Origin of the sequence: Salipiger mangrovisoli (assembly GCF_015223355.1) — a bacterium.
In the GTDB taxonomy this organism is placed as follows: domain Bacteria; phylum Pseudomonadota; class Alphaproteobacteria; order Rhodobacterales; family Rhodobacteraceae; genus Salipiger; species Salipiger mangrovisoli.
Map to the genome: position 1 here is coordinate 56,197 of NZ_JADFFK010000015.1, position 53,791 is coordinate 109,987.

A 53,791-nucleotide genomic window follows, 5' to 3' on the forward strand; every position below is an offset into this window, starting at 1 on the left:
GGAACGACACCCGTCTGACCCGCAAGAGCCTGATGGCTCTGACCGACCGCGAACTCGACGATATCGGCCTGACCCGCGCCGACATCCCGGTGATCGCACGTCGTCGCTGATCTCATGCGAGATCATGCACAAAGGCCGCTGTCCTGATCGGGACAGCGGCCTTTCTTATTTGGACCCAAACGATCCGATGTCGGCGGCGACGGGCCGCCCCTGAAAGTCAGCCCAGGAACGCCTGTAGGTGGATCCCGATCCAGAGCGTGACCGGATCAACGCCCAGAACCCAAGCTCCCAGCCGATCGGCAAAGCTGCCCTTGGCCAGCGTCTCGACGTGTTCGGCGTAATTCGCGGCCCCGAGGTTGGCCAGCATCAGGCCCTTGAAGGCCGCCATCCCCATGAGCACGGTCAGCACGGGAACGAGGGAGCCAACCCGCGGCGTCTTCAGCTTGCGGATCGGCTTATGTTCGATCACCCCGTGTCGGCTGATCTTCGTGACATAGCCTTGCGCCAGCTTGCGGTGCTTTTGCGTAACAGCCCGCTGGCGCCGCTCGAAACTCTTCAGAGCGCTTTCCATACCGGGAACCCTCTCGATACCATACAAATACGTGGCGTATTTGCAGGTAAAGAGAGGCGAAATTTAGGCAAGATAACGGCAATCCTGCCGTGTTTCGATCACGACGACTTGCGCAGCGTAAGCGTGACCCATTCGCCGATTTCATCACGGCGCACCAGCTCAACACCCTGCGCTGCATAGGCCGCAACGACCTCATCCGCCTGGCGGATCAGGATGCCAGAGAGGATCGCATACCCCCCAACGGCAAGATGCGCCGCCATATCAGGGGCCAAATCGATCAGCGGCTGCTTGAGGATGTTGGCGAAAACAAGATCGTAGGGAGCGCGTGCCGCCAGATCGGGATGACCGAAGCCGGCCGCCTCGACGCAGATCACCTTGCCTTCGAGATTGTTGGCGCGGACGTTGGCCTCGGCGACCTCGACGGCGACCTCGTCGATGTCCGACACGATCACCGGGTTCGGCCAGATGCGCGCTGCGGCCATGCCAAGCACGGCGGTGCCGCAGCCGATGTCGGCGACGTTCTGACCGACCATGCCTTCGTTCGACAGCCGATCGAGGGCGCGCAGGCAGCCCAGCGTGGTGCCGTGGTGGCCGGTGCCGAAGGCCATGGCAGCCTCGATCAGCAAGGGCTCGGCGCCCTCGGGGATCTTGTCGGCATCATGCGAGCCGTAGACGAAAAAGCGCCCGGCTTCGACCGGGGTCAGTTCGCGGCGCACCTTGTCCACCCAATCCTGGTCCGGCACTTCCGAGATCACGAAGGGAGCGGCATTGAAGGCCGCGGCGAGCAGCGCCAGCTCCACGTCGTTGGGCTTGCCGAGGAAATAGCCGCCCACCTCCCAGGTACCAGAGCCGTCCTCGATCTCGAATACGCCGACGCCAGTGGGTTCGGGATCAATCTCTTCGATGGCCTCGCCCAGGGCCTCGGCGGCGGTCTTGTCGCTCAGCTTGGTGAAGGCGGTCCAGGTCTTGGCCATGTCATGCTCTCCTATCAGGGGTTGGCCTGCCCGATACAGCGTTTGGGCGTGGCGCGCCAGCCTGCATGCACCGGCGGGCGCTTGCGTCCCCCCTGGAAAACAACGCCCCGCCGGAGAGGCGGGGCACATCGGAAGGTCAGCGCGGGATCAGACCCATTTTGCCATCGGCGGCAGGCTCATCAGCACCGCGTCGGGGTCATGGCCGGTCGCCAGCCCGAACTTCGTGCCGCGGTCGTAGACGAGGTTGTACTCGGCATAGAGCCCGCGGTGGACAAGCTGCGCGTCCTTCTCCGTCTCGCCGAACCCCATGACCCGGCGCCTTTCGACCAGCGGCAGGTAAGCCGGCAGGAAGGCGCGGCCGATGTCCTGGGTCAGCGCGAAATCCGCCTCCCAGTCGCCGGTGTTCCGGTCGTCCATGAAGATGCCGCCGACGCCGCGCGCGCGCTTGCGGTGCGGGATGTAGAAATACTCGTCCGCCCAGGCCTTCAGCTCGGGGTAGAGCGCCTCGCCATGCGGGTCGAGATGGGCTTTCTGGATGGCGTGGAAATGCGCCGTGTCCTCTTCGTACTCGAGGCAGGGATTGAGATCCGATCCACCGCCGAACCACCAGGCCCCCGGCGTCCAGAACATGCGGGTATTCATATGCACCGCCGGCACATGCGGGTTCTGCATGTGGGCGACGAGGCTGATCCCGGAAGCCCAGAAGCGCGGGTCCGCCTCGATCCCCGGCACGCCGCGCGCCGCCATGGATTTCTGCGCCGCTGCGCCAAGCGTGCCGTAGACCGTCGAGATATTCACTCCGACCTTCTCGAACACCCGGCCGCCGCGCATCACGCTCATCAGCCCGCCGCCCGCGTCGCTGCCGTCATCGGCGGTTCGGGTGGTCGGCGTTACCTCGAAACGGCCCGGAGCGGCATCGGACAGCGGCCCTTGCGCGTGACTGCCCTCCAGCCCTTCGAAGGCTGCGACGATCTCGTCCCGAAGCGCGCGGAACCAGGCCGAGGCGCGCGCCTTGCGCGCATCGAACACGTCAGTCATCTCGTCTCTCCTGCCCGGCTCAATGCATCGGCGCGCCGACCGGGTCGATCAGCGTGCGGCCGCCGTCCACGGTCATGATCTGGCCGGTCATGAAACCCGAGGCGTCCGAGGCAAGGAACTGCACCGCCTCGCACACTTCGTCCGGACCCGCGATGCGCCCGGCAGGCGTGTGCTTCTCGATCTCCTCGCGGTAGCCGGGGTGCTCCTTGAGGATGTTCTTCAGGCTCGAGGACATCAGCGAGCCAAAGGCCACCGAGTTCACCCGGATCTTCTGGTCGGCCAGCGACACCGCCAGCGAGCGGGTCAGCTGGTCGAGCGCCGCGACCGAGACCGAATAGCCCAGCAGATGCGGATTGGTGCGGCTGGCGGCAATCGACGAGATGTTGATGATCGACCCGACGCAGCGGCTGTCCTGCCCCTCCGCCTGCTTGATCATGCGCTTGGCGACGATCTGGCTGAGACGCATGGCCGGCATCAGGTTCTGACCGATCATCGTCTCAAGCGAGATATCCTCGCAGTCATGCACGTCGGTGGGCAGGATCTGCCGCGCACCGTTCACCAGGATGTCGACGCGGTCATAGGCGTCGAGCGTCGCCGAGAGCAGGTTGGCCAGCGTCAGCTTCTCGCGCAGGTCACCGGCGAAGTAGCGCATGGTGCTCTCTTCCTCGACCGGTCCGCATTCCTTGGCCAGCCGGTTCTCGTCCATATCCGCGAACATGACGTTGGCGCCGCGCGATGCAAAGTGCCGCGCGATCGCCAGGCCAACGCCATTGGCAGCCCCGGTGACGATGGCAGTCTTGCCTTCGATGGAAAAACTCATGGGAATCCCTTGAATGTTTGCGCCAAATTAGCCGCAATCAGCGCCCTGGGCGAGTGGCGTGAAGGATCTTGAACCGTGAATCTCCCGCGATCTCGTCGGAGTTGCGGAAGCGTTCGGCAAGTCGCGCCTCATAGGGCAAGTGCCGGTTGGCAACCAGCCACAGCTGGCCCGAGGGCTTCAACAACCGCGCCGCCGCATCGATAAACGCCTGCCCGAGCGAGGGCTCGGCCTTGCGCCCGGTGTGGAAAGGCGGATTCATGATCACCGCATCGAGCAGCGCCGGGGGTTTCCAGCTCAGCGCATCAGCCCAGTGGAACTGCGCGCGCGGATCGGCGACGTTGCGGCGCGCACAGTCGAGCGCGTCATGGTCGGCCTCGACGAGATGCAGCGCGGCGATCTTCTCGCGGCGCAGGATGCCGTTCGCCAGCCCGCCCCAGCCCGCGCCAAGATCGGCGACATTTGCGCCCAGCTTCTCGGGCAGCGCGGCAAGCAGCGCCTCGCTCGCCGGGTCCGGTCCGTCGGCCGAGAACACGCCCGGCGCGGTCCACTGCCCCCCGGGCAGCTGCGCCGGCCCCCGGGCCCAGTCGGCAAAGGCATCGGTGGCGGCGAACCAGATGGTCTTGCCATGCGCCTTGGACACCTGCCCGAGAATCTCGGTGCGCTTGCGCAGCGCCTTGAGGCAGGCATCGATGCCGTCGGTCTTCTGGCCGTCAACGATCACCAGCCCCCCTTTCGCGGCGGCATTGGCCTCGGCGATCCAGGCCTCGGCCCGATCGCGGGCACGGGGAAGGAAGACGATGGCGGCCGCAAACTCGCCCTCGGGGGCGAGCGTGACGGTCCATCCGCGGCGCTCCCAAGCAGCATGGTCGGGGGCCAGGCGCTGGACGACGGTGCAGCGCTCGCGCGGCAGGTCCTCGGCGTCGAAATCGCCCGGCGCGCCGAGCAGAAGGATGCGCCCTTCGGAGGGCAGGTCGAGACCTCCCTCGAGCGCGAAACTCAATCGGGTATCAGACATGGCAGAACCACCGCAGAGGGCGGATCACTCCTTTTCCATGGTGCATTGCAGCGGATGCTGGTGACGCCGGGCAAAATCCATGACCTGACCCACCTTGGTCTCGGCGATCTCGTGGCTGAACACGCCGACCACCGCGACCCCCTTCTTATGGACGGTGAGCATGACCTCGAAGGCCTGCGCATGGGTCATGCCGAAGAAGCGTTCGAGCACATGCACGACGAATTCCATCGGCGTGTAGTCATCGTTCAGCAGCAAAACCTTGTAGAGCGGCGGGCGTTTGGTCTTCGGCTTGGTCTGCAGCACGACGTCAGCATCGCCCTCGCCATCGCGGGGGGCGTTGCGGTCGGACATGCGAAGATTGAGGGCCATGACAGGGTGGATCATCTCGGGGACGCTTGTGCTTTACGAGTGCTTTGCGGTTCCGGCTTTGAAGGGTCTATATAAATCCAAGGAGCCGCGGAGAAAAGACCCGTGGCCGGGAGAGACGTGAATATGGCTCGGAAACTGCAAACAATCGGCTTCGATGCCGATGATACGCTCTGGCACAACGAGCGGTTCTTCACGCTCACGCAGGAGCGATTCGCGGAATTGCTCGCCGATCACGCCGAGCGCGCGCATCTCGAGGCACGGCTGCTCGCCGCCGAGACGCGCAACATCGGTCACTACGGTTTCGGCGTGAAGGGCTTCGTGCTTTCCATGGTCGAAACCGCCGTCGAGGTGACCGAGGGTCGCGTGCCGGGCTCGGTCATCGGCGAGATCCTCGCTGCCGGGCAGGAGATGCTCGCCCATCCGGTGGAGTTGCTGCCACACGCGCAGGAGGCGGTCGAAACCTTGGCCAGCGCGCACCACCTGGTGCTGATCACCAAGGGCGACCTTCTGCATCAGGAGCGGAAGCTGGCTGCCTCCGGCCTGGGCGAGCTCTTCGACGCCGTCGAGATCGTCTCGGACAAGCGCCCCGAGACCTACGCCCGGATCTTCGGCGCCTCGCCCGGCGGGACCGAGGGCGCGATGATGGTGGGCAATTCCCTGAAGTCCGACGTCAACCCGGCCATCCGCGCGGGCGGATGGGGAGTCTTTGTGCCGCAGGATCTGGCCTGGAGTTTCGAGCACGACGAAAGGCTGGATCACCCCCGCTTCCGCGAGATTCCCCACCTTGGCGCGCTCGCAGAGCTTGTGGAGTCAATCGGCTGACCCAAGGTCGCGGCACCGCGCCGTATTCGCGCCGCATTCCCGCTTATAGTGGTGACTCCGGTGGTTCGCCACCAAATGTGGGAAATCACGATCCAGAAAACAACAGAAAATCAAGGCATTGCAGACTTTATTTTTTGAGTGTCGCGTGTTACCGTTTCCGCAAACTAGAACAGTTGGCCACCGGAAAACCGGAGGCGAGAGGCAGAGAAGGCGAAAACCGTGACGGGACGGCGCAGGCAGCGACCGGGCCGAGCAGGCCTGTATATTTTTACATTCATCTGGCTCGCCCTCGTGGCGCCGCTCGGAGCATGGGCTGCGCCCTACGCCGCGATCGTGATGGATGCTCGATCAGGCGAAGTGCTCTTCTCCGAAAACGCAGAGACCCGTCTCCATCCGGCCTCGCTGACCAAGATGATGACGCTCTACATCGCCTTCGAGGCGGTCGAGCATGGCGAGATCAGCATGGACACCGTGGTCACGATCTCGAAGAACGCCGCCGCAGAGCCGCCCTCGAAACTGGGTCTGCGCTCCGGCCAGAAGATCGCGCTGCGCTATCTCGTGCGCGCCGCCGCAGTGAAGTCCGCCAATGACGCGGCCACTGCCATCGGCGAGGCCATCGAAGGGTCGGAAGCGGCCTTCGCCCGCCGCATGAACCGCACGGCCAAGGCGCTGGGAATGACCCGCACCACCTTCAAGAACGCCAACGGTCTGACCTCCGACGGCCACCTCTCGACCGCCCACGACATGGCGATCATGGGCCGTCACATCCTCTATGATTACCCTGGCTACTATAACATCTTCTCGCGCGTCACCACCGATGCGGGGATGCGTCAGGTGGCCAATACCAACCGCCGCTTCCTCGCCGCCTACAAGGGCGCCGACGGGATCAAGACCGGCTACACCCGCGCCGCGGGCTTCAACCTCGTCGCCTCGGCGGAACGCGGTCGCGAGCGGATCATCTCCGTCGTCTTCGGCGGCACCTCGACCGCCGCGCGCAACGCCAAGAGCGCCGAGCTGCTCGATCTCGGCTTCAAACGCGCAGCGACCAATGTGGCGCTGCGCCGTCCGGCGAAGCCGCCCTACATGGGCCGCGTCGGAGGCGGCAGCGAGATGCTTGTCGCGGGGGCCGACACAGAGGATTCCGGCCTGCGCGGCAAGTCGATCCGCGTGGCCGCGGCAGCCGTCAACAAGAGTCTGCGACCGCAGATCCGTCCCGGCGTGAGCAGCGCGGACGTGGCGCCGCTGGTGGCCGGCGTAGAGGACGACATCAACAGCCTTCTGGAAACCGTGCAGGTCGCCGCCGTCGCCCCTGCGGTCTCCGAGACGCCAACCCCCATCGATGTCAGCAAGGTCGCCGATGCCGTCGCCGTCGCGCAGGTTGCCGAGGAAATGGTGGTGGCCGAAGGCGACACCGGCATCGCGCCCGATTCCTCGATCAAGCCCGTACGTCGGCCGCAGGCGATGGCCCTTGCCAGCGCCCCCGCCCCGACCACGGCCCCCGTCATCGCCGAGCCCGAGCCCGCGGCAGTTGCCGTCGCCTCCGCCGAACCCGCGACGCAGGAAGTGGTCACCCGCGTCTCTACCTCGGGCGGGCGTCACTGGGGCATCAACGTCGGCCGCTACCCCAGCCGCTATGCCGCGGAAAAAGTGCTGCTGCAGACGGCCCTGATGGAGACATCCACGCTGGACGGCTCGCTGCGCAAGGTGGTGGACCGCTCTGGCGGCTTCGACGCGAACTTCATGGGGCTGACGCGCGAGACCGCCGATCTTGCCTGCCGCCGCCTCCAGGCGCGCCAGGTCACCTGCTTCATGATCGGGCCGGGCTGACCCCCGCCCCTTCTCGGTGTGCAAGACCCCCGGACCCCGCGTCCGGGGGTTTTTCTTTGTCGCCGTGGCGCGGGCCGCGTTCTGCCGGCAGAACCCTTACCCCCAGAAACGACAAACCCCCGAAAGGCAGAGCCCCGGGGGTCGTCAACTTCTTCGTGTCGGAAGGTCAGCTGCCTGACCTCACGAGAACGGTCTTACGAGCCTAAACTCAGAGGAGACCTTCGCGCTGTGCCTTCTTGCGCGCCAGCTTGCGGGCGCGGCGGACGGCCTCGGCTTTCTCGCGAGCCTTCTTCTCGGACGGTTTCTCGAAATGCTGCCGAAGCTTCATTTCACGGAACACGCCTTCGCGTTGCAGCTTCTTCTTCAGAGCGCGGAGCGCCTGATCGACGTTGTTGTCGCGAACACTAACCTGCATGTGGTTTTCACCACCTTTCTAGTTTTGAGTTGCAAGGAAATTGCAGGAAGCCGGTCTATAGCAAGGGTTGCCAATCTTGTCTAGACTCCTACCCATTGAGTCGAAGGAGAGGCCCCATGAGTGAAGAAATTGCCGGGCGCTTGCTGGATGCGGCGCTTCCCCATGTCGCCTTCGACGGTTGGTCCGAGACGACTTTCCGCGCGGCGGCAAGCGATGCTGGGATCGATCCCGTCGTGGCCCGCGGGCTGTACCCGCGCGGCGCGGTGGACCTGGCGATCGCTTACCACCGGCGCGGCGACGACGCTATGTCCGCGCGCCTCAAGGAAATTGACCAGTCCGAACTGCGCTTCCGCGACCGTGTCGCGCTGGCAGTCCGCACCCGGATAGAAGCAGTCGATGATCGCGAAGCCGTGCGCCGCGGCACCACGCTCTTCGCGCTGCCGATCTATGCACCCGACGGTGCCAAACTGATCTGGGGGACCGCCGACCGCATCTGGACCGAGCTTGGCGACGCCACGCGGGACTTCAACTGGTACACCAAGCGGGCAACGCTGAGCGCCGTCTATTCGTCGACCGTGCTTTACTGGCTGGGTGACGAATCGCCGGACACCCATGCCACATGGGAATTTCTCGACCGCCGGATCGAGGACGTGATGCGCTTCGAGAAGACCAAGGCGAAGGTGCGCGGCACGCCTGTTCTGGGCAAGGTACTCGCTGCCGGGCCGGAAAAGCTCCTCGGCCGCCTGCGCGCACCGAAGAGTCCGCGCCATGGCCTGCCGGGCGGCTGGACCGCGCCGCGCTGAGCCCCCTGCCCTTCCGCAAGACAGCAAGACAGGACGACCAATGACCAAAACCATGCGCGCCGTCGAGATCTCGCAGCCCGGCGGCCCCGAGGTGCTGCGCCTGACCGAGCGCCCCGTTCCCGAGCCCGGCCACGGGCAGGTGGTGATCCGTGTCGCGTATGCGGGCGTGAACCGCCCCGACGCGTTGCAGCGCGCCGGAAGCTACGCCCCGCCGCCCGGTGCCTCGGACCTGCCCGGACTCGAATGCTCGGGGGAGGTGGTCGCCACCGGCCCCGGCGTCCAATGGCCCGCCGTCGGCGATGAGGTCTGCGCGTTGCTGCCCGGCGGCGGCTATGCCGACTATGTCGCAACCCCCGCCGCCCATTGCCTGCCCGTGCCCGCGGGCATGGGGCTGCGCGAGGCCGCCTGCCTGCCCGAGACCTTCTTTACCGTGTGGAGCAACGTTTTCCAGCGCGGCGGGCTTCAGGCCGGGGAGCGCTTCCTCGTGCACGGCGGCTCCTCGGGCATCGGCACCACGGCGATCCAACTCGCTGCCGCCTTCGGCGCGCGGGTCTTCGCCACCGCTGGCTCGGCCGACAAATGCGCCGCCTGCGTGGACCTCGGGGCCGAGCGCGCGATCAATTACCGCGAAGAGGATTTCGTCGAGGTGATGCGCGGGCTCGGCGGCGCGAACCTGATCCTCGACATGGTTGGCGGCGACTATATCGCGCGCAGCGTCAAGGCGCTGGCCGACGAGGGACGGCTGGTGCAGATCGCCTTCCTGCAGGGCCCCAAGGCCGAGCTGAACTTCGCGCAGGTCATGGCGCGGCGGCTGACGATCACCGGCTCGACCCTGCGCCCGCAGAGCGATCTGGCCAAGGCGCGCATCGCCGAAGCGCTGCGAACCCAGGTCTGGCCGCTGCTCGAAGCGGGCCGGGTCGCCCCGGTGATGGATTCCGATTTCCCGCTGGATCAGGCCTCGGAGGCGCATGCGCGCATGGAAGGCTCGACGCACATCGGCAAGATCGTCCTCAAGGTCGCCTGACCGGCCCTTCCGGCGCGGCAACTCTCGCTGCCGCGCCGTGCCGTCACGCCACGGCGCGGCGGTAGAAATGCCAGCTCGCGTGGCCGAGCAGCGGCAGCACCACCATCAGCCCCAGCAGCAGCGGCAATGAGCCAAGCACCAGCAGAACGGCGATCACCGCCCCCCAGCAGAGCACCACGCGCGGGTTCTTCTGGAGCACGTGGATCGAGGTCATCACCGCAACCGGCGCTCCGACGTGCCGGTGCAGCAGCAGCTGGAACGAGACCCCCGAGACCGCCAGCGCAGCCAATGCGAACAGGAAGCCCACGCCACAGCCGAGCACGATCATCCACCAGCCGCCGGTGGTGTTGAACACGTCCGACAGGAAAGCCGCCATGCTTTGATGCGGCGCCGGCCCCATGGTCACCATGTGGATGAAATGCGCCGTCAGCATCCAGGCGCAGAACAGCGCGATGAGGTAGAGCCCCATCACCAGCATTGCCCCGAAGGCCGGCGAGCTCAGCACCGAGAAGGCGTCGCGCCAAGTGGCTTCGAGCCCCATCTCGCGCTTGCGGCTCATTTCGTAGAGCCCGACCGCCGCCATCGGCCCGATGATCGCAAAGCCCGCCGCCATGGGGAAGAGCAGCGGCAGCAGCGCCTGATGAAACGCCATGCCCATCAGCAGAAGACCCATGACAGGATAGATAAGCACGATGAACAGCACGTCGCTGCGGCAGGCCTTGAAGTCCTCCCAGCCAGCGCGCAGCGAGTCCGAGATGTCCGACATGGCCATCGTCCGCACCCGCCGCGGCGTGTGGGCATGATCCGTCCCCAGCTCGCGCGTTGCGGCCGAGACGTGTGATCCCGCGGACGAGAGCTGCTGCGCAGCCCAGCTCAGCGGGTTTCCGATCGTATGAGGTGTCTGTGCCATGAGCCTCCTCCCTTGGCGTCGCGCGCAGCGCCAATCGCGGGTCTGGTCCTGGCACGCGCCGAAGACCAGACGGGCCGGCCACGCGTATGTCCCCACCCTAGCACGAAACACCCTCGCGGTGCATCACCTCGGCGCGATGCGCGGCCGGCAGCGCCGCATATCCCCCTTGCCCCCGCCTGCGCTCCGTCGCAGGGTCTGGCGCAAACACCAGTCAGGAGGACACGCCGATGGCCGAGACAGCCCGCACCGTCATCATCGAGGAAAACGGAGGCCCCGAGGCGCTCAAGCTGGTCGACTGGCCGGTGGGCGAGCCCGGCCCCGGCGAGATTCGCATCCGCCACAAGGCCTGCGGCCTCAACTTCATCGACTGCTACCAGCGCTCGGGCCTCTACCCGCTGCAGCTGCCGCATGCCCTTGGCATGGAGGCCGCCGGCGTGATCGAGGCGGTCGGCGAAGGCGTTACCCACCTCGCGCCCGGCGACCGCGCCGCCTATGCCGCCACCCCGCCCGGAGCCTACACCGAAGCGCGGGTGATGCCCGCCGCGCAGGTCTGCAAGCTGCCCGAGGACATCTCCTTCGAGGAGGGCGCGGCGATGATGCTGAAGGGGCTGACCGTGCAGTACCTCTTCCACCGCACCACCCCGCTGAAGAAGGGCGACACGGTGCTGTTCCACGCCGCGGCGGGGGGCGTCGGGCTGATCGCCTGCCAATGGGCCAAGTCCGAGGGCATCCGCCTGATCGGCACCGCCGGCTCTGACGAGAAGTGCCAGCTGGCGCTCGACCATGGCGCGGACGCCTGCATCAACTACAACACCGAGGATTTCACCAAGCGCACCCGCGAGCTGACGGATGGCAAGGGCGTCGACGTGGTGATGGATTCCCTCGGCAAGTCCACCTTCATCGGCTCGCTCGACTGCCTAAAGCCGCTCGGGATGATGATCTCCTTCGGCAATGCCTCGGGCCCGGTGGATGCCTTCAACCTCGGCATCCTCGCGCAGAAGGGCTCGCTGAAGGTCACCCGCCCGACGCTCTTCGCCCATATCGCCGACCCGGCCGCCTGCCAGGAAATGGCGGCGATGCTCTTCGGCAAGGTCTCCTCGGGCGCGGTCAAGATCCGCATCGACCAGCGCTTCCCGCTGGCCGAGGTCGCCGACGCCCACCGCGCGCTCGAGGCGCGCAAGACCACCGGCCAGACCATCCTGACCCTGGAGTAAGGGCGGCCGCCGGACCGGCCCGGGAAAAGGAAAACGGCGCGGGGCTATCCCCGCGCCGTTCCCGTCTCAAACAGGGCCGCAGCCCCGGAAACCCGCCAGTTGATCAGGCGATCTCGACCAGCTCGATGGCAAAGGTCAGGTCCTTGCCCGCAAGCGGGTGGTTGGCGTCGAGCGTCACTTCGGTGTCGGTCACCTCGACCACGGTCACCTGCACCACCTGGCCAGTCGGCGTCTGCATTTGCAGCGGCGTGCCCAGGTCGAGCGGGATGTTGTCGGGGATCTCGGCGCGCGGCACGGCCTGGCGCGCCTCGGGGTGGACAGGTCCGTAGGCTTCATCGGCGGGCACTTCGACGGTCTTCTTGTCGCCGACGGTCATGCCGGGGATCGCCTTGTCGAGGCCGGGGATGATCTGGCCCGAGCCGACCTGGAATTCCAGCGGGTCGCGGCCTGCGCTGGAATCGAAGGTGGTGCCGTCATTCAGCGTGCCGGTGTAGTGAATACGCACGGTATCGCCGGTCTTGACCTGCGTCATGGGAATCTCCGTTCTTTGGGGGAAGTCGTGGATGGGACGAGGCCACCTGTCGCGGCGGGTGCTCGTTTGCTCTCCTCCCCAACCTAAGCATCGTGGACCGAGATTGCAAAGAGGATGTCCGACGCCGTATCAGCGGCACCTCGGCATCGCTCCAAGCCTCGGCAAATTCAGCTTTCCGACCGGCCCCTGCCCGTGCCACCCTGCGCCGGATCGCGAGGAGAAAGGCACCACGATGACGCCGACGACGGCACCCACCGGCATCACCACCTGCGTCTTCGACGCCTATGGGACGCTCTTCGACGTTTCCGCCGCCGCTCGCCGCGCCGCCGAGGCGCCAGGGCAGGACCGGCTGGCGCAGGTCTGGCCCGCGCTCTCGGCCGACTGGCGGCGCAAGCAGCTCGAATACAGCTGGCTGCGCGCGGTGACCGGCGATCATTGCAGCTTCTGGCAGGTGACGCAGGACGGGCTCGACTGGGCGATGGAGAGGCACGGCCTGCGGGACACCGATCTGCGCGAGACGCTGCTCGGCCTCTACTGGGAACTCTCCGCCTACCCCGAGGTGCCGAAGCTCCTCGCCACGCTGAAGGCGCAGGGGCTGCACTGCGCCATCCTGTCGAACGGCAGCCCCGACATGCTGGACGGTGCGGTCTCCAGCGCCGGTCTCGAGAGCTATCTCGACGCGGTGCTCTCGGTGGAGGACGTAGGCGTCTTCAAGCCCGCCCGCGTCGTCTACGATCTCGTCGGCCAACGCTTTGGCACGGAACCGGGCGCGGTGCTCTTCGTTTCTTCCAACGGCTGGGACGCGGGCAGCGCGGCGGCCTATGGCTTCACCACCGCCTGGGTCAACCGCGCCGGCGAGCCCATGGACCGTCTGCCCGGCCGCCCGCAGCACGTTCTGAGCGACCTGACCACAATCCCGGAGCTTCTTTGATGCCCGAGTTCACCACCTCCGACGGCCTGTCGATCCACTACACCGACGAGGGCCACGGCATTCCGCTGCTCTGCCTCGCCGGGCTGACCCGAGACGGGCGGGACTTCGACTATCTCGCGGCCCATCTCGACCCCGCGAAGGTGCGGCTGATCCGCATGGACTATCGCGGGCGCGGGCAGTCCGACTGGACCGATCACGCCAGCTACACCATCCCCATAGAGGGCCGGGACGCGGTGGAACTGATGGACCACCTAGGGCTGAAACAGGTGGCGGTGCTCGGCACCTCGCGCGGCGGGCTGATCGCCATGGTTCTGGCCGCCACGGTGAAGGACCGGTTGCTCGGCGTCGCCCTGAACGACATCGGCCCCGTGATCGGCACCGAAGGGATCGCGGTCATCAAGGACTACATCGGCCGCAACCCGGTGTGGAAGACCTACGACGAGGCCGCCGAGGCCATGGCACTTGGCATGACCGCCTTCGAGGGCGTGCCGCCCGGGCGCTGGATGGAGGAGGTGACGAAGTTCTATCGCGAGACTCCCGACGGGCTGCAGATCCAGTACGACCCACGCCTGCGCGACGCCGTGCTCGAGGCCGGCGCGCAGCCCGCGCCGGATCTCTGGCCGCTCTTCGATGCCTTCAAGGGATTGCCGCTCTGCGCCCTGCGCGGAGACGGCTCGACGCTGCTGACCGCCGAGACCTTTGCCGAGATGCAGCGCCGCCGCCCGGACATGATCGCCGCCGAGATCCCCGGCCGCGGCCACGTCCCGTTCCTCGACGAGCCCGAGTCGCTGGACGCGCTGCGGCGCTGGCTGAAGATGCTCGGCTAGGCTTCAGTCGAGGTTGAACACTCGGTTCGGGTGCAGCTCACCGGCCTTGAAGATGCCCACGGCCACCGGCTTGCCCTGGAACGACGCCCAGGCCTCGTCGCCGTAGTCTGCCTCGCCGGGAATCACCATGCCGGGGTTGCCGTTGCGCAGCCGCGCCGCGCCCTCGGGCGTGCAGCGCAATTCGGGCAGATCGGCAAGGCCGACTTCCAGCGGCAGCAGCTTGGCATCGAGCTCGGGGGACTTGGCCAGCGCGTCGATCTCCTCGATGCTGATCCCGTCCGAGGCCTCGAACGGCCCGGACCAGACCCGGCGCAGGCGCAGCACGTGACCGAAGCAGCCGAGCGCCTCGCCGAGGTCACGGGCGATCGAGCGCACGTAGCCACCCTTGCCGCAAACCATCTCCAGCTCGACATGGTCGGCGTCTATGCGTTCGAGCATGATCAGCGATTCCACGAAGAGCGGACGGGCCGAAAGCTCCATCTCCTCGCCGTCCCGCGCCCGCTTGTAGGCACGCTCGCCATCCACCTTCACCGCCGAGAACTGCGGCGGCACCTGCTGGATGTCGCCGACGAACTGGTGCAACGCTTCCTTGATCTCCGCGTCCGAGGGGCGCTCGGCGCTCTCGCGCAGGATCTCGCCCTCGGCATCGTCGGTGTTGGTCGCCTGCCCCAGACGCACGATGAAGCGGTAGGCCTTCATCGCGTCGGTGATATAGGGCACGGTCTTCGTCGCCTCGCCGAGCGCCACGGCCAGAACGCCGGTCGCCTCGGGGTCGAGCGTGCCCGCGTGGCCCGCCTTCTTCGCCGCCAGCGCCCAGCGGACCTTGTTGACCACGGAGGTCGAGGTGATACCCGCGGGCTTGTCGACGATCAGCCAGCCGGAAATGTCGCGACCCTTCTTGCGTGCCATAAGTGCCCCCGTGTGCGCTCGCGTTCTCTCAAGGCGCGCCTGCTAGCAGGCCGGGGGCGCGGGAGTCAATCAGCACCGGTGCCGGGCCGCGCGCGGACGGGCTTTGCACGGTGCGACCCCGACCGCCTTCCCTCTCGCTGCCCCGACCGCTAGGGTCCGCCGCAAGTTCAAGGGAGGCACCCTGCCATGCACATGGCCGATCTCGGCGACGTCCGGCTTCACTACCGCATCGATGGTCCAGACGCGGGCGCGCCACTGGTGCTGGCCAACGCGCTTGGCACCGATCTGCGGGTCTGGGACGGGCTGCTGCCGCACCTGCCCGAGGGGCTGCGGATCCTGCGCTACGACATGCGCGGGCATGGTCTGTCTGACTGCCCGGAGCCGCCCTATTCCATGGGCGCGCTGGTGCGCGACGCCGAGCGGCTGATGGAGCACACGGGGTTCCACGACGCGGTCTTCGTCGGCCTGTCGATCGGCGGCATGGTGGCGCAGGGCCTGTCGGCCAAGCGCCACGACCTCGTGCGCGCGGCGGTGCTGTCGAACACCGCCGCCAAGATCGGCACGAGGCAGATCTGGGAAGCCCGGATCGCCGAGGTCGAGACCGGCGGCGTCGAGTCCATCGCGGATGCGGTGCTGGAGCGCTGGTTCACCCGCAGGTTCCGCGCCTCGGAAGAGTTCAGGCCCTGGCGCAACATGCTGACCCGCACGCCGACGAAGGGCTACGCGGGCTGCGCCGCCGCCGTTGCGGGCACTGACTTCATGACCCCGACCTCGGGCCTGCGCCTGCCGCTGCTTGGCATCGCCGCCTCCGAGGATGGCTCGACCCCGCCCGACCTGGTGCGCGAGACCACGGATCTGGTGCCCGGCTCGCAATTCGCGCTGATCCGTGGCGCGGGACATCTTCCGTTCATCGAGAGACCTGCCGAATACGCACAGGTCCTCACCGACTTCCTCAAGTCCCAGGGGCACATCTGATGGCAAACTTCCTGTTGATCCACGGCGCATCGCACGGTGCCTGGTGCTGGCGCGATGTCATCCCGGCGCTGGAAGAGCGCGGGCACCGGGCGCGTGCCATCGACCTTCCCGGCCACGGTGCGGATACCACGCCGCGCGCCGAGGTCACCCTGAACGACTATGTCGAAGCGATCCTCGCCGCCCTGCCCGAGCCCGCCATCGTCGTCGCCCACTCCATGTCCGGCGTCCCCGCGACGCAGGCCGCCGACCTGCACCCGGAGCACTTCGCGCGGCTGGTCTACCTTTGCGCTTTCCTTCCGGGGGACGGCGACAGCGTCACCAGCCTCAGCCGCGACTGGCCCGAGCAGCCACTGAACGCCGCGATCAGGCGTGATGAGGGCGGCGCGACCTTCCACTTCGATCCCGAGATGATCCGGGAAAAATTCTACCACGACTGCCCCGCGGCGCTTATCGACCGCGCCGCGCGCCACCTGACACCGCAGCCGATCATGACGCAGAAGGAACGTGTCGCCCTCAGCGGATGCGTCGAACGGCTGCCGCGCAGCTACATCCTGTGCTCGCAGGACATGGCGGTGCCGCCCGATCACCAACGTGCCATGGCCTCGGTCTTGCCAAGCGACGAGGTCTACGACATGAGCAGCGCGCATTCACCCTTCCTGTCCGACCCCGATGGCCTCGCCGCCCTGCTGGACCGTATCGCCCGGAGCTGACCCATGTCCGCCACGCCCTTCGACAGCGCCCACCTGCACCGCCTCTTCCCCGCCGGGGATCTCGCCAAGCTGTTCTCCGACAGCGCCGAAGTCCGGGCGATCATGATCGTTGCCGGCACGCTGGCCAAGGTGCAGGGCGAAGCCGGGCTGATTCCCGAGACCGCCGCCAAGGCGATCCACCGCGCCTCGCTTGAATTGCAGATCGACCCCGGCGCGCTGGCGCAGGGGACCGCCGAGGCTGGCAACGTGGTTCCGCCGCTGTTGCGCGCCTTCGAAACATTGATGCAGGCACCGGACTACGCACGTTACCTCGGCCAGGGTGCCCTGGCCGGAGACCTTCGCGACTGCGCGCTGGCACTGCGGCTCAGGCAGGTCCTCACGCAGTTCGAAACCGCGATGGCCCAGCATCCCGCGGGCGACGGCCTGTCCGCATCGAAGGCAGAGCTCCCCGCGCTGCGCGCTGCGGTGCTCTGCGTGAGCTTTGAAGGCGAGGCCGCGGAGGTCCTGCGCCCGGCGCTCGGTGCGGCGCTGAACCTCGGCGATGCCGGGTGGGGGCGCGATCGCGAGGCGTTGACCGCGCTGGCCGGATGGGCCGCGCGGTTGCTGCAGGCGCTCCTGGCCGGAACGCCGGAGAACGCGGCGCTGGCGGCGCTGGCCATCCACGGCGAGGCGCTGGCGCGCGCGCTCGAAACCACGCCGGGGACCTCCCTGGCCCGGCCTTACGTCGAGAGCCTCGCCCTGCCGCAGCTTCTCATGGTGACCGGCGCGGCGCTCGCGCGCTCTGCCAAAGTCTGAACTCCTGCGCGGTCCGCGGGAAAAGGTTTGCCAGAGACTTGCCACCTCCCCCCGCTTCGGGCTACCTGCACGCAGCCATCGAGACGCAAGATATCGTCCCCAGCCATGCGACAGCGCCGCCGCGACCTCGCTTTCCGCGGCAGGTGCCCTATATTTCGAGTACGATTTTGCAGAGGCATCGACTGGTGAAGGAACAGACACTCCCCCCCCCTCCCGAGGAAATGGCCGAAAATGCGCGCAACGCCGCCGGCTTCCTCAAGACGCTCGCCCATGAGGGGCGGCTCATGATCCTGTGCCATCTCGGCTCGGGAGAAAAATCCGTGGGTGAACTCGAAGGGCTGCTGGGAATGCGGCAGGCGGCGGTTAGCCAGATGCTGGCGCGTCTGCGCGAGGAAGGTCTGGTGAACACCCGCCGCGACGGCAAGACGATCTTCTACAGCCTTGCCACAGAGGACACGGCGCGGGTGATCGGCCTGCTCTACGAAATCTTCTGCGCCAAGGACGAAGCCTGCTGACCGCTCACGCGTCCTCGGACCATTCCCACGGTCGGGTGAAGGCACCAAGGCATTGCGCGACGGCGGCATCGTCCTCGGCGCGGGGCGCCAGCCGCGCCACGAGCCCGCGACGGCGATCATCCACCACCTCGGCCACGCGCGTGTCGAGCCCGCAGGCTTCAAGCGCAGCATCGTAGGTGCGCGTGATGGCCATTTTGCGCAGCGCGGGCTTGAACACCTTGCCGATGCCGGTTTTCGGAAGGTCCGGCAGAATCTCGAGATACTTGGGCCAGGCGGCGCGCTCGTGGATATGCACCTGCGCATGCGACAGCAGGTCCTGTTCGGATATCTCGGCACCGGCCACCAGTTCGACATAGGCACAGGGCAGCTCGCCCGCGTGGGCGTCGGGCTGGCCGATGGCCGCCGCAACCGCCACTGCCGGATGGGTCATCAGCGCGTCTTCTATTTCGGCCGGGTCGATGTTGTGGCCGCCGCGGATGATCACATCCTTGGCGCGGCCGGTGATCCACAGGTATCCATCGGCGTCGATACGGCCAAGGTCGCCGGTCCGCAGGAAACGCTGGTGGTAGTAGAGATCGCGATTGCGCTCGACGTCGGTATAGGTGCCGCCGGGGATCACGCCGGGGTTCGACACGCAGATCTCTCCGATCTCGTCGACCGGGCATTCATGCGGGCCATCATGCGATTGCCGCACGATCTTCACCTCTGTGTAGGGCAGCGGAAATCCGACCGATCCGACCTTCTTCACCCCGTCCGGCGGGTTCACCGACACGAGGCAGGTTGCCTCGGTCAGCCCGTAGCCCTCGCAGATCGACAGGCCGGCCACCTCCTCGAAGCGGCGGAACAACTCGGAGGGCATCGGGGCCGAGCCGGAGAAGGCATAGCGTACCGTCGAGATATCGGCGTCCACCTTGCGCTGCATCAGCGCCGAGACGGCGGTGGGCACGGTGATGATGAAGCTGATCTTCCAGCGCTCGCAGAGCTTCCAGAAATTGTCGAACACCCCCTCGCCGCGATAGCCAGCCGGGGTCGGCAGGATCACATGGGCCCCCGAGGCCATCGCCGACATGATCACCACCTCGGTGGCGAAGACGTGGAACAGCGGCAGCGGGCACATCACGTTGTCGGTCTCGCGGAACAGCAGCCGCGAGCCCAGCCAGCCGTTGTAGAGCATCCCCGACACGCGATGCCGCGCGACCTTGGGCATCCCGGTGGTGCCGCCGGTGTGGAAATAGGCCGCGGGCCGGTCCACGGTCGAAGGCGTGAACGTCAGGCGGGTGGGCTGGCGCTCCAGCTCCGCGTTGAAACACTTGATGTCGGCGTGGTGAGTGCGCGGCAGCTTCGGGCGCAGCAGCGGCACCAGCCAGCGCTTCGGCGGCGTGAGGTAGCGGTTCAGGTCCACCTCCAGCACCGTGACCACCTTCGGTGCATGGCGGCAGGCCTCGGCCAGCTTCTGCGCGATGTCGGTCTTGGGGAAGGACTTGAGCGTGACCACCACCCGCGCGCCCGTCTCGCGCAACAGCGCGGCAATCTGCTCGGGTTCGAGCAGCGGGTTGATCGGTGCGATGGTTCCGGCGATGGCCCCGCCCAGGAAGGTGACCAGCGCCTCGGTGCAGTTGGGAAGCACCATGGCAACCACGTCATCTTCGCCCACACCAAGGCTTCGGAAGAGGTTCGCCGCCTGATTGGTGCGGCTCAGCAACTGCGACCAGCTGAGTGTCTCGGCTGGCGACGTGACCCCCGACAGCAGTTGGAAGCTCATCGCCGGGCGGTCCGGAAATTTCGCCGCGGTCTGCGCCAGGCAGGCGTGAAGGGTTTCCGGCAGCTGCCGCTCCGCCCAGGGTTTCTCCGCCTCGATCGCCGCGCGATCCGCCTGCGTCACAAATTGCATTAACGCTGCGCTCCTCCACGCAAGGCACCGCAGCAACCTTGCCGCGTCACCTGTTCAGAGTGTGGGATGCAACTCGGCCTCCCGCAAGGGCTGCGGACTTATCATGCGCTCTCGGCGAGGCAAAGCCCGGATGCGGCTATTCCGCCGCGAGCCCGTCGGTGAACTGCAGCCGCGCCAGCCGGGCGTAGAGTCCACCCTCGGCCACCAGCGCGTCATGTCCGCCCTGCGCGACGATCCGCCCGTGATCCATGACCACGATGCGGTCGGCCTTCTTCACCGTGGCGAGCCGGTGCGCGACGATGATCGTTGTGCGCCCTTCGGCCAGAGTGTCCACCGCCTGCTGCACCGCCCGCTCGCTTTCCGCATCGAGCGCCGAGGTCGCCTCGTCGAGCAGCAGCACAGGCGCGTCGCGCAGGATCGCGCGGGCAATGGCCACACGCTGCTTCTGCCCGCCCGAAAGCATGACGCCGCGCTCGCCGAGATAGGTGTCATAGCCCTCCGGCAGCGCACTCAGAAAATCATGCGCCGCGGCGGCGCGTGCGGCGGCCTCGACCTCGGCATCCGAAGCACCCGGACGGCCAAAGCGGATGTTGTCGCGCGCCGAGGCGGCAAAGATCACCGGATCCTGCGGCACCAGCGCGATGCTCTGACGGAAGGCATTGCGGCTCATCCGGTCCAGCGGCAGCCCATCGAGCAGCACCCGCCCGGCATCGGGGTCGTAGAAGCGCTGGATCAGTTGCACGATGGTGGTCTTGCCCGCCCCCGAGGGGCCGACAAGCGCGATGGTCTCGCCCGGCGCAATGTGCAGGTCGATGCCGTCGAGCGCCTTGACGCCGGGGCGCGCAGGATAGGTGAAGTCCACCTTGTCAAAAGTGATCTCGCCGCGCACGGCAGAGGGCACCGGCAGGGGCTGCGCGGGATCGGTCACCGTGTCCTCGGCCCTAAGGAGCTCTATCAGCCGCTCGGTGGCGCCCGCCGCGCGTTGCAGCTCGCCGAAGATCTCCGAGAGCGCCGCCACGGCGCCGGCCACCATCACCGAATAGATGACGAATTGCACCAGCGCCCCAGCGCTCATCTCGCCCGCACGCACGTCCACCGCCCCGGCCCAGAGCACGCCGACGATGCCGGTGAACACCAGGAAAATCACGATCGCGGTCATCAATGCCCGCGTCTTCACCCGGCGGCGGGCGGCATCGAAGCTTTTCTCGGTGACCTCGGCAAAGGTCGCCCGGCTGATCGTCTCGTGGGTGTAGCTCTGCACGGTCTGCACGGCCGAGAGCGCCTCGGCGGCATTGCCCGACGAGACGGCGATCCAGTCCTGGTTCTCGCGCGAGAGCTTGCGCAGCCGGCGGCCCAGCGTGAGGATCGGCACGATCACCACCGGCACGATCAGCAGCACCATCCCGGTCAGCTTGGCCGAGGTGAAGAGCATCAGGGTGAGCCCGCCGAGGAATAGCAGCAGGTTGCGCAGTGCGATCGAGACCGACGAGCCGATCACCGAGAGGATCAGCGTGGTGTCGGTGGTGATCCGGCTCAACACCTCGCCGGTCATGACATTTTCGTAGAAGGCAGGCGACAGGCCGATCACCCGATCGAAGACAGCCTTGCGGATGTCGGCCACCACCCGTTCGCCCAGCCGGGTTACCAGCGCGTAGCGCGCGGCGGTGCCAAGCGCCAGCAGCGCCGCGATGCCAAGCGCCGCCATGAAATAGCGGTCCAGCAGCGCGCCATCCTGCGTGCCGAAATTATCGACCACCCGGCGCACCGCCAGCGGCAGCGTCAGAGAGACAGTGGCCGTGGCGATCAGCGCGAGGATCGCCGCAAGCATCAGCCCGCGATAGGGCCGCATGAAGGGCCAGAGCGCGGCCAGCGAGCCGAGTTTGCGAGATTTCTCGCGATCGTCCTGCACGATGGCAGCCGGGTTTCCGTGGGCCATGGCCGCTCCTTTGTCTGCAGGACGGTATTGCGGGCCCGCGCGGCCTGCGTCAAGGCGCGGCGTGTCACGGCTCTGCGTGCCGCATGCCAAGGCGTGGCGGCGGGCGCAGGGTTCAGCGATGAAGGGGGATGTTGGAGCGGGCGGCGGGAATCGAACCCGCGTCATTAGCTTGGAAGGCTAAGGTCTTACCACTACACAACGCCCGCGTAGTGGGCGGAGAGATATTGCAAGCTTTGGGTCCGGTCAACCGCTCCCGCGCGCCTTTTGCAGGATGCCGCCACGTTTTTCCGGTGATCCAAGCCACGCGCCGCTGCGTAGTCCGAAGGCACGGCACCAAAGGACTCCCCATGCAGACGCTCCTTCTCTACGCCATCACCGCGGCGATCTTCCTCGGGCTCGACATGCTCGGGCTCCGGTTCCTCATCCGCCCGGTCTTCGAGCGGCACGTCGGGCACCTTCTGGCCGAGCCGCTGCGGCTTGGTCCGGCGGCGGGGTTTTATCTGGCCTACGTCGTGGGGGTGCTGGTCTTTGTCTCGCTGCCCGCCCTGCGCGAAGGTGCAGCGGTGCAGGCGCTCTGGATGGGCGCGCTGCTGGGCCTCATGTGCTACGGCACCTACGAGATGACCAATTTCGCAACGCTTGCCGACTGGAGCTGGGAACAGGTGATCACCGATTGTCTCTGGGGCGCGGCGCTGACCGGCGTGGCGGCCTGGGCTGGTGTTGCGGCGACCCTGGCGCTTGTCCCCAAGGCGGGCTGATCCGCCTCGCCACCCTGAACAGGCGTGAGCCCCCCGCCCCCGCGACAGGTCCGGAGGCGGAGGGCTCAGCCCGCAAGCCGCGCGGTAAGGCGCAGCGCGAGGGGGTAGGGCAGCAGCCGCAGCAGCTTCAGCGCGTAGGTGAAGCGTTTGGGGAAATGGATCTCGAAGCCGCGCCCCGACATGCCCTTGGCGATCTCGCGCGCCGCCGCCTCCGGCTCTATGATCGCGGGCATGGAAAAGTCGTTCTTGTCCGTCAGCCGGGTGCGCACGAAGCCGGGACAGACCAGCCGAACGTCGATGCGCGGCGCGTATTCCACCCGCAGCGTCTCGGCCAAGTTGATGATCGCGGCCTTGGTGGCGGAATAGGCCTGCCCCTTCGGCAGGCCGATATAGCCCGCCACGGATCCGAAAAGAACCAGTTGTCCGCCGTCGCGCAACAGCCGCGGCGCGCTCTGTGCCACCAGCAGTGTGCCGGTCACATTGACCTGCACCAGCGCCGCCGTTTTCTCTGGATCGAGCTCCGCCACGCGCGCGGGATCGTAGAGCGCGGCGGTACAGATCAGCGCATCGAGCGGCCCGCCCGCTTCGATGCGCAACACGGCCGCATCCAGGGTGGCGCGCTCGGCAAGATCGAGCGGGATCACCTCTGCGCCGCCGCAGTCCCCGGCCAGCTGGGTCAGTGCCTCTGCATCGCGCGCCGAGAGCACCAGGCGCGCGCCCTGCCCCGCCAACTCGCGCGCCAGCGCCGCGCCGATGCCCGAACTCGCGCCGATGATCCAGATCCTCTTGCCAGCGTGGGTCATGGTCAGATGCGGAACAGGGGCTGCAAGAGCCGCGGGATCATCGCACGGAAGCGCAGTGGCGCGTCGGTGGCGGCAAGGCAGATGCAGGGACCCTCGTCCCCCGCGATCGGCTGGTGGTCGAGATCATCCGAGGCCACCTCGACATCCCCCGCGGCGAAGCGCCCCTCGCAGTCCGAGAAGCTGCCCTGCAACACCAGCGTCAGTTCGAGCCCGCCATGGCTATGCTCGGGCACGGCGCGGCCGCGCGGGATGTAGAGCAGGCGCAGCGAGCCCTCGCCATCGGCGCTGAGGATCTGCTGGCGGATGCCGCCGCCCAGCATCTTCCAGCGCGGCGGTTGCCCCTTCAGCGCCTCCATCACCGGGGCGGGAAAGATGCCCGAGCCGCGCAGCGGCGGCGGCGGCGGAACTGCGGTGTCGAGCGCGGCGAAGAGACGATCGCGCGCGCCCTCGTCCAGCCCGGCGGGCGCGAGCTCGGACAGCAGCGCGCCACCAAGCGCAGCCTCGGTCTCCACCGAGGCGCGGCAGGCATCGCAAAGCGACACATGCGCCGCAATCACCACCGCAAAAGGCTGCGGCAAGGTGCCGGCGGCATAGGCGCGTAGCATCTCCTCGGGGATATGATGGGTGATCTTGCTCATCGGGATCTCAGGTCGCTCAGGTCGCGCCGCAGGCGGTCTAGCCCAAGGCGGATACGGGATTTTATCGTCCCCAGCGGCAAGCCGGTGATCCGGCTGATCTCGCTGTGGGGCAGCTCGTCCATATAGGCGTGACGCAGCGCCTCGGTCTGCTCTGGGCTCAGGTTCCGCAGCGCCGCACGCAGCTGCGCCGCCTCCTGCGCCATGGCGAGGATCTGCGCGGCATCGGGCTCGGCGCTCTCTGGCTCCTGCACCAGTTCGGGCTCAGGCAGCGGCCTGCGCCGGTAGAGGTCGATCTGGCGGTTGCGCGCAATGCGGTAGATCCAGGCCGAGGCCTCGGCCCGGTGCGGATCGAACTGCGCAGCCTTGTTCCAGACCGAGAGCATCACGTCCTGCACCACGTCCTCGGCACTGCCATCGCGCAGCCCGCTGCGCAGGAGCATCGCCTTGAGCCGCGGCGCGAAGAAATCGAACAGCCGCCCAAAGGCCTCGCGGTCCCTGGCGTCGCGCACGGCCAGCAGCCATTGCGTCTGTTCGGTTCTCTCGGCAGGCGTCACGCATGTCTCCTTGCTCTTGCGGCGGTGCATCACCATCGAAACGGAGCCCGGCGCTTCCGGCAGGAAGGCGTCGCGCGCTTCGGGCGAGGTGAGGCGACCATCAAGAGACATGTAGAAGATACGGCGGCCAAGACGAAAAGGATCACCCGCCGAAGGAATTTTCTGCACAGTGCCGGAACGCCGCTGTTTCTTCGCGCCCGGCCAAAGCCGGCAGACGCCCCGCCCGCCGCAGTCCTGAAGAATTTTTCGCTCGCCGCAAACGCTTGGTGATCCATTTGAAATGTCGATGCGTATCGATGCTATGTTCAGTTTTGCCCGGCGGAGGTTTGCGTGGCCCTAGACCTGTCTTTCGGAGTACCCCAGCGCGTCGCGGTGATCGGCGGCGGCATCTCGGGTCTCGCCACCGCCTGGTTGCTGTCGCAGCGTTGCCGCGTCACCCTCTACGAGGCCGCGCCGAAGCTTGGAGGTCATGCCCGTACGGTCGTGGCCGGCCGCTACGGCGACCAGCCGGTCGATACCGGCTTCATCGTCTTCAACTATGCCAACTACCCGCATCTGACCGCGCTGTTCCGCGACCTCGACGTGCCGGTCCAGCGCAGCGACATGAGCTTCGGTGTCTCGCTCGATGGCGGGAAACTTGAATACGCGCTACGCTCCGGCAATGCGCTCTTCGGCCAACGCAGCAACCTCGCGCGGCCCGGCTTCTACGCGATGATCCGCGACATCCTGCGGTTCAACCAGCAGGCCGAGGCGGTGGCCGAGGCGCGGCCAAATGCCTCGATCTCCGACCTGCTCGATGTCATGCGCCTCGGACCCGCCTTCCGCGAGCGCTATCTCTACCCGATCTGCGGCGCGATCTGGTCCACCCCCTCGACGCGCATCGGCGATTTTCCGGCCCGGGCACTGATGCGTTTCCTGCGCAATCACGCCCTGCTTACCGCGGGCGGACAGCACCAGTGGTGGACCGTCTCTGGCGGCAGCCAGAGCTACGTGAGCCGGCTCTCGTCTGCGCTTGAAACGCGGCAGGTCGCGCTGCGCCCCGGCACGCCGGTAAGGCAGGTGACGCGCGATGCGCGGCATGTGCAGGTGGTGACCGACGGCGCACCGCCCGAGACCTATGACCAGGTCGTCTTTGCCTGCCACGCCGACGTCGCCCTGTCGCTGCTCGCAGCGCCCAGCGCCGCCGAACGCCGCGCCCTCGGGGCGGTGAAGTTCCAGGACAACCACGCCGTGCTGCACCGTGACACGAGGCTCATGCCAGACCGCCGCCGTTGCTGGAGTTCCTGGGTCTTCCGCACCGAACCCGGTGCAGCCGCCGATCTGCCGGTGGGCGTGACCTACTGGATGAACCGCTTGCAGGGCATTCCCGACAGCGATCCGATGTTCGTCACGCTCAACCCTCAGCGCGATATCCCGGACGAGCTGATCTACGACCGGAATACGTTCCGCCACCCGGTCTTCGATCTGAGCGCACTCGACGCCCAAGGCAAGATCGCGGCCCTCCAGGGGCAGAACCGCAGCTGGTACGCCGGAGCCTGGCTGCGCAACGGTTTCCACGAGGATGGCTTCGCCAGCGCCGTGCGCGTCGCCCGGCAGTTGCTGCCCACCGCGGTGGCGGCATGAGCGCCAGCCTCGCGGCCCTGCTCGACGGCGGCGAGATGCTGCATATGCCCGCCCGCGTAACCCATGCGCGGCGCGGCGGCATCCGGCACGCGTTTGCCTATGGCGTGGACTACCTGCTGCTCGCCCCCGAACGGGTCACGCCATGCGCCCTGTTCTCGCACAACCGCTTCAACATTTTCGCGCTGCATGACCGGGACCACGGCGGGCCGCGGGGCTCGGGCACCGGCGCGGCCTGGGCGCGGTCGATTTTCGCGAGAGCCGGGCTGACCGATGTCACCGTCGCGCTGATGACCCAGCCGCGCTTTCTGGGCTACTGGTTCAGCCCGGTCTCGTTCTGGCTGGCGCTGCGCGGAGACGATCTGCTGGCGGTGATCGCGGAGGTCAACAACACCTTCGGCCAACGCCACAGCTACCTGTGCTGTCATCCCGGCTTTCCCCCGATCACCCCGAGCGACGTGTTGACCGCCACCAAGGTTTTCCACGTCTCGCCCTTCCAGGATGTGCGCGGCACATACCATTTCCGCTTCTCGCTCAGCCCCGTCAGCGCCGCCATCGCGATTCGCCAGGTCGACGGTTCGGAGGGGCTTGTCGCGACGATGCGCGGAGACCTTTCCCGCGCCACGCCGCTGCGGCTCCTGCGCGCCGCGCTCAAACGCCCCGGTGGCGCGCTGCGCGTGATTGTGCTCATCTACTGGAATGCGCTCCGTCTGAAACTCAAGGGAGCCGGATACCGTCCGCTCCCCTCTCCGCCCGATCAAGAGGTCAGCCGATGATCCTACCCGTCACCGCTTTCATGAAACGCCGCTTCCTGTCGACGCTGGAGCGCATCGAACACGGGCAGCTCACGCTGATCACCCCCGAGGGCACGCGCCACCGCTTCGGCGACCACGGACCCGAGGCGGACATGCATGTGCTCGACTGGGCCCTGCTTCCGGCGCTGGCGGCGCGCGGCGAAGTGGCCCTCGGCGAGACCTACGTGGCCGGACTCTGGCACAGTTCAAGCCCCGAGCGGCTGTTGCGGCTGGCGCTCGAAAACCTCGATGCGGTCGAACATTACGTAACCCCGGGCCCCCTCGCGCGGCTGAAGTTCCGGCTGGTCGATCGGGTGCTCCGCGCCAACAGCCTCCGGGGCTCGTCGAAGAACATCCGCGCGCATTACGACGTGGGCAACGAGTTCTACCAGCTCTGGCTCGATCCGGGGATGACCTATTCCTCGGCGCTCTTTGCCGAGGGCGAGGGTGACGACGCCCTGCCCCACGCGCAGGACCGCAAGTACGATCGCATCCTGTCGCGGCTGAACGAGGCTCCTTCGGTGCTGGAGATCGGCTGCGGCTGGGGCGGCTTCGCCGAACGCGCGGCGGAACAGGGCCGCAGTGTCACCGGCATCACCCTCTCGCCCAGCCAGAAGGGCTATGCCGACGCGCGGCTCGATGGGCGGGCGGATATCCGGTTGCAGGACTACCGCTCCGTGCAAGGTCGATTCGCCAACATCGTCTCGATCGAGATGATCGAGGCGGTGGGCGAACGCTACTGGCCGGTCTATTTCGCCGCGCTCAAGGACCGGCTGGCCGAAGGCGGCCGCGCCGTGTTGCAGGCGATCACCGTGCAGGACGCCGAGTTCTCGCTCTACCGCAAGCGCACCGACTTTATCCGCCAGCATACCTTTCCGGGCGGGATGTTGCCCTGCAATGCGGTGCTGGCACGCGAGGCAGCCAAGGCCGGACTGGTGCTGCGCGAAAGCTTCGCCTTCGGGCAGGACTATGCGCGCACCTGCCGCATTTGGCGCGAGGGGCTGCTGCGCCAGCGCCGCCGCATCGAGGGACTGGGCTACGGCGAGACCTTCCTGCGCAGCTGGCAGTTCTATCTCGACGCCTGCGCGGCGACCTTCGCGAGCGGGCGCACCGATGTGGTGCAGGTCGAGCTTCGGCACGCTGGAGAGGGCTGAAGCCGTGGCAGCGCCACGGTTTTTACCCACATGAGGCCCCATTTTCGCCCCAGTCCGCCGATACGGCTTGGCGCTACGGGAGCAGGACGCGCCCCGGTATTCATACCGCTCGAGGAGCCTGACATGTTGCGCAAGATTGGACTCTCCCTGCTGTGTCTGGCCGGCAGCACCGCGCCGCTCGCCGCTGCCGATCAGGTGGTGATGCTGATGGGTCTCGGCTATTTCCCCGATGAGATCTACGTCTCGGTCGGCGATGTGGTCACCTTCGTGAACGATTCCGCGGTGCCCATGTCCGCCACCGCCAGCGATGCGACATGGGATTCCGGGGTGCTAGAACCCGGCGAAAGCTACGCGCTGCAGGTGACGGAAGGAATGCAGAGCGCCTTCGGTGACACCTACAACTCAGAAAGCACCGCCGCCGGGCTCATCGACTACGTGAACCCTGCGCCGCTGGAGCTCGAGAACAACTTCTGACCCGACTCAGATCGGCTCGATCAGTTCGGGCCCCTCGGCCCGGTTCGAATTCACCCTCGGGTCCACCCTGTGCAGCTTCAGCGACCCCTCGGGTGCCGGCTGCATGAGCTTTGACGCGCCGAGACCCTCCTCGCCCAACCAGAGCCCCCAATCCTCCTGACTGACGATCACCGGCATCCGGTGATGCACCGCCGCCATTTCGGTGTTCGCCTCGGTGGTGACGATGGCGCAGGTTCGGAAGGCTTGCCCATCGCGCTCCCAGTCCTGCCAGACCCCGGCCAAGGCGAGCACCTCGCCCGCCACCGGCGCGATGTACCACGGCAGGCGCTTGCCATCCTCGGTCTTGGTCCATTCGTAGAAGCCGCTCGCCGGGATCAGGCAGCGGCGCGCGCGGCAGGCGGCACGGAAGGCGGGTTTCTCGGCGATCGTCTCGGCACGGGCGTTGATCAGCAGCGGGCCGTCATTGGGGGCCTTGTACCATTGCGGAATAAACCCCCAGCGCATCGCGACCAGCAGCCGCGTGCCGTCCTCCGAGCGGACCACGTGCACGTCGTTTGTCGGGCAGACGTTGTAGTTCGGGACATGCGGCAAATCATTGCCGGGCATGGCCTCGAAGATCTTGGCCATGGCATCATCGGGAAGGGTGACCGCAAAACGTCCGCACATGGGGGTCAGAGTAGCGCGGCACGCGGCGCGCGCCAGCCCCTCAGATCTCGCGCCACTCCCCCGGAGGGATGCCGTCGAGCGTCCATGTCCCTACCGCCCAGCGGACCAGCCGCAGGCAGGGCAGCCCCACGTGCGCCGTCATCCGCCGCACCTGCCGGTTGCGCCCCTCGGTGATCTTCAGCTCGATCCACGCGTCCGGCACGGACTTGCGGAAGCGCACCGGCGGGGTGCGCGGCCAGAGCTCGGGCTCGGGGATCAGCCGCGCCTCGGCCGGGCGGGTCATGCCGTCCTTCAGCTCGACGCCCTTGCGCAGCTGCGCGAGCTGCGCGTCGGTCGGACTGCCCTCGACCTGCACGAGGTAGGTCTTTGGCTGCTTGAACTTGGGGCTCGAGATGCGCGCCTGCAACTTGCCGTCGTCGGTGAGCACCAGCAGCCCCTCGCTGTCACGATCGAGGCGGCCGGCGGGATAGACGCCCGGCACCTGCACGTAGGTCGACAGCGTCTCGCGCGGGCTGCCCTCGGTGCCCTTGTCGGTGAATTGAGAAAGCACGTTGAACGGCTTGTTGAGAAGGATCACGCGGGCCATCTCAAACTTCCCTGCGCGCGGCGAAGAAGTCCTTGAGCAGCGCCTCGGACTCGGGCGCGGCGAGCCCGTCGTAGACCTCGGGGACGTGGTGGCACTGCGGATGCGCGTAGACCCGCGCCCCCTGCGCCACGCCGCCGGACTTGGGGTCCGACGCCCCGTAGTAGAGCCGCCGGATGCGGGCAAAGGAAATCGCCGCGGCGCACATCGGGCATGGCTCCAGCGTCACGTAGAGATCATGGTCCGGCAGCCGTTCAGAGCCGAGCGCGGCGCAGGCGGCGCGCAGGGCCAGAACCTCGGCATGGGCGGTGGGATCGTTCAGCTCGCGGGTGCGGTTACCGGCCGAGGCCAGCACCTCGCCCGAAGGCGAGACGATGACGGCGCCCACCGGCACCTCGCCGCGGGCGGCGGCGGCGCGCGCCTCGGCAAGTGCCTGATCCATGTGAGAGCGAAATTTCATGCCTGCGGGCTTAGCGCGAAGCGCGGCGCTTGGCGAGTCGGCTTCCCCCGGCCCCGTCGATGCAGTATGGCAACAGGCATGAGCAAACCCCCGTCGCGCCCCGCCAAACCCTCCGGTCCCAAGTCCCGTGCCAGCACGGGTCAGAAGGCTGGCCCCAAAGCCGGTTTCAAGTCCGGCGCGAAGCCCGACTTCAGGTCCGGACCGAAGGCGGAAGGCGGCGCACGCGGTGCGAAGCCCGAGGGCAAAACGTTCGGCAAACCAGCCGGTAAGCCCGAGGGCAAGACGTTCGGCAAACCTGCCGGCAAAGCCGAGGGCAAGACGTTCGGCAAACCAGCCGGCAAAGCCGAGGGCAAGTCGTTCGGAAAGCCAGCCGGTAAACCCGAGGGCAAGTCGTTCGGAAAGCCCGCGGGCAAGCCGAAGGGCCGCGGCATCGTCCGGGACGAGGCGGACTATGCCAGCGCCCCACGCGGCGGCTTCAAGCCCGGTGGCAAGCCGGGCGGCAGACCCGGCCCCCGCGGCGCCAAGCCCGGACCGAAACCCGCGCCCGAACCGCGCCCGACGGGAACTCCGATCGCCACCGAGGACGGACGTATTGCCAAGGTGCTCGCCCGCGCCGGTGTCGCGAGCCGACGCGAAGCGGAAAAGATGATCGAGGAGGGCCGCATCTCGGTGAACGGCAAGGTGATCGAGAGCCCCGCGCTCAACGTCACGGCCAAGGACCGTATTACTGTTGACGGCGTGCCGCTGGCCCCGCCAGAGGCGCCGCGCATCTGGCTCTATCACAAACCCGTCGGCCTGGTGACCACCACCAGTGACGAGAAGGGCCGCGAGACGATCTTCGACAAGCTGCCGCCCGAATTGCCGCGGGTGATGAGCATTGGCCGGCTCGACCTCAACTCCGAGGGGCTGCTGCTGCTGACCAACGACGGCGGCATCAAGCGCAAGCTCGAGCTGCCCTCGACCGGCTGGCTGCGAAAGTACCGCGTGCGGGTGAACGGATCGCCTACCGAGGACATGCTGAAACCCTTGCGCGCGGGCATCATGGTGGATGGCCAGAAGTTCCAGCCGATGGAGGTTACCCTCGATCGCCAGCAGGGCGCCAACGCCTGGCTGACCGTCGGTCTGCGCGAGGGCAAGAATCGCGAGATTCGCCGCGCCATGGCCGACATCGGATTGACGGTGAACCGGCTGATCCGCGTCTCCTACGGTCCGTTCCAGCTGGGCGACCTGAAAGAGGGCGAGGTACAGGAACTGCGCCCCAAGATCGTGCGTGACCAGCTTGGCCTTGAAGGCGCGAAGCCCGACAAGCCTGAGCCGAACCGCCAGCGGCGCGGCGGCCCCGCCAAGAAACGCCCGTAACACCCGCAAAGAGGGCGGCGCGCGGGCGATATCGCCCAAATCGGGTCAATTTTGACCTAATGCGCCGTTAACACTCAAGAAGTTTTCATGGATTGGGCAGGTTGACGCCCTCATTTCGCCCGGTTTCAGCGACATTCATCAGGGTATGAGCACGCTTCTCGCCCTGACCATCCTTGTCGCCACTTCGGTCCTCGTTCTGGGGAACATCCGCGTCGTGGCGTCGGACACCTACCGCGCGCTGGCCAGCGCGACGTCCCGCGCCCGCGCAAGCGGAACGCTCGGCGCCAAGCTGGCCTTTGCCGTGCTCTGGCTATTGATCTTCCTGCTGGGATACTTCTGACCCGGCACCACCCGCCCCTCCGGCCGCCCGGCCCAACGCAAGACGGAACTGACCATGGGAACGACACGAAAGTCTCGCAGGCAGCCCTCGGCTTCCGGCCCTCTCGAGTCCGGCATCGGCATTCTGCTGCTCGCCGCCTTCCCGCTGCTTCTGCTGCTGTTCCAGGGTCCGCCGGCGACCGCCTTCACCGCGGTGCTGATGCTGGTGATCTTCGCCGTCGCGCTCCGGCTGATCCACCGCGGTAACGCCATCGCCGCCGCCTACGCCGCCGCCGACACCGCCCGGGCACCGCGCCTGCCGCGCAAGATGATCGGCTCCGGTCTGCTCGGTCTGCTGGTGATGATTCTCGCCGGGCATCATTTCGTCTCGCTGGCGATCCCCTTCGCGCTCGGCCTGCTCGGCTTCGGCCTTGGCGTCGCCGCCTTCGGCAGAGATCCGCTCACCGACAAGGAGGGGGCGCCCGACGAGGACCTGCGCCACCTGCGCACGCAGGAGACGCTAGAGCGGATCGACGCCGCCATCGCCGCCGCGGTGGCCGACGTGGCGGCGCTTGGCGATGCCGAGCTCAGCCGCCGTGCCGAAGCGCTCCAGAGCGGCGTGATGGGGCTGTTGCATGCGATCTCGCAAGATCCGCTCGCAGCACGCCGCCTGCGCAAGCCTGTCGCGCGTTTCCTCGAACTTTTGGGCAAGGAAAATGCCCGGCTGATCGGAGCCTGGGGCAGCAAGGACCGGCTCAAGGCAAGGCGCCGCTATCTGACCCGTCTCACCATGCTCGGCGAGGCTTTCGAGGACCGGCTGCGCAAGGCTGGCACCGAACAGGGCCGCGACGCCTATGACGTCGAGGCCGACCTGCTGTGGAACCGGATGGTCGACAAGCGGGTGGCCTGAGCCTTCCGCGCCGGAACTCCCCCCTAGCAAGTACCCCGCGAAGCGCTTAGGTTCTTGTGGAACCGAGAGAGCTTGCGGGGATCATCATGACCGACAAGGGCTTGCGCAAGGTGGCCTATGTGCTGCTGATTGTGCTTCTCTTCGGAGTTTCTTCCGGCTGGCTGGGAGGGCTCTGACCTTGGCACAACGCTATGGCGGAAAATACAGCCCTGACGGGTCTTCCAAAGACGTCAAGACGCAGGACGAGCGTCCGCTCTACCACGGCGCGCGCGTCGATCCGGTGGGCGCACGCTCGAACGTGCTCTTCGTTCCGCCGATCGTGCTTGCCGCAACCTCGCTGACATCCGGCGCTGCCGGTCTGGCGGTCGGTCTGGTTGGCGCGGGCGTGCTGTTGCTCGGGGCCTGGTTGCTGCGCGACGGCCTGCGCGCTCAGGCCGCCTACGACGAACGCAGGATCGCCCGCCGTCCCGCCATCCCGCGCAAGTTCTTTGCCGCGGTCTGCGCCGGTGTCGGCGTCGGCCTCGCCGCCTTCAAGACCGACCCGGGCCTGGTGGCCCCGGTGCTCTACGGCCTGTCGGCCTTTGCCCTGCACATCGGCGCCTTCGGACTCGATCCGCTGAAGCACAAGGGCATGGAAGGGATCGACACCTTCCAGCAGGACCGCGTCGCCAAGGTGGTGGACGAGGCCGAGACCTATCTCACCGCCATGGAGGATGCCGTGCGCCGCGCCGGTGACCGGCAGGTCGAGGCAAGGGTGCAGCGCTTCCACGCCAAGGCCAAGGATCTCATCCGCACCGTCGAGGAAGACCCGCGCGACCTGACCGCCGCGCGCAAGTACCTTGGCGTCTACCTGATGGGCGCGCGCGACGCGGCGGTGAAATTCGCCGACATCTACAGCCGCACCCAGGACCGGGGCGCGAAATCCGATTTCATGATGCTGCTGACCGACCTCGAAGAGAGCTTCGGCCAGAAGAACCAGAAGCTTCTGCTCGACAACAATGCCGACCTGACGGTGGAAATCGACGTGCTGCGCGACAGGTTGCAGCGCGAAGGCGTGCGACTGACAGAGCCTGAATGAGAGACAGTCACGGAGGAAGTCCGATGTCCGAGAATGTGAGAACCAAGGCCCAGCAGGAGCTGGCACTGGTGGAAGAGGTGAATGCTGTGATCCTGCCCGACCCCAAGCCCGCGGATGTGGTGGAGAGTTTTGACGCCGCCTCCCCCGAGGTGACCGAGGAAATCCGCGCGCGCATGGACGAGATCGACATGGAGGACACCCAGTCGATCGTCTCCTTCGGATCTGCCGCACAGGCCGAACTGCAGGAGATCAGCCAGGCGATGCTTGCCGACGTGCGCAACAAGGACGTCGGTCCGGCCGGCGACAGCCTGCGCGACATCGTCACCACCATCCGCGGGTTCTCGGTTTCGGAACTGGACGTGCGCCGCAAGCGCAGCTGGTGGGAGAAGCTGATCGGCAAGGCCGCCCCCATGGCCAAGTTCACCGCCCGCTACGAGGAGGTGCAGACGCAGATCGACAGGATCACCGACAACCTGCAGAAGCACGAGCACACGCTGCTCAAGGACATCAAGTCGCTCGACCTGCTCTACATCAAGACCCTGAACTTCTACGACGAACTGGCGCTCTACATCGCCGCCGGGGAAAAGAAGATCGAGGACCTGGACGCCACCGACATCCCTGCCCGCGAAGCCGCCGTCGAAGCCGCCTCCGAGGACCAGAAGGTGATGAAGGCGCAGGAACTGCGCGACCTGCGCGCCGCCCGCGATGATCTGGAACGCCGGGTGCACGACCTGAAGCTGACGCGGCAGGTCACCATGCAGTCGCTGCCCTCGATCCGGCTGGTGCAGGAGAACGACAAGAGCCTCGTCACCAAGATCAACTCGACGCTGGTCAACACCGTGCCGCTCTGGGAAACCCAGCTGGCGCAAGCGGTGACCATCCAGCGCTCGTCCGAGGCCGCCGCCGCCGTGCGTGACGCCAACGACCTGACCAACGAATTGCTCACCTCGAACGCCAAGAACCTGCGCGAGAGCAATGCCGCCATCCGCACCGAGATGGAGCGCGGCGTCTTCGACATCGAGTCGGTCAAGCAGGCCAATGCCGACCTGATCGCCACGATCGAGGACAGCCTGCGCATCGCCGACGAGGGCAAGGCGCGGCGTGCCAAGGCCGAGGAAGACCTCAAGCACATGGAAGCCGAACTGCGCGACACGCTGGCCTCGGCCAAGTCGCGCTCGACCGGCACCGGCGACAACGCGGCCACCTCGGTTCCTTCGAGGTCGTGACCATATGCGGAGCTGGGGTCGTTTCGTACTGGTCATCTTGATTTTCGCAGGTCTTGCAGCCTGCGATAGTTCCACCCTTGCTCCGCGCAGCACCGGCGTGCCGCCGCAGTCCCGTCCGTCCGGCCTCAGGCCGCCGGAACCGGTCCAGGACGCGGTGCCACGCCAGTCTCTCGCAAGCTACGACCTCGAGGTCTACTACGCGCGCGTGCAGAATGACCTGCTCTCGCAGGGGCTGCTGCGCACCGACGGCGGCGGCCCCGACACGCCGATCACCGACACCATGCTGGTGCGCAATTTCGAGCGCATCGCGCTGGCCGAGGAATACGCCCGCGGACAGGGGCTGAAGCCCTCGCGCGGCGAGCTCGGGCGTGTGAAGAAATGGGAAAAGCCGGTGCGGGTCTCGGTCGAATTCGGCGCGCATGTGCCGGAGGATCAAAAGGTGACCGATCGCAACATGCTCGGTGCCTACGTGGACAGGCTGGCGCGCATAACCGGACATCCCGTGTCGATGTCCAACAGCAGGCCGAACTTCCACGTGCTGTTCATGTCCGAGGACGACAAGACCACCATCGCGCCACGCATCAAGGAGCTGGTGCCTGACGTGAACCCCACGGCGCTGGCGGTCTTCGACAACCTTCCGCGCGAGATTCACTGCCTCGTCATCGCTTTCTCGGAAGAGCCGGGCGGCTATGCCTACGGGCAGGCGATCGCGGTGATCCGCTCGGAACACCCGGACCTGCTGCGCCGCTCCTGCGTTCACGAGGAAGTGGCGCAGGGCCTTGGTCTCGGCAACGACAGCCCCGAAGCCCGGCCGTCTATTTTCAACGACGATGACGAGTTCGCTTTGCTCACCAGCATGGACGAGATGCTGCTGAAGATCCTCTATGACCCGCAGCTCAAGCCCGGCATGGACGCGGCCGCCTCGCGGCCCATCGTGCAGGGCCTCGCCGCGCAGCTGACCGGCGGCCTCGGGCCGAGCTGACGGCAGGCCAGAACCGGGCCGGACCAACACAGGAGACGATCATGGGAATTCTGGATTTCCTCTCGGGACAGTTCATCGACGTCATCCACTGGACGGATGACACCCGCGACACGATGGTCTGGCGCTTCGAGCGCGAGGGGCACGAGATCAAATACGGCGCCAAGCTTACCGTGCGCGAGGGACAGGCAGCGGTCTTCGTCCACGAAGGCCAGATCGCCGATGTCTTCACCCCCGGTCTCTACATGCTCGAGACCAATAACATGCCGATCATGACCAGCCTTCAGCACTGGGATCACGGCTTCCGCTCGCCCTTCAAGTCCGAGGTCTACTTCGTCAACACGACGCGGTTCAACGGGCTCAAATGGGGCACCAAGAACCCGATCATCTGCCGCGACCCCGAGTTCGGCCCGGTGCGGCTGCGCGCCTATGGCACCTACTCGGTGCGCGTGTCGGACCCGGCAAAGTTCCTCGTCGAGATCGTCGGCACCGACGGCGAGTTCACATCGGGCGAGATCAGCTTCCAGATCCGCAACATCATCGTGCAGGAGTTCTCGCGGCTGATCGCCTCGTCGGGGATCCCGGTGCTCGACATGGCAGCCAATACGCAGGAACTGGGCCAGATGCTGTCCAAGGGCATCTCGGCCACCATCGCCGAATACGGTCTGACCCTGCCCGAGCTCTATATCGAGAACATCTCGCTGCCCGACGCGGTCGAGCGAGCGCTCGACAGGCGCACCTCGATGGGGGTGGTCGGCGATCTCGATGCCTACACCCGCTTCCAGGCCGCCGAGGCGCTGGGGGCCGAGGGCTCTGCCGCCGGGCAGGCCATGGGCACCGGTTTCGGCGCGGGCATGGGAATGGCCATGGGCGGGGCGATGACCGGCGCGCAGGCCGGGCCCTGGGGCGCGCGTCCGCAACAGACTGCCGCCGCAGCACCGCCGCCTCCGCCGCCGGTCGAACACGTCTGGCACGTGGCGATCGACGGCCAAACGCAGGGGCCCTTCTCCAAGGCACGCATGGGCCGGATGGTCACCGAGGGAGCCCTGACCCGCGAGAGCTATGTCTGGACGCAGGGCCAGGACGGCTGGAAACGCGCCGAGGACGTCACCGAGCTGGCGCAGCTCTTCACCGTTCTGCCGCCGCCTCCGCCGGGCGCGTGACCGGAATGTAGGAGGCGGGCATCACCGCCTCCGGCTGCATCCCGGTCTCAGCCTTGCCCAGCAGCGCCGGGGCAAGGCAGGCATCCGCAGGGAAACTCACCGCATCGTCGCGCGTCGCCGGGAAGGGTCGCGAGGGCGTCACTTGCGAGGCGGTCACCAGTTGGCCATTCAGGCACAAGTCCTGCGCCGCGTTGCCGATGTTGAAGCCGAACCCCTCGCGGCCGCAGTCGTTGCCGAACCCGTTCATGTTCCAGGCCTGCGGCATCGGGCTTTGCGGACCGAATACCTCGAAGGCGTTCTGCTTGGGCCGGAAGGTGAGCGACCAGCTGGTATCCTCGGTTCTCATGCCCAGCGCCCAGCGGCCGATCGGCGCATCCTCGAGGAAGCCCTCGACGACGAAACACTCGACGTCCTCTGCAAAGACGTAGTCACGCTCGGCCAGGGTGGCATCGATGGCGATGGCCCCGCGCATCGCGTAGCCGCCGTTGCCCTGCCATTCGAAGCGCCAGGCTAGATCGGCCGCCTGCACCGCGCCCGCCCCGGCCACCAGCGCCAGCCCGGCCATGACCGCGCCCCTCGTCCAACCTGACATGTGTTTCCCCACTATCCCCGTTCTGGCGCCAGCCTAGAGGCAACGGCGCGGAATGCAAAAGTGGAGGATGTGAACTTCTCGTGTGCAGGGCGCTGCGACGGGCGCGCAGCCCGACGGCGGTGCATGCCTCGGATGCCCAGTGCAGGCGACCAGGAGGCAGAGGCTCGGTGTCCCCTCAAAACCGGTTTCCTCTCCCGCGCGTCCCGCCTAGGGTGACCGTGCCGGAAAAAGGCGGATCTGGAGGATCTTCGGGCATGAACGAAACCCATCGCTTTCCCTGCGAGCAATGCGGTGCCGACTACCGCTTCGATCCCGCCGCAAACGAGCTGGTCTGCGATCATTGCGGGCACAGCCAGCCGATCGAATCCGCCGGACCCTGGGAAAGCGACATCCGCGAGCTCGACTTCCGCGCCGCCATCGAGAACCTGCTGCCGCTGCAGGAGATGGAGGACCTGCGGGTCACCAAGTGCCCGAACTGCGGCGCCGAGGTACAGTTCGACCCCGACTCCCACGCCACCGAATGCCCTTTCTGCGCCACCCCCGTGGTCGCCGACACCGGCACCAATCGCCAGATCAAGCCCAAGGGGGTGCTGCCCTTCGCGCTCGACGAGAAGACCGCTCATCAGGCGATGAACGACTGGCTCGGACGGCTCTGGTTCGCACCCAACGGGCTCAAGGAATATTCCCGCAAGGGCCGCAAGATGCAGGGCATCTACGTGCCTTACTGGACCTTCGACGCCAAGACCCGCAGCGAATACAGCGGCGCGCGCGGCACCGTCTACTACGAGACGCACACCGTCATGCGCGACGGCAAGCGCCAGCAGGTACAGGTTGCCAAGGTGCGCTGGACCCCGGTGCGCGGGCGGGTCGCGCGGTTCTTCGACGACGTGCTCGTGCTGGCCTCGAAGTCGCTGCCGAAGCGCTTCACGGATGCGCTCGAGCCCTGGGATCTCAGCCGCCTCGAACCTTACCGCCCCGAGTTTCTTGCCGGGTTCCGGGCCGAGGGCTATCAGGTCGATCTCGATGCAGGCTTCGTCGAGGCGCGGCACCTCATGGACCGGCAGATCACCCGCGACATCAAGTTCGATATCGGCGGTGACCAGCAGCGGATCACCGCGGTGGACACGCAGGTCTCGGACGTCACCTTCAAACACGTGCTGCTGCCGGTCTGGCTGGCGGCCTACAAGTTCCGCGGCCAGACCTACCGCTTCGTGGTCAACGGCACGACGGGCCGGGTGCAGGGCGAAAGGCCATGGTCTGCCTGGAAGATCGCCGTGGCGATCATCCTCGGCACCATCGCCGCGGCGCTGATCGGCTACATGCTGTCGCAGTCGCAAGGCGGTGGCGGCTTCTCGGTGCCCATTGGCTATTGAGCGGAGCCGTCCCGGCGGGATAGGTATAGCGCTAACACATCCCAGGAGACGAGGGAGCGAGAAATGATCCTGTGCTGCGGTGAATCGCTGATCGACATGCTGCCCCGGACCAGCACCGGCGGCGAGCCCGCCTTTGCCCCGGTGGCAGGCGGCGCGGTGTTCAACACCGCCATTGCCCTTGGGCGGCTGGGGGCGCCCGCGGGCTACTTCGGCGGGCTCTCCACCGATCTGTTCGGCACGATCCTTTCGGGGGCCCTCGCGGCGTCACAAGTCGATTCCGCCACCTGCCCTCGCTCGGACCGTCCCACCACGCTGGCCTTCGTCACGCTGGTGGACGGGCACGCGCGCTATGCCTTCTACGACGAGAACACCGCCGGGCGGATGCTGGCCGAGGTCGATCTGCCCGCGCTCGGGGATGACGTCACCGCGCTCTTCTTCGGCGGCATCAGCCTTGTCGTGGAGCCCTGCGGCGACACCTACGCGGCGCTCTGCGCGCGGGCGGGCGAGCGTGTGGTGATGATCGATCCCAACATCCGCCCCGGCTTCATCAAGGACGAGGCGCGCTACCGCGCCCGGCTCGCCGCGATGCTGGCGCGGGCCGACATCGTGAAGATCTCGGACGAGGACATGGCGTGGCTCGGCACGACGCCCGAGGCGCTGCTCGACGGCGGCACGGCGCTGGTGCTCGAGACCCGCGGCGCCGAAGGCGTGCTGGCGGTCACCGCCCGCGGCCGGATCGAGGTCGCCGCGACCCGCGCGGACGTGGTGGATACCGTGGGTGCCGGCGACACGTTCAACGCCGGTCTGCTGGCCGGACTCGAGCGCGACGGGCTGCTGACGCGCGCCGCGCTGCGCGAGACCGACCTGGAGGCGCTGCGCCCGGCGGTGGCGCTGGGGGCGCGGGCGGCAGCGGTGACCGTCAGTCGTGCAGGTGCCAACCCGCCATGGCTGCACGAACTGGACACAGACGCATGAGAGCACTGATCCAGCGCGTCTCGGAAGCCAGCGTGAGGGTCGAAGGCGCCGTCGTGGGCGAGATCGGCCCCGGCCTGTTGATCCTGATCTGCGCGATGCAGGGCGACACCGAGGCGCAGGCCGACAAGCTGGCCGCCAAGATCGCCAAATTGCGCATCTTCCGTGACGACGAAGGACGGATGAACCGCTCGGTGCTCGACACCTCGGGGGCCGCGCTCGTGGTCAGCCAGTTCACCCTTGCCGCAGACACCCGCAGCGGAAACCGCCCCGGATTTTCCACCGCCGCCGCCCCGGCGGAGGGCGAACGGCTCTACGAGTACTTCGCCGGGCGCATCGCTGCGCAGGGCATCGCCACCGCCACCGGCCGCTTCGGCGCCGACATGAAAGTCGCGCTCATCAACGACGGGCCGGTGACGATCTGGATGGACAGCGAGGGCTGACGCCGGTCTACAGGTCAGTCCCGGCGACCAGCGTGCCGCGCAGGCAGGCCAGATGAAGCTCGGCCCGGACACAGGCAAAGCGTTGGGCGAGTTCGGCTTCCTGCGCCTCCTGCGCGCGGAGCAGATGCGCCAGAAGCTGCGCCGCAGAGAGGTGTCCGTCGCGCTGCTGTCGCGCGGCCCGCGCCGCTTCTGCCATTGTCGAGGCGCGCCGGCTTTCCGCCTCGCGGTATGCTGCCGCGAGAAGTCCGCGGGCCGGTGCCACGGTGCCGATTTCCAGCTCCCCGGTCTCGCCCACCTCCTCCGGCCACGCGAGGGGCACTGGCGCTGTGATCTCTCCCAATTCGCCGCCCGCCCCGTCAAATCCCGCCAGCGCCTCGGCCGAGGGGCTCAGGTCGATCCCGTCGAGCAGCACGTTGGCCGCGCGAAGCCGCGCCGCGTCGTGCGCGGCCGCCGCGACACGCGCCCGCATCTGCGTCAGCGGCTCGGGCGAGACCAGCTCGCGCAGCGTCCCGAGCCCCTCGACGCCGCCGAGCCTGCTGTCTCCCATCGTCGCCAGTTCGGTTCGGGCGCGCGCCATCGCGGTCAACGCGGCCTGCCGGCCGGCGCGCAGCCGCGCCTCCTCTGCCACGAGATGCGCGCTGATCGCCTCGAAGACCTGCGCGTTTGCGCCTTCCGCAAGCGCCACTGCGGCACCATCGATCTCCGCAAGCGCAAGATCGCGCTCGGCCTGCTTGCGCGGTGTGTCGAAGCGTTCCGGCAGCGCCTGTGCGTCCTCGGACATCCTGCGCAGCGCGGTCAGAGAGGGCACCGGTGCAAGGTCGGGCAGCCAGTCGAGTTCCTCGGCCTCGCCGCGCAGGCGCGCGACACGCAGTTCCGACTCGGTTCTGAACGCGTCTCCCTCCAGCACCGCCCTCGCAATGGCGGCATAGGGCGTGCCGGGAAGGATCGCGCCCTGACGCGTCGCCAAGGCAGTCAGTATCCCCACGTCGTCGGCACGCAGCGCCATGCTCTGCTGAAGCCCGCGTTCCGACGCGAGTGCTTCTGCCAGACCCGTACCGTATCCCTGCATGCATCCGGGCAGCAGCGCGACCAGCGCAATGCCGCAGCCCTATCGGAAAGATCATCTGATCATCCCGCCTCCCCTTACCTCGTTCACTCGTTCAACACGCGGCAACGCGCCACGCTACAGGTCGGCAGAGGAATGGACCGGGATCACGCGGGGCAGCAGGCCTTGGCAACGCTGTTCCGGCGTTGCGCGATTGCCGCATCGTCTCGCGAACGAAACAGGGAGGTCAGCTCAGCAGCGCAGAGATCAGCGGCAACTTGTGGGGGGCATCGCAGAGCGTGAGCAGCAGGTCGGAAAGTTCCGGTTCGTCCACGCGCCGAGCAGCATCCCTGGGAGAGAACCACTTGCGCTTGCGCTGCTTGCGCTCTTTCCAGTCGCGTGAAAGCTTGTCGACGATCAACGGATAGACCCGCACGCGGCACCGCAACTCGGTCCCGTCATCCAGCCGCTTGGGATAGTGGTAGAAGCCGATTTCCGTCTTTCCGACATGGCCCTTGGCCCCTGCCTCCTCGAGCGCTTCGATCTCGGCCGCGGCCCAGGGCTTCTTGCCATCCATCTCCCAGCCCTTTGGCATCACCCAGCGCCCGGTATCGCGCGAGGTCACCATGAGCACCCGGAGCTTCCCGGTCTTGTCGAACTTCATGGGAAGGGCGGCAATCTGCTCACCAAGTGAGGGCATTGAAGACGAAACCTGTTGGGAAACCCGTGCCTGCTACGTGAGAAATGTAACCCGCGTGTGACATCCGGCAACACGGGCCCCGACATGAGAAGAGCGGCCCCGAAGGGCCGCCCTGTGCCATGATCGACCGGCGCGATCAGCGCTCGTCTTCGGATTCCGCGACCATGCGCGCATCCTCGCGCAATTCGAGCCACATCGCGTTCATCACCGCAAAAAGCGCCGCCAGCGGCAGGCCGAGAAGCCAGGCGAAATACCACATCAGTTCTCTCCTTTTCTCAGTAGGCGCTGTGCGAGCTGGTCACGTCGTCTTCGGTGACTTTGCCCCAGAGCACTTTGTAGACCCAGGCGGTGTAGGCCAAGATGATCGGCAGGAAGATCACCGTCGCCACCAGCATCACGAACAGGGTCAGGTGCGAGGACGAGCTGTCCCAGACGGTGAGCGAGCTGCGCGGATCGACGGTCGAGGGCAGGATGAAGGGGAACATGGTCAGCCCGACGCTAGAGATGACCCCAAGGATCGCCAGTTTCGACCACAGGAAGGTCGAAACCTCGAAGCCCTCGCGCAGGCCGCGCACCGCCATGAAGATGCCCACGAAGCCGAGCACCGGCGCGATCAGGATCCACGGGCGCTGGGTGTAGGCGACCAGCCACGAGCCCTCGTGCACCACCTCCTTGAAGAGCGGGTTCGACGGGCCGTCCGTCACGATCTCCGAGGTGATGTGGAAGCCGTCGATGCCGAAGGCCAGCCAGAGCCCCGCCAGCGCGTAACCGCCTGCCGCGACCATGCCCGCGACGGTGCCGATGCGCTGCGCGCGAAAGGCGACCATGCCTTTTGTCTTCAGCGACAGCCAGGCCGCGCCGTGCATGATCAGCATCGACAGCGACACCACCCCGCAGAGCAGCGCGAAGGGGCGCAGCAGCCCGAGGAACTTGCCGTAGAAGCTGCCGTCATACATCGGCATCAGGTCCTCGGTCAGGTGGAAGGGCACGCCCAGCAGCACGTTGCCCACCGCCACGCCGAAGAGCAGCGCCGGGGCCGCGCCACCGACGAAGAGCGCCCAGTCCCAGCTGCTTCGCCACTTCGCACTGTCGCGCTTGGAGCGGTACTTGAAGCCCACCGGGCGCAGGATCAGCGCCGCGAGGATGGCGAACATCGCCAGATAGAAGCCCGAGAAGCTGACCGCGTAGAGCGGTGGCCAGGCGGCGAAGATCGCGCCGCCGCCGAGGATGAACCAGACCTGGTTGCCTTCCCATACCGGGCCGATGGTGTTGATCACCACGCGGCGCTCGACGTCGGTCTTGCCGACGAAGGGCAGCAGCGCGCCGACTCCCATGTCGAAACCGTCGGTGAGCGCGAAGCCGATCAGCAGCACACCGAGCAGCGCCCACCAGATCAGGCGGAGGACTTCGAAACTGATAAGATCATGCAAAATCATAACGGTTACTCCGCAGGCACATCGGCAAAGGGACCCTTGCCGTCATGGGTGCGCAGCCGGTGCTCGTGCCGCCGCATCCATTCCTCGGTTGCCTCGACATCCTCCTGCGGACCCTTGCGGATGTATTTCAGCATGAGACCCATCTCGACGATGAAGAGCACGGTGTAGAAGATCGCGAAGCCCGCGAGGGTGAACAGCAAATCACCGACGCTCAGATGCGAGGCCGAGAGCGCGGTCGGCAGGATGCCGTCCACCGTCCAGGGTTGACGCCCGTATTCCGCGACGATCCAGCCCATCTCGGCGGCAATCCACGGCAGCGGGATCCACAGAACCGCAAGCCGCAGCACCCAGCGGGGATAGCTCTTGCGCCGGAAATTGCTGAGCACGAAGAAAAGCCCGGTCAGCGCAATGAACGAAAACCCAAGGCCCACCATGATCCGGAACGACCAGAAGAGCGGCGCGACGCCCGGCACGGTGTCGTCGGCGGCCATCTTGATCTGCTCTTCGGTCGCCTCGCGCGGGTCGTCCACGTATCGCTTCAGCAGCAGCGCGTAGCCGAGGTCGGCCGAACGCGCCTCAAAGTTCGCGCGGACCTCCTCGGGGGTGGCGTCGCGCTCGGCGCGGATGGTCATCAGCTCGTCATAGGCGATGATGCCAGAGCGGATGCGCGCCTCGGATTCCGCAACAAGCTCGTTGATGCCGGGGATTTCCTGCGTCAGCGAGCGGGTGCCGATCAGCCCCATGACCCAGGGGATGTGCACCGCGTAATGGGTCTCGCGCGCTTCCTGATCGGGGAAGCCGATCAGGGTGAAATGCGCGGGCGCGGGTTCGGTCTCCCACATCGCCTCGATGGCGGCGAGCTTCATTTTCTGCGTGTGGCTGGCCGAGTAGCCCGACTCGTCCCCCAGCACGACCACCGAGAGCGAGGCGGCGAGGCCGAAGGAGGCGGCGACCGAGATCGATCGGCGCGCCAGTTCCACGTGGCGGCCCTTCAGCATGTACCAGGCCGAGACGCCGAGCACGAAGATCGAGGCGGTGATGTAGCCCGCCGAGACGGTGTGCACGAATTTCGCCTGCGCCACCTCGTTGAAGACCACCTCGAAGAAGTTTGTCATCTCCATGCGCATGGTCTCGGGGTTGAACTCGGCGCCGACCGGATTGACCATCCAGCCGTTGGCGATGAGGATCCACAGCGCCGAGAAGTTCGAGCCGATCGCCACCAGCCAGGCGACGATGCAATGCGCGACGCGCGACAGCTTGTCCCAGCCGAAGAAGAACAGCCCCACGAAGGTCGCCTCGAGGAAGAAGGCCATCAGCCCCTCGACCGCCAGCGGCGCGCCGAAGATGTCTCCGACGTAGTGGCTGTAATAGCTCCAGTTCATGCCGAACTGGAATTCCATGGTGATTCCCGTGGCCACGCCCAGAACGAAATTGATCCCGAACAGCGTGCCCCAGAATTTCGTCATCTGTCGCCAAATTGGCCGCCCCGTCATCACGTAGACCGTCTCCATGATCGCCACGAGGATCGACAGACCCAGCGTCAGCGGCACGAAGAGGAAGTGATAGAGCGCCGTCATTGCAAATTGCAGACGCGACAGCTCGACAACATCGAGCTCCATGTCAGTACTCCTCTGTGCATGTGGCGCAAAGGCAGTCACTCACGCGCGGCGGCCGAGCCCCTTGGTCCACAAGTTAAAATCGAGGTGGGCGGATACCGATTACCGTGCGACACCTTTCAGATGCCCTGCTACACCCCGCCATTGTGACAGCGGTTTGATCTGCATCAAGCGCTTCATGATTCAGGGATATATCTTTTCAGATCGATCACCTGATCCGCAGTCGCCAGTTCCGCCGCCCGGTGCGACGCCGTGACGATGGCGGCATCTTTTAGAAATTCCCTAACTCCTGCAATAACTTGCCTCGCCATCGTAGCATCGAGCCCCTCTGTCGGCTCATCCAGAAGCAGCAGCTTCGGGCGGCGCAGCAACGCCCTTGCAAGCACCAGCCGTCGGGCCTGACCGCCCGAAAGCCCCGCCCCACCCTCACCCAAAGGTGAACGCAGCCCACCACGCGCGTGGACGACCTGCGCCAGCTGCACCGCCTCCAGCGCGGCCATTGCCTCGCAGTCGGTCAGCCCTGGCTGGGCCAGCGCGAGGTTCTCCAGCACCGTCCCCGAAACGAGTGCCGAGCGCTGCGGCACGAGGGTCACCAGGTCGCGCAGCCCGCTCTCGGGCCAGGCCGCAAGCGGCTGCCCGATGATCAAGATCTCGCCCGCCGTCACCGGCTCCAGCCCGGCGATCGCGTCCAGCAGGGTGGATTTGCCCAGTCCCGACGCGCCCCGCAGCGCCAGCGTCTCGCCGCGTCGCAAGCCGAGTGAAAGATCGTGCAGCAGAAGGCGCGAGCGGCCGGGACGGGCCAGAGACAGGTGGCGAAGCTCCAGAATTCGGTCACCCGCCTCCGGACTGAAGGCAGGGGCGGCAACACGGACCGGCGCGCGCGCGGGCGGATCGGCCAGCACGCGCTCGGCAGCGTCCCGCATCCGGCCGATCTCGGCCATGCCACGCCGCAAGGGCAACAGCGTTTCGGCGAGGGCCAGCGCGACGAAGACGCCGATCGCCGCAAGCGCCGGGGAAAGCTCGGTCTGTGCCACCAGCCAGCCGGCCAACGCGAAAACACCTGCGGCAATCAGCGTGACGACGGCCGAAAGCGCCTGTCCGGCTCCGGTGTCGATGCGGTCTAGGTGATCCATCGACGTGCGCGCCTCTTCCTCGGCCGCATCGAGCCCGGCACGCCAGCGCGGCATCGTGCCCTGCAGGATCGCCTCGCGCCGTCCGCGAAACAGACCGATCGCCCGGCGGCGCAGGTCCTGCGACGCGTCCTCGGCTCGCGCGGAATGGCCAAGCGTCGCCCGCGCCACCCGCCACAGCACGACTCCGCCGCCCAGCAGGTAACCAGCGGCGACCGAGATCGCGATGGCGTGGGACGTCAGCGCCCAGAGACCGAAGAAGGCCACCAGATGAGTCAGAAGCGCCGCGGCCACGGGAAGGGCCAGCCGCAGGACCACACCGTCGAGCGCATCGACATCCGCGGTGATGCGCGTCAGCGCCGAGGCACCGCGAAGCCGTCTCAACTCGGTCACCGGGAAGCGTGCCAGCCGGTCGAGCAGGGTCACGCGCAGCGCGGCAAGGGCGCGAAGGGTGGCGTCATGGGTGAGCAGCCGCTCCCCGTAGCGCGCCGCCGCCCGTCCCAGCGCCAGTCCCCGCACACCAGCGCTGGGACGGAAGACATCGAAGGCGATACCGACGCCGGCCAGCCCTGCCATCCCGGTGGCGGTGATGAACCAGCCCGAGAGGCCAAGCAGAGCCGCCCCCATGAGCAGCACCAGCACCGCCAGCAGCGCGCCGCGCCACATGGCGAGGGGATGGGCGCGCCACAGCAGACGCAGCGCCTGCCACAGCCTCAGCATGAGTCGGCCTGCAGATCGATGACCCGCCCCATGGCCGCGCAGAGCGCCGGATCATGGCTGGCGACGACCACCGTGCGCCCCTCGGACGCGAGTGCCGCCAGCACCTCGACGAGCGCCGCTCCCGTGGCCGCGTCGAGATCGGCGGTCGGCTCGTCGGCCAGAATCACATCGGCCCCGCGGATCAGGGCACGCACCAGCAGCAGCCGCCGCGCCTCACCGCCCGAAACCCCGGCACCGCTTTCGCCGAGCACCGTTTCGAGCCCCTCGGGCAGGGCCGCGACGATGCGCTCCGCCCGCGCCCGGCGCAGCGCCTCGCGGGGCACCGCACCCTCGGGCTCTCCGCTGAGAAATTCGCGGAGTGTCACTTCGGGCACATGCACTTGCTGCGGCACATAGGCAATGCGCGCCCGCCAGGCGTCGGCGGTGTCGGACTCAAGTCTCTGGCCGGCGACCAGCACCTCACCCGTTTCCGGCGCGAGCAGCCCCGCGATCACCTCGAGAAGGGTAGACTTGCCCGACCCGCTCGGTCCACGCAGCGCCAGCGACCCGCCCGGCGCAACCGCGACGTCGGGAAGCACCAGCCGCCGCCCGCCGCGTTCCAGCGCCACACCCTGCAGCAAGATCGACGCAGGTCCCATGAGCGGCGGCACGCGCCTGCCCTGCCCCAGCACCGGCGCGCCGAGGGACACCTCGGCCGCCGCGACCTCCTCGGCCACCGCCTCGGCGGCTGCCTTGTCGTGCCAGGCCGCCGCAAGGTCGCGCAGCGGCTGGAAGAAATCCGGCGCGAGCAGCAGCAGAAAGAGCCCCTGGAACAGCGTCAGTCCCGGACCGAACAGCCCCCAGGTGCCAAGGGTGATCTCACCAAGCAGAGAAAACCCGACATAGACTGCCACCATGGCCACGCCCAACGCCGAGAAAAGTTCGAGCACCGTCGAGGAAAGGAACGCGACGCGCAGCACGGCCATCGTCCGCTCGCGCAGCGCTTCGGCGCGGGTGGCGAACTCGGCGCGCGAGGCTTCTGCGGCGTTCAGCAGCAGCAGGTCCGGCAGCGCCGCGATCCGGTCGATGAGCAGCGTGTTCATTGCGCCGACTTCGACCATCTGCTTCCGGCTCGCCTCCTGCGCCGCCATCCCGACCAGCGCCATGAAGACCGGGATCAGCGGCCCGGCGACCAGCAGCACCAGCGCCGCCGCCCAGGAGATCGGGAGGATCGCCAGCATGTAGAGCAGCGGCAGCAACCGGGCCCGCGCCATCGCCGGCCGGTAGCGGGTGATCCAGGGCCCGAGCGTGGCCAGCTTCTCGGTCAGCAGCGCCGCGAGCGCCGCCGAGGAGGTGCCGCCGAAACGCAGGGCTCCGTGGTCGAGCAGCGCCTGCCGCCGGACATGCAGCGTTTCATCGGCGGCACGATAGGCCAGCCGGGCGGCATGTCGCTCGCCCCACCCCCGCAGCATCCCGAGCAGCGCGAAGATCAGGGCCATCCAGAGCGTGCGCGCGAGCGGGGCCGCCTCGGCCCAGCCCGCGATCCCCCAGGCCAGCGCGGCGGCCTGCGGCAACCACAGCGCCGCGGCAAGCGCAGAGAGGCGCGCGGCGTGGCGCAGGCGGCGCTGCGCGGCGGGGGCAAGCAGGCGCTCGGCTCGGCTCCGCTGAGGCGCTCCGACTGACGGCATTTCGACTCCGAGACAAAATCTCCATCTCGGTCAATGAGATAGACGAAGGCGCCCAAGTTCAAGCCCAAAGGCATCCGCGCGTCACTCTGCCGCCGCGCCCGCTGCCTGATCCGCGCGCATTGAGGCCAGCCTCGGGCCGTCGTCGCCTCGCGGTGATTGCGCCGGGCATCCGCCCATGCCACGCTGGCCGGACCAGCCTGTCAGGAGATTTTCCAGATGCCCCAGCCCCATACTCGCGAAGGAGACCGGCCATGAGCGCGCTTGAAGATGTCCTGTCCGAGATCGATTCCGCCAATGCGCAGGACCCGAACCGGGAAGAGGGTCAGCCTGCCGCCCTGCTCTATGGAACGCGCATGAGCGCGGAACTGGCGCGGCTCTTTCCCGAGGCTTCGGAGGTCTTGCAGATCGCGGCCCGCGGCCAGCATGTCGAGCGCTGGCTGCTGCCACGGGACTCCTTCCCGATGGACCGCCCCGGCTATTTCGCCTGGCGCAAGGAGCAGGGCCGCCGCCACGGCGCGCGCCTGGCCGGGATGATGTCGAAGGCGGGGTATGACGCTGAGGCGCAGGAACGCGTCGGCGTGCTGCTGCGCAAGGAGGGCATAAAGCGCGACGCCGAGGTGCAGGCGCTGGAGGACGTGATCTGCTTCACCTTCCTCAAGTGGTACTTCTCGCCCTTCGCCGAGGGCCGCGACGCCGATGGGCTGCAGCGCATCGTCGAGAAGACCGCGCTGAAGATGTCTGCCGAGGGCCGCGCCCGCGTGCTGCAGGAGTTCGACCTGCCAGAACCGCTGGCCGAAGCCTTCCGCGACTGAGCGTCGCGCAAGTTCCTTCGAAGGAACTTGCAGGAGTTTTCGAAAACTCCTGCGGCGCTAGGTTGCGCCGCAGGACAGAGCATCGAGACCTGAAGACATGACCCGATCCGCCCTCATCATCGCCCACGGCAGCCCGTCCGATCCCGATCCGCAGGAAGCGGCGCTGAGGGACCTTGCCGCACGCGTGGGCGCTCTGCTGCCCGGCTGGCGCATCGGCGGGGCGACATTGGCCAAGGAGGGCGCCTTTGACGCGGCGGTCGCGGAGCTCGGGACGCCGTGGATCTACCCCTACTTCATGGCGCGCGGCTATTTCACCAAGAAGGTGCTCGCCGAACGTGCCGCGCCGCTGGGCCTGCGGGTGCTCGAGCCCTTCGGCACAGAGCCTGCGCTGGTGCAGAGCGCCGCTCACGCCTTGCGCCGGGAGCTGGCAGGCCGGGGTTGGCAAGCGGATGCAACGACGCTGCTGGTTGCGGCGCACGGCAGCGCTGTCTCCCGCACCAGCGCCGAAAGCGCCCGCGACTTTGCCGCCGCGCTGAAGTCCAAGATAGGATTCGCCGAAGCGCGCGCCGGCTACGTCGAGGAGCCGCCCTTCCTGCACGAGTCGGCGCGCGGACTCACTCAGGCGATCTGCCTGCCGCAATTCGCGCTCAACGCAGGTCACATGCTGGAGGACGTGCCCGGAGCACTGCAACAGGCGGGCTTCTCGGGACCTGTTCTGCCCGCGTTCATCGACTGGCAGGAAACTCCGGAACTGATCGCGCAAAGCCTTGAAACGCAATCCAACGCCTCGTGAACCACGGACCTCTCAGGGACAAAAAAGAAGGCCACCGCGTTGCGGTGGCCTTCTTTTTTGCCGTCCCCCGGTGGGGAGTGGCGGACCGAGGAGGATTCGAACCCCCGACCCCTTGATTCGTAGTCAAGTACTCTATCCAGCTGAGCTATCGGTCCGTGAGGGCGGGGTTTAGAGTTTGTTCGGAGGATGCGCAAGAGCGATTTCGAAGAAATTTCCAATCTTACCCTAAGTCACCCGTGGGAAGGCGAATTTCGAAGCATGTCCCGTGCTGATCGGAGCGCAGGAGTTGAAGTTTCCCACCGTGATTCCGCACCAGCTCGGCGACAATGGCCAGACCGAGTCCCGCGCCCCCCTTGCGCGCGCCGCCCTGGAATGGCTGGAACAGGTGTTCCCGCGCCTTCGGCGGGAGGCCTGGGCCGGTGTCGGTGACCTTGATGATCCAGGCATCCTCCTCGACGCGGGCCGAAACGGCGATTTCCCCCTCCTCGCCCGAGCCGGTGATCGCCTGCCGGGCATTGCGCACAAGATTCGCAATCGCGCGGTAGATCTGCTCGGGATCGCCGCGAATCTGCATCGAGGCGGGAATGTCTTCGGATAGGCTGACCTCATGCTCGCCGATCGCCAGCCGCTCGGCCTCGAGCACCTCGTTGACCAGTTCAGCAAGGTTGAACTGAGTCAGCATCGGCGCGGGCTCCTCGGCCTTGCCGAAGGCCAGCGTCGTCTCGCAGAGCGAGACCGCGCGGGTGATGGAGCTGACCAGCTTCGGAGCCATGCGCTTGACCGCGGGATCCTCGGACATCTCGATGCGGTCCGTGAAGAGCTGCGCCGAGCTGAGGATGTTGCGCAGGTCGTGGCTGACCCGCGCCACCGCGCCGCCAAGCTGCGCCAGCCGCTCCTTCTGCCGCAGCGACTGCGACAGCTGCGTCTCGAGCGACTTCAGTGCCTCCTCGGCCTCGCGGATCTCGCGCACGCTGGCGACGGGGGTGATGATGCGCCGCGCGTCTTCGGGATCCTCGGCGTAGCGCTGCATGTGGCCAACCACGCCCTTGATCGGCTTCACCAGCAGCACGCGCACCGCCAGGAAGAGCAGCAGCGCGGTGATCAGCGACAGCAGCGCCGAGACCAGCAGCACGCCGAGCCCGAAGTCGATCATCGCCGTGCGCAGCGGCAGGCTGTCCATGGTGACCTCGATCAGCTCGCCGCCGTCATCCTTCGGATAACCCAGCACGCGGATCAGCCGCGGCTTGGTGTCGGCGAGGCGCAGCAATGCATCCCGCATGAGAATCAGCGGCCCGGCCTCGCGCAGGTCGTAGGTTTCATCAACCGAGCTCGGCATCGGCGACGAGAGGGCCAGTTCGCGCCGCTCGTCGCGTTGCAGCACGACGTTGTAGACCCCGGCATTGTCCAAGAGCTCGGCCTCCAGTTCGGGGGCCAGAACGTCGTCGGCAAGCAGCGCAAGCGACGCGATCTGCGCGCGCTCAAGGTGGTCGGTGAGGAAATCCTCACGGAAACGCGCCACCGAGGGCACGAAGATCAGCACTTCGGCCAGCATCACGAAAACGGTCGTGAGAACCAGAAAGCGGCCTGAGAGCGAGTTGAACATCTAGAGCAGTCTTAAGCTTTCAGGGAAGCAGGCGTTGAACTGTTCGTGTAACAGCCTTGACCGTGCGGTTTTCAAACAATCTGGGTGTGAAATAGGATCCGGCAACCCGTTTGTTAAGCTCCCCCAGCGTCGGATAGGGCGCAACCATGCCCGCGATCTGCCCAATCTTGGTTTTTGCCGAGATCGCCAGCGCCCAAGTCGATATCAAGTCCCCCGCCTGTGGGCCGACGATCGTCGCGCCCACCGGGCGTCCCCTGTGCACCATCACCTTGGCCAATCCCGCCGTCTCGCGCTCTGCGATGGCGCGATCATTGTGCAAGAGTGCCGCGCGCAGGACCTCGAGCTTTCCGCCGAATCGCTGTCGTGCCTCGACCTCGCTCAGACCGACATGGGCCAGTTCGGGTCGGGTATAGGTGGCGCGTGGGATATGGTCGGTCGTGGCCTTTGCCGGCAGGCCGAAGAGCGCCGAGCGGAGGATGATGCCTGCATGGTAGCCCGCAACATGGGTGAACTGCATGCCGCCAGCCGCATCGCCGATGGCGTAGACCCGGCGATTGGTCGTGCGCAAACCGGCGTCCACCCGGAGGCCCGTCTTGGTGGTCTCTATGCCCGCCACTGCCAGTCCGAGCCCTTCGGTGTTCGCCCGCCGTCCGGCCGCGACCAGCAGATGCGATCCGGTCAGGCTCCCACCGCCGCTGAGTCGCAGTTCGATGGCGCTGCCCTGCTGGCTGGCGGACGAGACCGTCTCGCCTTCGAGAATCGTCACCCCTTCGCCGCGCAGGCGGTCGAGCACGATGGCCGCCATCTCCGGGTCCTCGCGGCCGAGGGCCTTCGCGCCTTCGACTACGGTGACCTGCGCACCGAGACGACGGAAGCTCTGCGCCATCTCCATGCCGATCGGCCCGCCGCCAAGGATCAGCAGGTGCGAGGGGAGCTCCTGTAAATCCCACAGGGTCTCGTTGGTCATGAAGGACACATTGGCCAGGCCCGGCACCGGCGGCACCGCCGCGGCTGATCCGGTGGCCAGCACGATGCGGCGTGCAGCGATCCTGCAGCGACCCGCCTCCACCTCGCGGTCCGACACAAAGCGGGCGTGGTCGCGAATGACGCGCACGCCGAGCCCCTCGAAGCGCTCCTGCGAATCCACCGGGGCGATGCGCGCGATGGTTTCTTGCACATGCGCGCGGACGCGCGGCCAATCGACCTTCGGCCGGTCGAGATCGACTCCGAATGCCGCCGAGGTCTGCGCCACATGGGCCTGCGCCGCGGCGGCGATCAGCGCCTTGGACGGCACGCAGCCGTAGTTCAGGCAGTCCCCGCCCATCTCGCCGCGCTCGACCAGAACCACACTGGCCCCCATCTGCACCGCGCCCGCCGCGACCGAAAGCCCGCCAGAGCCCGCACCGATGACCAGAAGGTCGGTCCGAATCGTTTCCATGTCACCCCTACCCTTGATCTCAGATGCCCTTGCGTGCGCGCCAGGCGCGCAGGATGATCGGCAGGGCCGCCAGCGCGGCAAGCCCCAGCAG

58 protein-coding genes and 2 tRNA genes (2 of these 60 running past the window's edge) are annotated in these 53,791 nt (G+C 67.2%); 29 read left to right on the forward strand and 31 right to left on the reverse strand.

Features of this window, described 5'->3' with window-relative positions; translation table 11 throughout:
* Window positions 1-110: the 3' end of a DUF1127 domain-containing protein gene (locus IQ782_RS18790; RefSeq protein ID WP_194136210.1), read on the forward strand. The gene continues 157 nt to the left of window position 1, outside the view; the window shows 110 of its 267 coding nt (coding positions 158-267); its start codon lies beyond the left edge, outside the window; the stop codon is at window positions 108-110.
* 107 nt (window positions 111-217) lie between these two features.
* Here the strand turns inward: IQ782_RS18790 and IQ782_RS18795 are convergent, their stop codons facing one another.
* The 6 genes from IQ782_RS18795 to clpS all read right to left on the reverse strand — a co-directional run bounded on the left by IQ782_RS18795 (window position 218) and on the right by clpS (window position 4,769).
* Window positions 218-571 carry a hypothetical protein gene (locus IQ782_RS18795; protein ID WP_194136211.1) on the reverse strand — a complete coding sequence of 118 codons (354 nt, stop codon included), beginning with the start codon at window positions 569-571 and terminating at the stop codon, window positions 218-220.
* A 98-nt stretch (window positions 572-669) separates the two neighbouring features.
* The gene (locus tag IQ782_RS18800) at window positions 670-1,545 is read right to left on the reverse strand and encodes a 50S ribosomal protein L11 methyltransferase (RefSeq protein WP_194136212.1); all 876 of its coding nucleotides are present in this window, start codon (window positions 1,543-1,545) and stop codon (window positions 670-672) included.
* Window positions 1,546-1,692: 147 nt separating this feature from the next.
* Window positions 1,693-2,583, reverse strand: a complete 891-nt coding sequence (hemF, locus tag IQ782_RS18805) for an oxygen-dependent coproporphyrinogen oxidase (protein ID WP_194136213.1) — start codon at window positions 2,581-2,583, stop codon at window positions 1,693-1,695.
* Between the two features lie 19 nt (window positions 2,584-2,602).
* Complete coding sequence (locus tag IQ782_RS18810) at window positions 2,603-3,403, reverse strand: SDR family NAD(P)-dependent oxidoreductase (protein ID WP_194136214.1); 801 nt, start codon at window positions 3,401-3,403, stop codon at window positions 2,603-2,605.
* A 37-nt stretch (window positions 3,404-3,440) separates the two neighbouring features.
* Window positions 3,441-4,418: a class I SAM-dependent methyltransferase gene (locus tag IQ782_RS18815; RefSeq protein ID WP_194136215.1), complete on the reverse strand. Its 978-nt coding sequence runs from the start codon at window positions 4,416-4,418 to the stop codon at window positions 3,441-3,443.
* Between the two features lie 24 nt (window positions 4,419-4,442).
* Entirely contained in the window at window positions 4,443-4,769 is a 327-nt protein-coding gene (gene clpS / locus IQ782_RS18820) for an ATP-dependent Clp protease adapter ClpS (RefSeq protein ID WP_420832678.1), read from the reverse strand.
* A 141-nt stretch (window positions 4,770-4,910) separates the two neighbouring features.
* On the opposite strand from clpS, the gene IQ782_RS18825 reads away from it, so the two are divergent.
* Both IQ782_RS18825 and IQ782_RS18830 read left to right on the forward strand, forming a co-directional pair.
* On the forward strand, window positions 4,911-5,609 hold the full coding sequence (locus tag IQ782_RS18825) for an HAD family hydrolase (RefSeq protein WP_194136217.1): 699 nt from the start codon (window positions 4,911-4,913) through the stop codon (window positions 5,607-5,609).
* Between the two features lie 336 nt (window positions 5,610-5,945).
* Window positions 5,946-7,436, forward strand: a complete 1,491-nt coding sequence (locus tag IQ782_RS18830; RefSeq protein ID WP_194136296.1) for a D-alanyl-D-alanine carboxypeptidase family protein — start codon at window positions 5,946-5,948, stop codon at window positions 7,434-7,436.
* A 208-nt stretch (window positions 7,437-7,644) separates the two neighbouring features.
* On the opposite strand, the gene rpsU is transcribed toward IQ782_RS18830, so the two are convergent.
* The gene (rpsU, locus tag IQ782_RS18835; protein ID WP_008885097.1) at window positions 7,645-7,851 is read right to left on the reverse strand and encodes a 30S ribosomal protein S21; all 207 of its coding nucleotides are present in this window, start codon (window positions 7,849-7,851) and stop codon (window positions 7,645-7,647) included.
* 116 nt (window positions 7,852-7,967) lie between these two features.
* Between rpsU and IQ782_RS18840 the strand changes: the two genes are divergently transcribed.
* Window positions 7,968-8,654, forward strand: coding sequence for a COQ9 family protein (locus IQ782_RS18840; protein ID WP_194136218.1), 687 nt, complete (start codon window positions 7,968-7,970; stop codon window positions 8,652-8,654).
* Window positions 8,655-8,694: 40 nt separating this feature from the next.
* Complete coding sequence (locus IQ782_RS18845; RefSeq protein ID WP_194136219.1) at window positions 8,695-9,678, forward strand: NAD(P)H-quinone oxidoreductase; 984 nt, start codon at window positions 8,695-8,697, stop codon at window positions 9,676-9,678.
* Between the two features lie 43 nt (window positions 9,679-9,721).
* On the opposite strand, the gene IQ782_RS18850 is transcribed toward IQ782_RS18845, so the two are convergent.
* The gene (locus IQ782_RS18850) at window positions 9,722-10,588 is read right to left on the reverse strand and encodes a DUF2189 domain-containing protein (RefSeq protein ID WP_194136220.1); all 867 of its coding nucleotides are present in this window, start codon (window positions 10,586-10,588) and stop codon (window positions 9,722-9,724) included.
* Between the two features lie 227 nt (window positions 10,589-10,815).
* Between IQ782_RS18850 and IQ782_RS18855 the strand changes: the two genes are divergently transcribed.
* Entirely contained in the window at window positions 10,816-11,802 is a 987-nt protein-coding gene (locus IQ782_RS18855; RefSeq protein WP_194136221.1) for a quinone oxidoreductase family protein, read from the forward strand.
* Between the two features lie 103 nt (window positions 11,803-11,905).
* Here IQ782_RS18855 and IQ782_RS18860 read toward each other — a convergent pair whose 3' ends face one another.
* Window positions 11,906-12,334 carry an FKBP-type peptidyl-prolyl cis-trans isomerase gene (locus IQ782_RS18860; protein WP_194136222.1) on the reverse strand — a complete coding sequence of 143 codons (429 nt, stop codon included), beginning with the start codon at window positions 12,332-12,334 and terminating at the stop codon, window positions 11,906-11,908.
* Window positions 12,335-12,566: 232 nt separating this feature from the next.
* On the opposite strand from IQ782_RS18860, the gene IQ782_RS18865 reads away from it, so the two are divergent.
* Together IQ782_RS18865 and IQ782_RS18870 are read left to right on the forward strand one after the other, a co-directional pair.
* Window positions 12,567-13,265, forward strand: a complete 699-nt coding sequence (locus IQ782_RS18865) for a haloacid dehalogenase type II (protein WP_194136223.1) — start codon at window positions 12,567-12,569, stop codon at window positions 13,263-13,265.
* Window positions 13,265-14,092, forward strand: coding sequence for an alpha/beta fold hydrolase (locus IQ782_RS18870; protein WP_194136224.1), 828 nt, complete (start codon window positions 13,265-13,267; stop codon window positions 14,090-14,092). Before IQ782_RS18865 ends, IQ782_RS18870 begins: the two co-directional genes overlap by 1 nt.
* A 3-nt stretch (window positions 14,093-14,095) precedes the next feature.
* Here IQ782_RS18870 and truB read toward each other — a convergent pair whose 3' ends face one another.
* Complete coding sequence (gene truB, locus IQ782_RS18875; RefSeq protein WP_194136225.1) at window positions 14,096-15,001, reverse strand: tRNA pseudouridine(55) synthase TruB; 906 nt, start codon at window positions 14,999-15,001, stop codon at window positions 14,096-14,098.
* 186 nt (window positions 15,002-15,187) lie between these two features.
* On the opposite strand from truB, the gene pcaD reads away from it, so the two are divergent.
* The 4 genes from pcaD (at window position 15,188) to IQ782_RS18895 (ending at window position 17,996) form a co-directional block, all read left to right on the forward strand.
* Complete coding sequence (gene pcaD, locus IQ782_RS18880; protein ID WP_194136226.1) at window positions 15,188-15,976, forward strand: 3-oxoadipate enol-lactonase; 789 nt, start codon at window positions 15,188-15,190, stop codon at window positions 15,974-15,976.
* A complete protein-coding gene (locus IQ782_RS18885) occupies window positions 15,976-16,686 on the forward strand; it encodes an alpha/beta fold hydrolase (protein WP_194136227.1) in 711 nt (236 codons plus the stop codon). Before pcaD ends, IQ782_RS18885 begins: the two co-directional genes overlap by 1 nt.
* Before the next feature lie 3 nt (window positions 16,687-16,689).
* Entirely contained in the window at window positions 16,690-17,481 is a 792-nt protein-coding gene (locus IQ782_RS18890; RefSeq protein ID WP_194136228.1) for a lyase family protein, read from the forward strand.
* Window positions 17,482-17,702: 221 nt separating this feature from the next.
* Window positions 17,703-17,996 carry an ArsR/SmtB family transcription factor gene (locus IQ782_RS18895; protein ID WP_194136229.1) on the forward strand — a complete coding sequence of 98 codons (294 nt, stop codon included), beginning with the start codon at window positions 17,703-17,705 and terminating at the stop codon, window positions 17,994-17,996.
* A 4-nt stretch (window positions 17,997-18,000) separates the two neighbouring features.
* Here IQ782_RS18895 and IQ782_RS18900 read toward each other — a convergent pair whose 3' ends face one another.
* The 3 genes from IQ782_RS18900 to IQ782_RS18910 all read right to left on the reverse strand — a co-directional run bounded on the left by IQ782_RS18900 (window position 18,001) and on the right by IQ782_RS18910 (window position 22,029).
* Complete coding sequence (locus IQ782_RS18900; RefSeq protein ID WP_194136230.1) at window positions 18,001-19,887, reverse strand: acyl-CoA synthetase; 1,887 nt, start codon at window positions 19,885-19,887, stop codon at window positions 18,001-18,003.
* Window positions 19,888-20,023: 136 nt separating this feature from the next.
* Window positions 20,024-21,823, reverse strand: a complete 1,800-nt coding sequence (locus IQ782_RS18905; RefSeq protein ID WP_194136231.1) for an ABC transporter transmembrane domain-containing protein — start codon at window positions 21,821-21,823, stop codon at window positions 20,024-20,026.
* 132 nt (window positions 21,824-21,955) lie between these two features.
* A tRNA-Gly gene (locus IQ782_RS18910) sits at window positions 21,956-22,029 on the reverse strand.
* Between the two features lie 141 nt (window positions 22,030-22,170).
* Between IQ782_RS18910 and IQ782_RS18915 the strand changes: the two genes are divergently transcribed.
* Window positions 22,171-22,581, forward strand: coding sequence for a DUF2177 family protein (locus IQ782_RS18915; protein ID WP_194136232.1), 411 nt, complete (start codon window positions 22,171-22,173; stop codon window positions 22,579-22,581).
* 65 nt (window positions 22,582-22,646) lie between these two features.
* Here IQ782_RS18915 and IQ782_RS18920 read toward each other — a convergent pair whose 3' ends face one another.
* From IQ782_RS18920 to IQ782_RS18930, 3 genes are read right to left on the reverse strand one after another with little or no spacing between them, the layout of a single operon-like run.
* Window positions 22,647-23,384, reverse strand: a complete 738-nt coding sequence (locus IQ782_RS18920; RefSeq protein ID WP_194136233.1) for an SDR family NAD(P)-dependent oxidoreductase — start codon at window positions 23,382-23,384, stop codon at window positions 22,647-22,649.
* Between the two features lie 2 nt (window positions 23,385-23,386).
* A complete protein-coding gene (locus IQ782_RS18925; RefSeq protein ID WP_194136234.1) occupies window positions 23,387-24,022 on the reverse strand; it encodes a ChrR family anti-sigma-E factor in 636 nt (211 codons plus the stop codon).
* On the reverse strand, window positions 24,019-24,612 hold the full coding sequence (locus IQ782_RS18930) for a sigma-70 family RNA polymerase sigma factor (protein WP_194136297.1): 594 nt from the start codon (window positions 24,610-24,612) through the stop codon (window positions 24,019-24,021). The genes IQ782_RS18925 and IQ782_RS18930 overlap by 4 nt, the downstream gene beginning before the upstream one ends.
* 294 nt (window positions 24,613-24,906) lie before the next feature.
* Here IQ782_RS18930 and IQ782_RS18935 point away from each other — a divergent pair, with 294 nt between their 5' ends.
* The 4 genes from IQ782_RS18935 to IQ782_RS18950 all read left to right on the forward strand — a co-directional run bounded on the left by IQ782_RS18935 (window position 24,907) and on the right by IQ782_RS18950 (window position 28,618).
* Complete coding sequence (locus tag IQ782_RS18935; RefSeq protein WP_194136235.1) at window positions 24,907-26,199, forward strand: FAD-dependent oxidoreductase; 1,293 nt, start codon at window positions 24,907-24,909, stop codon at window positions 26,197-26,199.
* The gene (locus tag IQ782_RS18940) at window positions 26,196-26,972 is read left to right on the forward strand and encodes a DUF1365 domain-containing protein (protein WP_194136236.1); all 777 of its coding nucleotides are present in this window, start codon (window positions 26,196-26,198) and stop codon (window positions 26,970-26,972) included. The genes IQ782_RS18935 and IQ782_RS18940 overlap by 4 nt, the downstream gene beginning before the upstream one ends.
* Window positions 26,972-28,144 (forward strand): class I SAM-dependent methyltransferase, encoded by a 1,173-nt coding sequence (locus IQ782_RS18945; RefSeq protein WP_194136298.1) that lies wholly within the window; start codon window positions 26,972-26,974, stop codon window positions 28,142-28,144. Before IQ782_RS18940 ends, IQ782_RS18945 begins: the two co-directional genes overlap by 1 nt.
* A 123-nt stretch (window positions 28,145-28,267) precedes the next feature.
* A complete protein-coding gene (locus IQ782_RS18950) occupies window positions 28,268-28,618 on the forward strand; it encodes a cupredoxin domain-containing protein (RefSeq protein ID WP_194136237.1) in 351 nt (116 codons plus the stop codon).
* A 6-nt stretch (window positions 28,619-28,624) separates the two neighbouring features.
* Here IQ782_RS18950 and IQ782_RS18955 read toward each other — a convergent pair whose 3' ends face one another.
* From IQ782_RS18955 to IQ782_RS18965, 3 genes are read right to left on the reverse strand one after another with little or no spacing between them, the layout of a single operon-like run.
* Complete coding sequence (locus IQ782_RS18955; RefSeq protein WP_194136238.1) at window positions 28,625-29,284, reverse strand: SOS response-associated peptidase; 660 nt, start codon at window positions 29,282-29,284, stop codon at window positions 28,625-28,627.
* A 40-nt stretch (window positions 29,285-29,324) separates the two neighbouring features.
* Window positions 29,325-29,870 (reverse strand): pseudouridine synthase, encoded by a 546-nt coding sequence (locus IQ782_RS18960; RefSeq protein ID WP_194136239.1) that lies wholly within the window; start codon window positions 29,868-29,870, stop codon window positions 29,325-29,327.
* Between the two features lies 1 nt (window position 29,871).
* Complete coding sequence (locus IQ782_RS18965) at window positions 29,872-30,327, reverse strand: nucleoside deaminase (protein WP_194136240.1); 456 nt, start codon at window positions 30,325-30,327, stop codon at window positions 29,872-29,874.
* Between the two features lie 66 nt (window positions 30,328-30,393).
* Between IQ782_RS18965 and IQ782_RS30330 the strand changes: the two genes are divergently transcribed.
* From IQ782_RS30330 to IQ782_RS19000, 7 genes are all read left to right on the forward strand, one after another.
* A complete protein-coding gene (locus IQ782_RS30330; RefSeq protein ID WP_338092611.1) occupies window positions 30,394-31,686 on the forward strand; it encodes a pseudouridine synthase in 1,293 nt (430 codons plus the stop codon).
* Between the two features lie 145 nt (window positions 31,687-31,831).
* Window positions 31,832-32,026 carry a hypothetical protein gene (locus IQ782_RS18975; protein WP_194136241.1) on the forward strand — a complete coding sequence of 65 codons (195 nt, stop codon included), beginning with the start codon at window positions 31,832-31,834 and terminating at the stop codon, window positions 32,024-32,026.
* A 54-nt stretch (window positions 32,027-32,080) separates the two neighbouring features.
* Entirely contained in the window at window positions 32,081-32,914 is an 834-nt protein-coding gene (locus IQ782_RS18980; protein ID WP_194136242.1) for a hypothetical protein, read from the forward strand.
* A 178-nt stretch (window positions 32,915-33,092) separates the two neighbouring features.
* Window positions 33,093-33,992 carry a 5-bromo-4-chloroindolyl phosphate hydrolysis family protein gene (locus IQ782_RS18985; protein WP_194136243.1) on the forward strand — a complete coding sequence of 300 codons (900 nt, stop codon included), beginning with the start codon at window positions 33,093-33,095 and terminating at the stop codon, window positions 33,990-33,992.
* Window positions 33,993-34,015: 23 nt separating this feature from the next.
* Window positions 34,016-35,218, forward strand: a complete 1,203-nt coding sequence (locus IQ782_RS18990; RefSeq protein ID WP_194136244.1) for a toxic anion resistance protein — start codon at window positions 34,016-34,018, stop codon at window positions 35,216-35,218.
* Between the two features lie 4 nt (window positions 35,219-35,222).
* A complete protein-coding gene (locus IQ782_RS18995; protein ID WP_194136245.1) occupies window positions 35,223-36,200 on the forward strand; it encodes a DUF2927 domain-containing protein in 978 nt (325 codons plus the stop codon).
* A gap of 41 nt (window positions 36,201-36,241) precedes the next feature.
* On the forward strand, window positions 36,242-37,360 hold the full coding sequence (locus tag IQ782_RS19000; protein WP_194136246.1) for an SPFH domain-containing protein: 1,119 nt from the start codon (window positions 36,242-36,244) through the stop codon (window positions 37,358-37,360).
* Here IQ782_RS19000 and IQ782_RS19005 read toward each other — a convergent pair.
* On the reverse strand, window positions 37,326-37,952 hold the full coding sequence (locus IQ782_RS19005) for a hypothetical protein (protein WP_194136247.1): 627 nt from the start codon (window positions 37,950-37,952) through the stop codon (window positions 37,326-37,328). The two genes, IQ782_RS19000 and IQ782_RS19005, sit on opposite strands and share 35 nt — an antisense overlap.
* Window positions 37,953-38,206: 254 nt before the next feature.
* On the opposite strand from IQ782_RS19005, the gene IQ782_RS19010 reads away from it, so the two are divergent.
* The 3 genes from IQ782_RS19010 to dtd all read left to right on the forward strand — a co-directional run bounded on the left by IQ782_RS19010 (window position 38,207) and on the right by dtd (window position 40,740).
* A complete protein-coding gene (locus IQ782_RS19010; RefSeq protein ID WP_194136248.1) occupies window positions 38,207-39,325 on the forward strand; it encodes a TFIIB-type zinc ribbon-containing protein in 1,119 nt (372 codons plus the stop codon).
* Window positions 39,326-39,388: 63 nt separating this feature from the next.
* Window positions 39,389-40,300: a carbohydrate kinase family protein gene (locus tag IQ782_RS19015; RefSeq protein ID WP_194136249.1), complete on the forward strand. Its 912-nt coding sequence runs from the start codon at window positions 39,389-39,391 to the stop codon at window positions 40,298-40,300.
* Window positions 40,297-40,740, forward strand: a complete 444-nt coding sequence (dtd, locus tag IQ782_RS19020) for a D-aminoacyl-tRNA deacylase (protein ID WP_194136250.1) — start codon at window positions 40,297-40,299, stop codon at window positions 40,738-40,740. Before IQ782_RS19015 ends, dtd begins: the two co-directional genes overlap by 4 nt.
* Window positions 40,741-40,747: 7 nt before the next feature.
* Here the strand turns inward: dtd and IQ782_RS19025 are convergent, their stop codons facing one another.
* The 7 genes from IQ782_RS19025 to cydD all read right to left on the reverse strand — a co-directional run bounded on the left by IQ782_RS19025 (window position 40,748) and on the right by cydD (window position 49,054).
* On the reverse strand, window positions 40,748-41,809 hold the full coding sequence (locus IQ782_RS19025; RefSeq protein ID WP_194136251.1) for a flagellar biosynthesis protein FlhF: 1,062 nt from the start codon (window positions 41,807-41,809) through the stop codon (window positions 40,748-40,750).
* A 223-nt stretch (window positions 41,810-42,032) separates the two neighbouring features.
* Complete coding sequence (locus tag IQ782_RS19030) at window positions 42,033-42,449, reverse strand: NUDIX hydrolase (RefSeq protein WP_240989405.1); 417 nt, start codon at window positions 42,447-42,449, stop codon at window positions 42,033-42,035.
* 172 nt (window positions 42,450-42,621) lie between these two features.
* Window positions 42,622-42,744, reverse strand: coding sequence for a cytochrome bd-I oxidase subunit CydX (gene cydX / locus IQ782_RS19035; RefSeq protein ID WP_194136253.1), 123 nt, complete (start codon window positions 42,742-42,744; stop codon window positions 42,622-42,624).
* A gap of 16 nt (window positions 42,745-42,760) precedes the next feature.
* Entirely contained in the window at window positions 42,761-43,921 is a 1,161-nt protein-coding gene (gene cydB / locus IQ782_RS19040) for a cytochrome d ubiquinol oxidase subunit II (RefSeq protein WP_194136254.1), read from the reverse strand.
* A 5-nt stretch (window positions 43,922-43,926) separates the two neighbouring features.
* Entirely contained in the window at window positions 43,927-45,540 is a 1,614-nt protein-coding gene (locus tag IQ782_RS19045) for a cytochrome ubiquinol oxidase subunit I (RefSeq protein ID WP_194136255.1), read from the reverse strand.
* Window positions 45,541-45,713: 173 nt separating this feature from the next.
* Window positions 45,714-47,387, reverse strand: coding sequence for an amino acid ABC transporter ATP-binding/permease protein (locus IQ782_RS19050; protein WP_194136256.1), 1,674 nt, complete (start codon window positions 47,385-47,387; stop codon window positions 45,714-45,716).
* Window positions 47,381-49,054, reverse strand: a complete 1,674-nt coding sequence (gene cydD / locus IQ782_RS19055) for a thiol reductant ABC exporter subunit CydD (protein WP_194136257.1) — start codon at window positions 49,052-49,054, stop codon at window positions 47,381-47,383. Before cydD ends, IQ782_RS19050 begins: the two co-directional genes overlap by 7 nt.
* A 251-nt stretch (window positions 49,055-49,305) precedes the next feature.
* Between cydD and IQ782_RS19060 the strand changes: the two genes are divergently transcribed.
* Together IQ782_RS19060 and IQ782_RS19065 are read left to right on the forward strand one after the other, a co-directional pair.
* On the forward strand, window positions 49,306-49,866 hold the full coding sequence (locus tag IQ782_RS19060; RefSeq protein WP_194136258.1) for a DUF4202 domain-containing protein: 561 nt from the start codon (window positions 49,306-49,308) through the stop codon (window positions 49,864-49,866).
* A 97-nt stretch (window positions 49,867-49,963) separates the two neighbouring features.
* Window positions 49,964-50,659, forward strand: coding sequence for a CbiX/SirB N-terminal domain-containing protein (locus tag IQ782_RS19065; RefSeq protein WP_194136259.1), 696 nt, complete (start codon window positions 49,964-49,966; stop codon window positions 50,657-50,659).
* A 78-nt stretch (window positions 50,660-50,737) separates the two neighbouring features.
* Here the strand turns inward: IQ782_RS19065 and IQ782_RS19070 are convergent.
* The 4 genes from IQ782_RS19070 to IQ782_RS19085 form a co-directional block, all read right to left on the reverse strand.
* A tRNA-Arg gene (locus IQ782_RS19070) sits at window positions 50,738-50,814 on the reverse strand.
* Window positions 50,815-50,879: 65 nt separating this feature from the next.
* The gene (locus tag IQ782_RS19075) at window positions 50,880-52,262 is read right to left on the reverse strand and encodes a sensor histidine kinase (RefSeq protein ID WP_194136260.1); all 1,383 of its coding nucleotides are present in this window, start codon (window positions 52,260-52,262) and stop codon (window positions 50,880-50,882) included.
* 19 nt (window positions 52,263-52,281) lie between these two features.
* A complete protein-coding gene (locus tag IQ782_RS19080) occupies window positions 52,282-53,700 on the reverse strand; it encodes a dihydrolipoyl dehydrogenase family protein (RefSeq protein ID WP_194136261.1) in 1,419 nt (472 codons plus the stop codon).
* A 19-nt stretch (window positions 53,701-53,719) separates the two neighbouring features.
* On the reverse strand, window positions 53,720-53,791 hold the 3' end of the coding sequence (locus IQ782_RS19085) for a TVP38/TMEM64 family protein (protein WP_194136262.1). The gene runs 669 nt beyond the window's last position; 72 of the gene's 741 nt are visible here — the last part of the coding sequence; its start codon lies off the right edge, out of view; the stop codon is at window positions 53,720-53,722.

Bases quoted from the DNA above. Each gene is read 5' to 3' on its own strand.
- IQ782_RS19010 (WP_194136248.1), top strand. From the start codon at position 38,207: ATGAACGAAACCCATCGCTTTCCCTGCGAGCAATGCGGTGCCGACTAC.
- IQ782_RS19045 (WP_194136255.1), bottom strand. From the start codon at position 45,540: ATGGAGCTCGATGTTGTCGAGCTGTCGCGTCTGCAATTTGCAATGACG.
- IQ782_RS18810 (WP_194136214.1), bottom strand. From the start codon at position 3,403: ATGAGTTTTTCCATCGAAGGCAAGACTGCCATCGTCACCGGGGCTGCC.
- IQ782_RS18900 (WP_194136230.1), bottom strand. From the start codon at position 19,887: ATGCAATTTGTGACGCAGGCGGATCGCGCGGCGATCGAGGCGGAGAAA.
- IQ782_RS19000 (WP_194136246.1), top strand. From the start codon at position 36,242: ATGGGAATTCTGGATTTCCTCTCGGGACAGTTCATCGACGTCATCCAC.
- IQ782_RS18795 (WP_194136211.1), bottom strand. From the start codon at position 571: ATGGAAAGCGCTCTGAAGAGTTTCGAGCGGCGCCAGCGGGCTGTTACG.
- IQ782_RS18885 (WP_194136227.1), top strand. From the start codon at position 15,976: ATGGCAAACTTCCTGTTGATCCACGGCGCATCGCACGGTGCCTGGTGC.
- IQ782_RS18930 (WP_194136297.1), bottom strand. From the start codon at position 24,612: ATGGTGATGCACCGCCGCAAGAGCAAGGAGACATGCGTGACGCCTGCC.
- rpsU (WP_008885097.1), bottom strand. From the start codon at position 7,851: ATGCAGGTTAGTGTTCGCGACAACAACGTCGATCAGGCGCTCCGCGCT.
- IQ782_RS18965 (WP_194136240.1), bottom strand. From the start codon at position 30,327: ATGAAATTTCGCTCTCACATGGATCAGGCACTTGCCGAGGCGCGCGCC.
- IQ782_RS19080 (WP_194136261.1), bottom strand. From the start codon at position 53,700: ATGGAAACGATTCGGACCGACCTTCTGGTCATCGGTGCGGGCTCTGGC.
- IQ782_RS18830 (WP_194136296.1), top strand. From the start codon at position 5,946: ATGGATGCTCGATCAGGCGAAGTGCTCTTCTCCGAAAACGCAGAGACC.
- cydX (WP_194136253.1), bottom strand. From the start codon at position 42,744: ATGTGGTATTTCGCCTGGCTTCTCGGCCTGCCGCTGGCGGCGCTTTTT.
- IQ782_RS19025 (WP_194136251.1), bottom strand. From the start codon at position 41,809: ATGCAGGGATACGGTACGGGTCTGGCAGAAGCACTCGCGTCGGAACGC.
- IQ782_RS18890 (WP_194136228.1), top strand. From the start codon at position 16,690: ATGTCCGCCACGCCCTTCGACAGCGCCCACCTGCACCGCCTCTTCCCC.
- pcaD (WP_194136226.1), top strand. From the start codon at position 15,188: ATGCACATGGCCGATCTCGGCGACGTCCGGCTTCACTACCGCATCGAT.
- truB (WP_194136225.1), bottom strand. From the start codon at position 15,001: ATGGCACGCAAGAAGGGTCGCGACATTTCCGGCTGGCTGATCGTCGAC.
- IQ782_RS19050 (WP_194136256.1), bottom strand. From the start codon at position 47,387: ATGCTGAGGCTGTGGCAGGCGCTGCGTCTGCTGTGGCGCGCCCATCCC.
- cydB (WP_194136254.1), bottom strand. From the start codon at position 43,921: ATGATTTTGCATGATCTTATCAGTTTCGAAGTCCTCCGCCTGATCTGG.
- IQ782_RS19005 (WP_194136247.1), bottom strand. From the start codon at position 37,952: ATGTCAGGTTGGACGAGGGGCGCGGTCATGGCCGGGCTGGCGCTGGTG.
- IQ782_RS18800 (WP_194136212.1), bottom strand. From the start codon at position 1,545: ATGGCCAAGACCTGGACCGCCTTCACCAAGCTGAGCGACAAGACCGCC.
- IQ782_RS18995 (WP_194136245.1), top strand. From the start codon at position 35,223: ATGCGGAGCTGGGGTCGTTTCGTACTGGTCATCTTGATTTTCGCAGGT.
- IQ782_RS19030 (WP_240989405.1), bottom strand. From the start codon at position 42,449: ATGAAGTTCGACAAGACCGGGAAGCTCCGGGTGCTCATGGTGACCTCG.
- IQ782_RS19075 (WP_194136260.1), bottom strand. From the start codon at position 52,262: ATGTTCAACTCGCTCTCAGGCCGCTTTCTGGTTCTCACGACCGTTTTC.
- IQ782_RS18905 (WP_194136231.1), bottom strand. From the start codon at position 21,823: ATGGCCCACGGAAACCCGGCTGCCATCGTGCAGGACGATCGCGAGAAA.
- IQ782_RS30330 (WP_338092611.1), top strand. From the start codon at position 30,394: ATGGCAACAGGCATGAGCAAACCCCCGTCGCGCCCCGCCAAACCCTCC.
- cydD (WP_194136257.1), bottom strand. From the start codon at position 49,054: ATGCCGTCAGTCGGAGCGCCTCAGCGGAGCCGAGCCGAGCGCCTGCTT.
- IQ782_RS18815 (WP_194136215.1), bottom strand. From the start codon at position 4,418: ATGTCTGATACCCGATTGAGTTTCGCGCTCGAGGGAGGTCTCGACCTG.
- IQ782_RS18865 (WP_194136223.1), top strand. From the start codon at position 12,567: ATGACGCCGACGACGGCACCCACCGGCATCACCACCTGCGTCTTCGAC.
- IQ782_RS18955 (WP_194136238.1), bottom strand. From the start codon at position 29,284: ATGTGCGGACGTTTTGCGGTCACCCTTCCCGATGATGCCATGGCCAAG.
- IQ782_RS18980 (WP_194136242.1), top strand. From the start codon at position 32,081: ATGGGAACGACACGAAAGTCTCGCAGGCAGCCCTCGGCTTCCGGCCCT.
- IQ782_RS18855 (WP_194136221.1), top strand. From the start codon at position 10,816: ATGGCCGAGACAGCCCGCACCGTCATCATCGAGGAAAACGGAGGCCCC.
- IQ782_RS19060 (WP_194136258.1), top strand. From the start codon at position 49,306: ATGAGCGCGCTTGAAGATGTCCTGTCCGAGATCGATTCCGCCAATGCG.
- IQ782_RS18845 (WP_194136219.1), top strand. From the start codon at position 8,695: ATGACCAAAACCATGCGCGCCGTCGAGATCTCGCAGCCCGGCGGCCCC.
- IQ782_RS18850 (WP_194136220.1), bottom strand. From the start codon at position 10,588: ATGGCACAGACACCTCATACGATCGGAAACCCGCTGAGCTGGGCTGCG.
- IQ782_RS18840 (WP_194136218.1), top strand. From the start codon at position 7,968: ATGAGTGAAGAAATTGCCGGGCGCTTGCTGGATGCGGCGCTTCCCCAT.
- IQ782_RS18920 (WP_194136233.1), bottom strand. From the start codon at position 23,384: ATGACCCACGCTGGCAAGAGGATCTGGATCATCGGCGCGAGTTCGGGC.
- hemF (WP_194136213.1), bottom strand. From the start codon at position 2,583: ATGACTGACGTGTTCGATGCGCGCAAGGCGCGCGCCTCGGCCTGGTTC.
- IQ782_RS18950 (WP_194136237.1), top strand. From the start codon at position 28,268: ATGTTGCGCAAGATTGGACTCTCCCTGCTGTGTCTGGCCGGCAGCACC.
- IQ782_RS18940 (WP_194136236.1), top strand. From the start codon at position 26,196: ATGAGCGCCAGCCTCGCGGCCCTGCTCGACGGCGGCGAGATGCTGCAT.
- IQ782_RS18915 (WP_194136232.1), top strand. From the start codon at position 22,171: ATGCAGACGCTCCTTCTCTACGCCATCACCGCGGCGATCTTCCTCGGG.
- IQ782_RS18925 (WP_194136234.1), bottom strand. From the start codon at position 24,022: ATGAGCAAGATCACCCATCATATCCCCGAGGAGATGCTACGCGCCTAT.
- IQ782_RS18975 (WP_194136241.1), top strand. From the start codon at position 31,832: ATGAGCACGCTTCTCGCCCTGACCATCCTTGTCGCCACTTCGGTCCTC.
- dtd (WP_194136250.1), top strand. From the start codon at position 40,297: ATGAGAGCACTGATCCAGCGCGTCTCGGAAGCCAGCGTGAGGGTCGAA.
- IQ782_RS18870 (WP_194136224.1), top strand. From the start codon at position 13,265: ATGCCCGAGTTCACCACCTCCGACGGCCTGTCGATCCACTACACCGAC.
- IQ782_RS18960 (WP_194136239.1), bottom strand. From the start codon at position 29,870: ATGGCCCGCGTGATCCTTCTCAACAAGCCGTTCAACGTGCTTTCTCAA.
- clpS (WP_420832678.1), bottom strand. From the start codon at position 4,769: ATGTCCGACCGCAACGCCCCCCGCGATGGCGAGGGCGATGCTGACGTC.
- IQ782_RS18825 (WP_194136217.1), top strand. From the start codon at position 4,911: ATGGCTCGGAAACTGCAAACAATCGGCTTCGATGCCGATGATACGCTC.
- IQ782_RS19065 (WP_194136259.1), top strand. From the start codon at position 49,964: ATGACCCGATCCGCCCTCATCATCGCCCACGGCAGCCCGTCCGATCCC.
- IQ782_RS18860 (WP_194136222.1), bottom strand. From the start codon at position 12,334: ATGACGCAGGTCAAGACCGGCGATACCGTGCGTATTCACTACACCGGC.
- IQ782_RS19015 (WP_194136249.1), top strand. From the start codon at position 39,389: ATGATCCTGTGCTGCGGTGAATCGCTGATCGACATGCTGCCCCGGACC.
- IQ782_RS18990 (WP_194136244.1), top strand. From the start codon at position 34,016: ATGTCCGAGAATGTGAGAACCAAGGCCCAGCAGGAGCTGGCACTGGTG.
- IQ782_RS18895 (WP_194136229.1), top strand. From the start codon at position 17,703: ATGGCCGAAAATGCGCGCAACGCCGCCGGCTTCCTCAAGACGCTCGCC.